Below are 51,933 nucleotides of genomic sequence, written 5' to 3'. Positions count from 1 at the left end.
CCGACGGGCGCCCGCCCCGCCGCGGCGGGTTCGGCAGGAGCCGTCCCTGGCGTGACGGGCCGGGCGGACGCGGGCGCCGCGGCGGCATCGGCGGATCCCGGCCCCGCGGCAGGTTCTGCAGGGACGGGCTCGACGGTCGCGGCCCCGGTCGTGGCGGACACCGGTCCAGCGGGCCGCTGTGTGGCGGCGCCGGCGGACGACCCGACGGCTCCGACGCCGGCAGTCCCAGCGGCGCCCCCGGCGGCGGGCCCGGCGGACGACCCGGCGGGTGCGGACCCAGCCGGCCCGGAGGAGGACCCGGCGGCGGCGGACGCACCGGAAGCCGACCCACCCGGCCCAGCGGTGCCGGGTCCGGCAGCGGCTCCGGCGGAGGCTTCAGCGGCGGCCGACCCAGCGACCGGAGACCCGGCGGCCGAAGACCCGGCCGCAGCAGACCCCGCCGGCCCGACCGACGATCCGGCGGCAGCGGACCCGGTGGGGGCCGACCCACCCGGCTCGGCCGAAGACACGGCGGCCGTGACTCCAGCGGCAGCAGACCCACCGGACGCGGCCCCGGCCGGCCCGGTCGAAGAACCGGCGGCAGCCGACCCGGCAGCGGATCCACCCGACCCGGCGGTGCCGGACCCGGCGGTGCCGGACCCGGTCGCAGCCGGCCCAGGAGCGGCGGGTGCCGGGGTGTCGGCGGTCGGGGCGGGAGTGCCGTCCCCGGCCGTCGTCGCGGCGGCGGACTCCGCGGTGACCGCGGCCCGAGCGTCCGGCGCGCGGTCGGAGGCGGTCGGCTCCGCCTCGTCAGCAGGGGCCACGGCGGGCTCGGCGGCGCCGGTCGGCGTAGCGAATGCCGGTCCGGCGGCCGCGGACGCCCCGGCCCACGCGGCCGCGGCTTCCGAACGGCCGTCCTCGTCGGGCGTCGGCGCCCCGGTGGAGGGGCCGCTCACCGCGGGGGCCGCGGGTGTCGCGTCCGCGGCGGGGGCGGCGGGCTTCTGCGCGGTGCGCGCGGCCGCGTCGGCCCCCGGCACCATCGCGACCACGGGCGACGCGGGACCCCGCGACGAGGCGTCCTCGGGCGGGGCGCTCACCGTTGCCGACGTGGACCCGCCGTCGGACGGTGTGGGCGACGCGAACAGGTCGTCACCGGACAGCGGCGCGGTCGGGCCGGCCTTCGTCCGCGTGCTGTCACCGTCGACCGCGGGCTCGCGCTCGGCCATGAACTCCGTCGTCCCCTCTTCACCAGATGTGGTCGGCCCGCGGGCCGGGCGTCACAGGTACAGACCGGTGCCGTGCTCGGCGCGCTCCGCCGCGACGGCGTGCAGGTCGCGCTCGCGCAGGATCAGGTACGAGGAGCCCTGCACCTCGACCTCGTACTGGTCCTCGGGGTTGAGCAGGACACGGTCCCCGACCTTGACCGTCCGTGCGTGCTGCCCGACGCCGAACACCTCTCCCCAGACGAGCCGCTTCGCGACCTGCGCCGTGGCGGGGATGACGATGCCTGCGGAGCTGCGCCGTTCGCCCGCACCCTCGACGACCCGGACCAGTACCCGGTCGTGGAGCATCTGGATCTCGAGGCGTGGGTCCGGCACCGGGCAGATGCTACGGGTCACCCCATCCGGGCCATGTGCGGGATCCGGCGTCCGCGACGTTCCGGGCGCAGGGCCCGAACCTGAGAAAAGAAAGAACCCCGCGGGGCTGCCAGGTCGGGGGTCCGACAGCACCACGGGGCTGTACAGGGAGTCGGTCGGGCGGGCCCTGGCGTTACACCGGTTGGCCCGACTTCGAGGATTCACTCGTTCGGCGTAACTAACTCTCAGGTTTGGGTCAACAGATAGCGACCGAAGTGCGGCACGGTGAAGGCGATCTGACCACGCTGCGCCGAGAACACGAGCCCCTTCTTCAGGAGGCTGTCGCGGGCGGGCGAGAGCGAGGACGCCCGACGTGCCAGATGGTCGGCGATACCCGATGTGACGACGGGCTCGTCGCGCCCCTCCGACAGCTCCGCCATCGCCCGCAGGTACTCGCGCTCGGCCGGGGTGGCCCGCTCGAACCGCGACCCGAAGAACCCGACGGCCAGCTCGGCCTCGGCCTCCGGCGCGGCGACGGCGACGTCGCGACGGCCGATGGGGTTGGTGGGCGCGGCGTCCCACGCGGCCTTGCCGTAGGCCTGGATGAAGTACGGGTAGCCGCCGGAGCGCTCGTAGAGGGAGTCGAGGGCCTCACCGTCGAACGCGGCGTCCTCGCGCCGCGCGGGGGCCAGCAGCGCGGTGTCGGCGTCGACGCGGTCGAGCCGGCCGATCCGGCTGTAGGTGAACAGGCGCTCCGAGTACGACTTGGACGCCGAGAGGACGGCCGGCAGGTGCGGCAGTCCCGCGCCGACGACCACCAGCGGCGCCCGCGACTGCGACAGCTCGTGGCAGGCGGCGCAGAGTGCGGAGACGTCGTCGGGGCGCAGGTCCTGCATCTCGTCGATGAACAGGGCCACGCCGGTGCCCACGTCCGCGGCGAGCTCGGCGACCTCGGTGAACAGCTCGACGAGGTCGATCTCGATGTCGCCGGAGTCGGCGCGGCCGTTCTTGACGGGGACGTCGATGCCCGGCTGCCAGCGGTCCCGGAGCTTGGCGCCATCGGGCGCGGCCCGCAGCGCGAACGCCTTGAGCACCCCGAGGACCTCGTCGACGCGCTCGGGGTTGCGGTGCCGGACGGCGAGGTCGCGGATCGCACGGTGCAGCGCGGCAGAGAGCGGGCGGCGCAAATCGGCGTCGGGGCGCGCCTCGATCTTCCCCGCGCCCCAGCCAGCGCGGACGGCCATGGACCGCAGCTCGCCGAGCAGGACCGTCTTCCCGACGCCGCGCAGCCCGGTGAGGACGAGGCTGCGCTCGGGACGTCCGCGTGCGACGCGCTCCAGGACGATCTCGAACGCGTCGACCTCCTTGTCCCTTCCGGCGAGCTCGGGTGGGCGCTGTCCGGCTCCTGGGGCGAAGGGATTGCGGACCGGGTCCATGGATCGGACGGTATCCGGCTGTCTTGGGCCGACCCTAGATTTCGCTATCGAGCCCGATGGCGTGTCGCCGATCGCCCCGTCTACGCATTTCTAGTCGAGATCCGAGAGAACTGGATACGGGCGGATGGAACGTGGCCGATCGCACTGTCGAGGGCAGTATCACGGATCTGCTAGACGCCGTGATACGAGCTGATCCGGCAAACTGGGGTCGTGGGGGATCCGCAGATCGTGACGGTGGGGACGGGCTGGCACGAGCAGCTCGCCGACCGCGCGGAGATCGACGTGTCGTTCGCCGCGACGAGCAAGGACCGCGCCTCGGCCGTCCGGGACCTGGGGCGCGCCGTCGCCGTGGTGGAGCCCGTGCTCGCGAAGGCGGGCGTCGAGGTGCGCGGCCGCAGGCTGCACGTCGGCACGGAGTGGCGGGGCCGCAAGCAGTCGGGCGCCCGCGCCTCGGAGGACATCGCGCTGCGGATCACCGACCTGACGGTGCTGGAGGACGTGCTCGGCGCCCTGCTGAGCGCCGAGCCCGCCTCGCTCGACGGGCCTCGCTGGACGCTCGCCGATCCCGCGGCCGCGCTCGTCGCGGCCCAGCACAACGCGGTGGCCGACGCCCGGACCCGGGCCGAGGGGTACGCCGGGGCACTGGGCGCGGCGCTGGGCGCACTCGTCCAGCTGACCGAGGCCGACCACAGCGGGCCGGCACCGATGATGATGCGGGCCGCGGCGTTCGACGCCGCCGCCCGTGGCCAGGTCGACGTCACGGAGCTGGGGCTCGAGCCCGAGCCGGTCCGGGTGAGCGCCCGCTGCACGACGACGTGGGCGCTCACCACCCCGCAGCCGTGAGGACGCCCGATGCGGGCCTGCGGCGCCCCACCGACCGTGCCCGGACCCGGCTGCGCCGCATCGTGCTGTCGGCCGCGGTCCTCGTCGTGCTGCTGGCCGTCCCCGTCGGGATGCTGGCCCACAACTGGGAGCAGAAGCGGTCCGCCACCGCGGCCGCGACGCTCGCCCCCGTCGCCGCGCAGATCGTCACGCCGGCGCAGACCGCCGACCCCACGCTGCAGAGTCCTCCGGTCGATCCGGTCGGCGCGGCGCTCACGTCGTCGACGACCGTCCGCTACGTGGCCCCCGACGGGCGTGTCCTCACGACGGTCGTGCCCTGGGCCGCCGACGACCCGGCACCGATCACGCTCTGGGTCGACAGGTCGGGCACACCCGGGGAGCCGCCGAGCTCGCCGGGGGTCGCCCGCAACGTCGGGATCGCGCTGGGAATGGCGTGGATCGTCGTCGCGCTCGCGACGCTGTTCCTCGTGTTCGTGACTGTCCGTATGCGACTCGACGAGGTCGACAGCGAGCAGTGGGACCGCGAATGGGCGCGTGTCGAGCCGCTGTGGAGCGGTCGAATCCCCTGAGCCGCCCCGATGGGGTGAACAACGCGCGTCGACTGGAATTCTCGCGTCCAAACGATGGACACTCGAACGGCCTAATCGCTGCACGCCGACATCCGGGGTCCCCCGGATCGGGAAGGGGTGCGATTCGATGAGCCGCCGCCGCGCACGACACCGCCTCCATCGCTCCACCCGGGCCGAGATCCGGCTGCGACCGAACGACCGGCCTCACGACCGTGGCGCGGGCCGCCGCGGGCCCGTCGCCGTAGTCCGCGCACTGCTGGCCGGCACCGTGGGCCTGCTCCTACTGACGGGTACGGCCGTCGGGCTGGCCCACGCCTCTCAGAACGACGCTCCCGTTCCTGCCGCGTTCGTGCAGGACCGCTGACCTTCTTCCGGTTCGCGCCGGCCGCGCCGCGACGGGCCGGCCGGCGCGGACGCCGCGCCCGCGCGGGCCGGGTCAGCTCGCCCTGCCGACCGCCCCGGACGGGCCGTCTCGCCGGTCGTCGACACGGTCGGCCGGGTCGCCGGGAGCGCCGTCGACGACGGTCCCCTCGACCACCTCGCCGACCACCTCGCCGACCACCTCGCCGTCGACGACCGTGCTGCGGGGGAGCGTCCGGACGACGCCGCGATCCGCGGCACCCTCGCCCCCGGCCGGGTTGCCGTCGCGGCCGACGACGTCGCCGTCGACGACCGGGCCCTCGCCGTAGATCCGGGCGCGCTGCAGGTCCGGGTTCGCCCGCTCGGCGGCCCGCACGAGGCGGTTGCGCACGAGCTTGCGGACCGGCGGCACGAGCAGCAGCAGGCCGGCGACGTCGGTGACCAGTCCGGGCACGAAGATGAGCACGCCTGCCGCGGCCACGAGCATCCCGTCGGTGAGCTCGGCGTGGGCCACCCGACGGTCGCGGACCGCCTGGCTGAACGCCTGGGCGGCACGCAGCCCCTCACGACGGGCCAGCGCGATGCCGATGATCGACCCGGCGAGCAGGACGAGCAGCGTCGCGCCGACACCGATCCACGAGCCGAGCGCGACCAGCGCGACGATCTCGACGACGAGGTACAGCAGCACGTACGGCATGTCCGTCCAACGAACGGGATGCCGTCCGCGTGCCCGATTCCGGTAACGACCGCGATACGGTGCGTCAGGTCACCAGGTGAGCGCGACCCCCGGGTCCTCCAGCAACGCCCCGACGTCGGCGAGGAACCGGGATCCCTGTTCGCCGTCGACGAGCCGGTGGTCGAACGACAGCGAGAGCTGGCAGACCGTCCGGACCGCGAGCTCCCCGTCGACGACCCACGGCATCGGCTTGATGGCGCCGACCGCCAGGATCGCCGCCTCGCCCGGGTTGATGATCGGGGTCCCCGTGTCGACGCCGAACACCCCCACGTTGGTGATCGTGAACGTGCCGCCGACGAGGTCGGTGGGCGGGGTCTTCCCGGCCCTGGCGGTCTCGGTGAGCTCGGACAGCCCCGTCGCGAGCGCGCGCAGGTCGAGCAGGTCGGCGTCGCGGATCTTGGGGACGATCAACCCGCGCGGGGTCGCGGCGGCGATCCCCAGGTGCACGGCGCCGTGGTAGACGATCTCTCCCGCGTCGGCGTCCCAGGTCGCGTTGATCGCCGGTGTGCGCTTCGCCGCCAGGCACACGGCCTTCGCGACGAACGCCAGTGGCGTCAGCTTGACGTCACGGAACTCGCGGCCCGCGCGCAGCCGGTCGCGCAGGTCCATGGTCGCGGTGACGTCGACGGACAGGAACTCGGTGACGTGCGGAGCGGTGAACGCCGACGACACCATCGCCGCCGCCGTCGCCTTCCGGACGCCGCGGATGGCCTCGCGCCGGTCCTCGCGGCCGACCGCGGGCCCTGCCGCGGCCGCCGGCTCGGTGGCGGGGGCCGCGGTGAACGCCTGCACGTCGTCGCGCGTGATGACGCCCCCGGCGCCGGTGCCCGTGACCTGCCGGAGGTCGACGCCGAGGTCGCGGGCCAGCTTGCGGACGGGCGGCTTGGCCAGCGGGACGAGGTCGCCCCAGGGATCGGCGCCCGGCGTCCGAGCGGGGCCCCCGACCGACGCGGGTGCGGCCTGCGAGGGCGCCTCGGGGGCGGGCGGCTCGACCTCGGCGGGCGCGACGGCGGCGTCGGCGAGAGCGGCGGGCCGGGCCGCCGCGCCCGGGGAGCCACGGCGCGGACGCCGCGCCACGGTCCCCTGCCGCGGGCCGTACCCGACCAGCGTGGCGATCCGCCCGTCGGCACCCGCCTCGCCGATCTTCGCCCCGCCCTCGTCCGACGGGGACGCCGCGGCGGCCGGCTCGGGCGAGCCGGCCTCGGCGGTCTCGATGGCGATGATCGGGGTGCCGACCTCGACGGTCACCCCCGGCTCGGCCAGCAGCTCGCCCACCGTCCCCGCGTACGGGGACGGCAGCTCGACGACGGCCTTGGCCGTCTCGATCTCGACCAGGATCTGGTTGACGGTGACGGTGTCGCCCGGGGCGACCCGCCAGCTCACGACCTCGGCCTCGGTCAGCCCCTCGCCGACGTCGGGCATACGGAACTCGCGGCGCACGTGCGTCACCAGGCCTTCGAGCGGTCGACGGCGTCGAGCACCCGGTCGAGGTCGGGCAGGTAGTCGTCCTCGCACTTGGAGGGCGGGTACGGGGTGTCGAACCCCGTCACCCGCAGCACGGGCGCCTCGAGGGAGTGGAAGCAGTCCTGCTGGACGCGGGCGGCGACCTCGGCCGTCACCGAGCTCTCCGACGGCGCCTCCGAGACGACGACGAGCCTGCCGGTCCGCCGCACGGAGTCGTAGACCGGCGCGAGATCGAGCGGCGAGAGCGCCCGCAGGTCGATGACCTCGAGCGACGTGCCGTCGGCCGCCGCGGCCACCGACGCGTCGAGGCACGTCCGCACGAGCGGCCCGTACGTCGCGACCGTGACGTCGGTGCCCTCCCGCAGCACCCGCGAGCGCAGCAGCGGTGGCGGGGTGGCGTCCGGGTCGACCTCGGCCTTCTCCCAGTACCGGCGCTTGGGCTCGAAGAAGATCGCCGGGTCGTCGGTGGCGATGGCCTGCTGGATCATCCAGTAGGCGTCGGACGGGTTGGAGCACGCGACGACCTTCAGCCCCGCGACGTGCGCGAACAACGACTCGGGGGACTCGCTGTGGTGCTCGACCGCACCGATGCCGCCGCCGAACGGGATGCGCACGACGACGGGCATGGGCACCTTGCCCTGCGACCGGAAGTGCACCTTTGCCAGCTGGGAGACGATCTGGTCGTAGCCGGGGAAGACGAAGCCGTCGAACTGGATCTCGCACACCGGCCGGAACCCGCGGATAGCGAGCCCGACGGCGGTGCCGATGATCCCGGACTCCGAGAGCGGGGTGTCGAGGACGCGCTGCTCGCCGAAGTCCTTCTGCAACCCGTCGGTGATACGGAAGACGCCCCCGAGCTTGCCGACGTCCTCACCCATCACGAGCACCCGCGGGTCGGCCTCCATGGCCTTGCGCAGCCCGTCGTTGAGGGCCTTCGCCATCGTCAGGACGGCCATGTCAGACCTCCCCCTCCGCACCGACACCCGAACCCGCGAGCGGCTCGTCGGCGAACGAGGCGTGGTAGGCCAGGAACTCCTCGCGCTGCGCCTCGACCAGCGGCGACGGCTCGGCGTAGACCTCGGAGAACATCCGGTCGGGTGCCGGCTCGGGCATGGCGAGGCAGAACTCCCGCAGCCGGGCGGCGAGCTCGTCGGCCTCGGCGGCGACGCCGTCGAAGAACTCCTGCCCGACGCCGTGCTCGCGGACCAGGTTGACGCGCACGCGCTCGATGGGGTCCTTGAGCTTCCAGAGTTCCAGCTCGTCGGCGAGCCGGTACCGGCTGGGGTCGTCGGAGGTGGTGTGGGCGTCCATCCGGTAGGTGAACGCCTCGATGAGCACCGGCCCGTTGCCGCTGCGGCACTCCTCGAGCGCCCAGCGCGACACGGCGAGGCAGGCGATGACGTCGTTGCCGTCGACGCGCACACCGGGGAAGCCGTACCCGCGGGCGCGCTCGTGCAGCGGCACCCGGGTCTGGCGCGACAGCGGCACCGAGATGGCCCACTGGTTGTTCTGGCAGTAGAAGACGACGGGCGCGTCGTACGCGGCGGCCCAGACGAAGCCCTCGTGGACGTCGCCCTGCGAGGTGGCGCCGTCGCCGAAGAAGCACATCGTCGCCTCGTCCGGCGAGCCCTCGGGGGCGCCGTCGCCGTTGCCGACCCGGCCCTCGAAGCGCTGACCCATGGCGTAGCCGGTGGCATTGAGGCACTGGTTGCCGATGACGATCGTGTAGAGGTGGAACCGCTTCTCCAACGGGTCCCAGCTGCCGTGGTCGGTCCCGCGGAAGATGCCGAGCAGGTCGGTCGGGTCGATGCCGCGGCACCAGGCCACACCGTGCTCGCGGTAGCTCGGGAAGACCATGTCGGTGGGCAGCAGCGCGCGGCCGGCGCCGATCTGGGCGGCCTCCTGGCCGAGCAGCGGGACCCAGATGCCCAGCTGGCCCTGGCGCTGCAGGGCGTTGCCCTCGCGGTCGGCCCTGCGGACCAGGACCATGTCGCGGTACAGCGACGTGAGCGCCTCGACGTCGACGTCGTCGGCGTAGGCGTCGAAGCGGGGGTCGGAGACCCGCTCGCCCTCGGGGGTCAGCAGCTGGACGAGCTCGGGACCGCCCGCGTCGGTGCCGCGCAGGCCGGCGAGGACCTGTTCGCGGTTGGGACGGGACCGGGGATCGGCCGGGTTCCAGGCCTGGGGACGATCAGAGACGGACACGGTGCCTCCTCGCGCACGGCCGCCCGGCCCGCTCGTGGCGACAGACCCGGACGGCACCGGGCCCCGCCCCGGTGAGGGCGGGCGACCCGGCACTCGACGATGCTGGTGCCACGATCCTGGCACGCTGCGGGGCCGCGCCGCAGCACACCGCACCACAAGATCAGTGGCCGGATTGTGGCGGACGCGCAACGTCCCGCGGCGGCCGTGCGGCCGTCGCGGGACGGGTCACCGCTGGTCGGTCAGACCTGGGGTCCGGGCCGCTGGATCCCGGCCGCGCCCTTGACCTTTCCCGCGACACCGCTGATCTGGCCCTTGTACTTGCCCTTCGTCTGCTTGTCGACGAACTCGGCGGCCTGGTCGACGTAGCGGCCGGCCTTGTCCGGGTTCTTCCGGGCGTACCGGCGCGCAGCCTCGGCGGCCCCGCCGATCACGGCGAGCTTCTTCATCAGCCCCATCGTGGTCCTCCTCGTTCGGGTGTCCGTCGCCTGTGGAACGTCCGGTCCGCCCGTCCCGTTCCCCGTACCCACCGCCGTGCCGGGCGAATCGCGAGCCATCCGCCGGGTGTCCCTCCGGAATCGGTCGGGTTACGACCGGGCCGCACAGGGTGCCACCGGTCGGTGTCGGTGGCACCATCCGGATTACCCCGATCGAGGAAACCCGGAGGTTTCTCGTGACTCGTCGTACAAGGCTGGGCTCCGCGTTGGCCGTCGCCGCACTCGCCGCCACGCTCGGGGCATGCGGCGCGGGCGGCGACGGCTCCGGTGGCGGCGGCGGTGGCAGCGCCCCCACGACGTCCGCGGCGGCGATCCCGACGGTCGCGAAGGACGCGGCGCTCGCCGCGATGGTCCCGGCGAGCGTCACCTCGGACGGCAAGCTGGTGTTCGGTGTGGACGCGTCGTACCCGCCGAACGAGTTCGTCGACACCGACGGCACGACGATCGTCGGGATGGACGTCGACATGGGCACGGCGATCGCCCAGAAGTTCGGGCTGACGCCGGAGTTCCAGAACAGCGCGTTCCCGGGCATCATCCCGGGCATCCAGGGCGGCAAGTACGAGATGGCGCTGTCGTCGTTCACGATCAACGACGAGCGGGTGCAGCTCGTCGACATGATCAGCTACTTCAGCGCGGGCACCAGCCTCGCCACGAAGAAGGGCAACCCCGACGGGCTGAGCATCGACGACCTGTGCGGCAAGGCGATCGGGGTGCAGGCCGGCACGGTCCAGGTCGACGACATCGCCACCCGCAGCAAGGCCTGCACCGACGCCGGCAAGCCCGCGATCCAGTCCACCGAGCTGCAGCAGCAGACCGACGTGACGCTGGCGCTGACGTCGAACCGCATCGTCGGCATGCTCGCCGACTCGCCGGTCATCGCCTACGCCGTCAAGACGACGGGCGACCAGCTGCAGGTCGTCGGGTCCGCGTACGACACCGCGCCGTACGGGGTCGTCGTCAACAAGAACCAGGGCCAGTACCCGCAGGCCGTCCAGCAGGCGGTACAGGCGCTCATCGCCGACGGCACCTACCGGAAGATCCTCGACAAGTGGGGCGTCGGCGACGGCGCGATCCCGACGTCCGAGGTCCGGAGCTGAGCGTGACCGACCGGCCCGGGGCCGAACCGGCCGGGCGGGAGCGGCAGGAGATCCGCGCCGTCCCGGTCCGGCACCCGGGCCGCTGGGTGGCCGTCGCGGTCCTCGCGGTGCTGGCGGCGATGCTGGTGCACACCGTCCTCACCAACGAGCGGTTCGGCTGGGACGTCGTCGGGAACTACCTGTTCTCCGCGCCGATCCTCAACGGGCTGCGCAACACGCTGGTCCTGACGGTGCTGTCGATGGCCATCGGCATCGTCGGCGGCGTCGGGCTGGCGGTGATGCGGCAGTCGCCGAACCCCGTCGTGAGCGGCGCCGCGGCCACGTACATCTGGCTCTTCCGCGGCACCCCGCTCATCGCGCAGCTGCTGTTCTGGAACTTCCTTGCGGCGCTCTACCCGCGGCTGTCGCTGGGCGTGCCGTTCGGGCCGGAGTTCATCTCCGTCGACACCAACGTGCTGATCACGCAGTTCGCCGCCTGTCTGCTCGGGCTGGGGCTCAACGAGGCCGCCTACATGGCCGAGATCGTCCGCGGCGGCATGCTGTCGGTCGACCGCGGGCAGGCCGAGGCGGCGGGCGCGCTGGGCATGACGCGGTCGCAGACGATGCGCCGCATCGTGTTGCCGCAGGCCATGCGGGTGATCGTGCCGCCGACCGGCAACGAGACGATCTCCATGCTGAAGACCACGTCCCTCGTCGTGGTCATCGGCTACTTCGAGCTGCTGACGTCGGCACAGCGCATCTCCAACCAGAACTTCCAGGTCATCCCGCTGCTCATCGTCGCCGCGTTCTGGTACCTGGTGCTGACGTCGCTGCTGACGATCGGGCAGGGCTTCGTCGAACGCCGCTTCGGGCGCGGGTTCGTTCCCGACCGGCCGGGGAGCAGGCTGCTGTCGCGGGCGGTGAACACGTGACGCCGATGGTCGAGGCGACCGGCATCCACAAGTCGTTCGGGCGCACGGAGGTGTTGCGGGGCATCGACCTCGTCGTCGAGCCCGGGGAGGTCTGCTGCATCATCGGGCCGTCGGGCTCGGGGAAGTCGACCCTGCTGCGGTGCGTGAACCACCTGGAACGCATCGACGCGGGCCGAATGCGGGTCGACGGCAGCCTGGTCGGCTACCGCGAGAGCGGCGGCAAGCTGCACGAGCTGCGCGAGTCCGAGGTGGCGCGGCAGCGGCGCGACATCGGGATGGTGTTCCAGCGGTTCAACCTGTTCCCGCACATGACGGCGGCCGAGAACGTCATGGAGGCGCCCCGGACGGTGCTCGGCCGGTCGCGGTCGGCCGCGCGCAAGGAGGCCGACGCGCTCCTCGACCGGGTCGGGCTCGCCGCCCGCCGCGACGCGTACCCCGGGCAGCTCTCCGGTGGCCAGCAGCAGCGTGTGGCGATCGCCCGGGCGCTGGCGATGCAGCCGCGGCTCATGCTGTTCGACGAGCCGACGTCCGCGCTCGACCCCGAGCTCGTCGGCGAGGTGCTCGACGTCATGCGCGGGCTGGCCGCGGACGGCATGACGATGCTCGTCGTGACCCACGAGATGGGCTTCGCGCGGGAGGTCGGCGACAGCCTGGTCTTCATGGACGAGGGCGTGATCGTCGAGTCCGGCGCGCCGCGGGACGTGCTGTCCGCCCCGCGGCACGAACGCACCCGGTCGTTCCTGTCGAAGGTGCTGTAGCCGCCCGGCGCTACCGGGGGAGCCGGCCCATCAGGAAGAACTCCGGGTTCGGCCGCAGGGCGGTGAGGTGGGCGAGCCGGTTGGACATCGCGAAGAGGGCGGTGATGGCCCCGATGTCCCAGATCTCCTCGTCGGTGAGACCCGCGGCGCGGGCGTCGTCGAGCTCGGCCTCGGTGAGCGACGACGAGTCGGTCGCGACGATCAGCGCGAGGTCGACGATCGCGCGCTCGCGCGGGCTGAGCTCGACGCCGTAGGGGTTCGTCGCGACGCGGTCGGCGATCTCGGTGTCCTTCGTGCGCACCCGCAGGATCGCCCCGTGCGCGACGACGCAGTACGTGCAGTGGTTGGCGCCCGAGGTCGCGACGACGACCAGCTCGCGCTCGGCCTTCGACAGTCCCTCGTCGCTGTCCATGAGCGCGTCGTGGTAGTCGAGGAAGGCGCGCAGCTCGCGCGGGCGTCGGGCCAGCGCCTTGAACACGTTGGGGACGAAGCCGGACTTCTCGGCGACGGCCCCGATGCGCTCGCGCAGGTCGTCGGGCATGTCGTCGAGCTCGACGACGCCGAAGCGGCTCACGGGGTGCGTGTCGGTCATACCCCTGACGGTAGCCGGGGACCGGTCGCCGGACGCGGTGCGCCGAGCCGCCCGGCGGGAGACCTCAGGCCGGGTCCTGGCGGGCCGATCCGGCGGCGGCCCGCGCCCGGGCCGCGTCGCTGAGCCGGACGACCCGCGCGGCCGGGGCCGACGGTTCGGGACGGCCCGCGACGACGAGCGCCGACGCGCGCTGCACGACGCTCAGCAGGGTCGGGCCCTCGGCGGGCCGCACCCCCGGTGCGACGACGGCGGCCAGCCGCGGCGCGACGGCCGTCAGCAGCAGCCGGTCGACGCCGACCTCCGCCGCGCCGAGCAGCAGCACGACGTCGACGGTGTCGGCCTCGGGCAGGTTCTCGAGCAGCCGGTCGGCCTCGACGAACCAGGCCAGCCCGAAGCCGCCCTGACGGTCCGCGCTGGCGGCCTCCCAGGCCTCGGCGACGCGGGGCAGCTCGCGGCGCAGCCGTTCGGTGAGCTCCGCGCAGCGGTTCTCGGCGGCCGCGATGCTGCGGGCGGCGGCGAGGTCGTCGAGTGCGGCGGCGTAGCCCGTGACGTCATTGGCGCGCAACGCCTCGACGGCGCGGGTGTGTTCGGGCGCCATCCGGGTCACGGGGATGAGCCGGGCCAGCTCGCCGACCATCGCCTCGAGCCGGCGGGCCGCCTCGTCGGCGGAGCCGTGCGCGTCGTAGTCGAGGATCGCTGCGGTGACCTGCTGCGCGCTGTCGAGGTCCGGCACCGAGACCGGCGAGTTGGGGTGGATGAACAGCACGTCGTGGCGCAGGGTCCCGACGGCACGGGCCGCCGTGCCCACGCGACGCAGCGCCGCGTCGAGGTCGACGAGATCGGCGGCCGACCGCGGCGCCGGCACACCGGCCTGGCGGCAGGCGGCGTCGATGTCGCGCAGCCGGTCGGCCAGCTCGAGGTGCCGCAGTGCCACCTCGATCTGCTCGGGGGTCTCCGGGACGGCGTCGCCGACGCGCAGCTGACGCAGCACGGGCTGGACGTCGCGCTGGGCGGGGTTGCGGAAGTACGAGCGGTTGCGGCCACCGGCGCGGAGGAACTCCGCGTAGCGCCGCAGGGTGTCCGGCGCGTGCGGCGGCAGCCCGCCGAGGACCGCGACCGGGGGTGCCGCCTGCACGTGGTGGCTCTCGGCGAGCGCCTGGCCGACCTGCTCGAGGAGGGCGTCGAACACGCCCGCGTACGTGTTGTGCACGAGGTTGCGCAGCAACGTCCACGACCACTCGCCGGGGACGCGCGGACCGAGTGCCGCCAGCGCGGCGTCGACGGTGCGGGCGACGTCGACGACCGCGGCGCGGCGACCGGCGTCCATGCCCGACAGCAGCCCGCCGAGCAGCCCCTGGTCGGCCGCGCTGGTCCCGGTCGCGCGGGCGACGAGGGTGGCGACGTCGTCGACGGGCGGGAAGCGGTCGGCGGGCGGGAGCTGGGTACCGCGGCGGGCGCGGCGCTCGGGGCTGGCAGTGGCGAGCAGCCGGCGCAGCTCTCGCTGCTCGGCGGCCGAGAGCGAGGGGAGGGCGTCGGCGCAGCACCGGACGATCGCCGGGGTCAGGGCGTCGCGCAACGCGGTCAGGTCGGCCCGGTCCGCCGCGGTGACGGCGACGCGACGGCCGTCACGCAGCAGCGCCGCGAGCGCGCCGACGACGGCGTCGACGTCGAAGTCGTCGAGGACGACGAGGCTGTTGGTGCGCAGTGCCCCGGCGACGGAGTCGGCGTCCTCGACGGGGTGGCGGGGCCGCGGCATGCCCTCGGCGTCGGCGGCGAGCGCCTCGGCGAGCCTGCGCAGGCCGGGCGGTACGGCACCGGCGGTGATGGACGCGTGGATCCGGCGACGTGCTGCGTCGGCCGGTCCGGTCGCGGCGTCGCCGGCGAGCCGGTCGACGAAGGCCGCGAGATGCGCGTCCACCCCGAGCGAGCTCGAGGGTCCGACGTCCAGCACCAGTGTCACCTCCACCTGGTCCCGCCTGCCGGGGGTTCGGCGACGGTCACAGGATGTATCGCGCAGAATTACGCAATGTTCCACCCCGATCGTGTACGACTGCAACGTCGCGCCGCTGAACGGTGACTCTCTGCGGTGCGTGGCAGGCCTTGCATCCGGATCCGGACACTCGTCGGAGTGACACCCCGTCCACGTGTCGTAACGGAGTGCGCAAGACGCTGGATCGATGCGCCGAGCGGGGCGATCGCTGCGCCCAAGCGGCAGGCCCGAAATGTCCGGATGGGCATCACCGTCGGTGACGCCCATCCGACCGGCCCCGGCAGGTAGCCGGCACCGCGGTCATTCGCTCGCGACGACCTTCGCGCCCGGCGCGCCCGCGACGGCGTCCGCGACCGGCTTGAGCCGCGGCGAGCCCTCGTCCGCGTGGTAGTCGGCGGGAGCGGTCTGGTCCGGACCGTTGAAGACCCCTGCCGCCCGGAGCAACCACGTGACGACGACGGCGACGACCAGGTTGACCACCAGCGCCACGAAGCCCACGTAGATCTGGACCGGCGAGCCGGCGAACGGGTGCCAGCCGAGGATCGTCAGCTTGTCCAGCGTCAGCGCCGACCCGCCGAAGTGCCGCCGGCCCGTGGCCGGGTTGGGGATGATGCTGAGCAGGTACATGCCGTAGGTCATGCCGACGACCCAGCCCGCCAGCAGCGCCCAACGGTGCAGCCAGCGCGTGTAGAGCGCGATGGCGACGGCGGGCAGCGTCTGCAGGATGATCACGCCGCCGATGAGCTGCAGGTCGATCGAGAACTGCGGGTCGATGAACAGGATGAACGCGACCGCGCCGAACTTGACCACGAGCGACGCCAGCTTGGCCTGACGCGCCTCCTGCCGAGGCGTCGCGCTCCGGTGCAGGTACTCCTTGTAGACGTTGCGCGTCCACAGGTTCGCCGCCGCGATCGACATGATGGCCGCCGGTACCAGGGCGCCGATGCCGATGGCAGCGAACGCGATGCCCGCGAACAACGAGCCGAACTGCGAGTCGAACAGCGCCGGGATGATCGTGTTGGCGTCCGGCCGGCCGGTCGCGTTGTTGGTGACGGGCTTGACCCCCGCCGCGATCGCGACGTAGCCGAGCAGCGCGAGGAGACCCAGCAGGAGCGAGTACGCCGGCAGCGCGACCATGTTGCGCTTCAGCACCGCCCGCCCGCGCGAGGCCAGCACACCGGTCACCGAGTGCGGGTAGAGGAACAGCGCGAGCGCGGACCCGAGCGCCAGGGTGATGTACTGCAGCTGGTTCGACCCCGTGAGCAGGATCGACCCCTGCGGCTTGCCCCCGCTCGTCGCGCTCGGCTGCGAGAGCTTTGCCTGCGCGGAGTCGAAGATCGACGCCCAGCCGCCCAGCTTGGCGGGCAGGTACAGCACCGCCACGAGGATGACGGCGTAGATCAGGATGTCCTTGACGAACGCGATCAGCGCGGGCGCCCGCAGCCCCGACTGGTAGGTGTAGACGGCGAGGATGACGAAGGCGATCAGCAGCGGCAGGTGCCCCAGGATGCCGGACGCGTTGATCCCCATCGTGCGCAGCACTGCCTCCAGGCCGACGAGCTGCAGCGCGATGTAGGGCATCGTCGCGACGATGCCGGTGATCGCGACGATCAGGGCCAGCAGCGAGCTGCCGTAGCGGCCGCGCACGAAGTCGGCCGGCGTCACGTACCCGTGCACCCGCGAGACCGACCACAGCCGGAGCACCGGCAGGAACACCAACGGGTAGAGCACGACGGTGTAGGGCAACGCGTAGAAGCCGAGCGCGCCCGAGCTGAACAGCAGCGCGGGGACGGCGACGAAGGTGTACGCGGTGTAGAGGTCGCCGCCGACGAGGAACCACGTGACCCACGAGCCGAACTTGCGGCCGCCGAGGCCCCATTCGTCGAGGTGCTCCATGTGGCCGCCGCGCTGCCACCGCGCCGCCAGGAAGCCCAGCACGGTGACGACCAGGAAGAGGACGAGGAAGACGACGAGCTCGACCCAGTTGGTCATCGGACGTTCCTCTCGTCGAGGTCGTCGACGCCGAGCTCGTCGGGCGCGTTCGTCACCGGCTCGTCGCGCGTCATGCGGTAGACGATCGCGACACAGGCGACACCGACGACGACCCAGACGAACTGGACCCAGTAGAAGAACGGCATCCCGAACAGCCTGGGCGTCACCGTGTTGAACCACGGCGTGACCAGCATCAACAGCGGCACCAGCAACAACAGGTTCCACGCGCTGAACCGCCACCCGGTGCGTTCCCCGGGCCTCGGCGACGGCCGCGGCGTCGTGTCCGACATGAGGTGAGCCCTCCCCCGATCCGATACGGCGGGCGGATCGTAGGGCTGGTCACCCGATCGTGCAGCGCGTGAGGTCGGCCTCCCTGACGACGACGGCGGCCCGCCGCACCGGGAGGTGCGACGGGCCGCCGGGTTTGTCGGGATCCGTCAGTCGCCGAGGCGCAGGCGCAGGGCCTCCAGCTCGTCACGCATCGACGTCGGCAGCGTGTCGCCGACCTTCTCGAACCACTCCTCGATCATCGGGAGCTCCGCCTTCCACTCCTCCGGGTCGACCTCGAGAGCGGCCTGGACGTCCTCGAGCGCGGTGTCGAGACCGTCGATGTCGAGCGCCTCGGGCGTCGGGACGTACCCGATCGCGGTCTCCTCCGCGGCGGCCTTGCCCTCGATCCGCTCGATCGCCCACTTGAGGACGCGGCTGTTCTCACCGAAGCCCGGCCACAGGAAGCGCCCGTCCTCGCCGCGGCGGAACCAGTTGACGTAGAAGATCTTCGGCAGCTTGTCGGCGTCCGCGCCCTTGCCGACGTTGATCCAGTGCTGGAAGTAGTCGCCGACGTTGTAGCCGAGGAACGGCAGCATCGCCATCGGGTCGCGGCGCACCTGGCCCACGTTGCCCTTGGCCGCCGCGGTCGTCTCGCTCGACATGGTGGCGCCCATGAACGTGCCGTGCTGCCAGTCGCGGGCCTCGGTGACCAGCGGGACCGTCGTCTTGCGGCGGCCGCCGAACAGGATCGCCGAGATCGGCACGCCGTTCGGGTCCTCCCACTCCGGCGCGACGACGGGGCACTGGCTGATCGGCGTGGTGTAGCGGGAGTTGGGGTGCGCGGCCGGCTTGTCCGACTCGGGCGTCCAGCTCTCACCGGTCCAGCTCGTGAGGTGCTGCGGCTCGCCCTCCAGCCCCTCCCACCAGACGTCGCCGTCGTCGGTCAGCGCGACGTTGGTGAACAGCGAGTTCCCCTTCTCGATGGTGCGCATCGCGTTGGGGTTGGTCTTCCAGTTCGTCCCGGGCGCGACGCCGAAGAAGCCGAACTCCGGGTTGACCGCGTAGAGCCGGCCGTCCTCGCCGAACCGCATCCACGCGATGTCGTCACCGACGGTCTCGGCGCGCCAGCCCGGGATCGTGGGCTGCAGCATCGCGAGGTTGGTCTTGCCGCAGGCCGACGGGAACGCCGCCGCGACGTAGTACGCCTTGTCCTCCGGGCTGATCAGCTTGAGGATCAGCATGTGCTCGGCGAGCCATCCCTCGTCGTGCGCGATGGCCGACGCGATGCGCAGCGCGTAGCACTTCTTGCCCAGCAGGGCGTTGCCGCCGTAGCCCGAGCCGTAGCTCCAGATCTCACGGGTCTCGGGGAAGTGGCTGATGTACTTGGTGTCGTTGCAGGGCCACGCGACGTCGGCCTGACCGGGCTCGAGCGGGGCACCCACCGAGTGCAGGCACTTCACGAACTGGTCGCCGCGGTCGTCGAGCAGCTTGATGACGTCGGCACCCATTCGCGTCATGATCTTCATGGACGCGACGACGTACTCGGAATCGGTGATCTCCACGCCCAGCATCGGCGGGTTCGCGTCGAGCGGACCCATGCAGAACGGGATGACGTACATCGTGCGGCCACGCATCGAACCGCGGTAGAGCTCCGACATCGTCGACTTCATCTCGGCGGGGTCGACCCAGTTGTTGGTCGGGCCCGCGCCGGCCTCGTCGACGGTGCAGATGAAGGTCCGCTCCTCGACCCGCGCGACGTCGTCGGGGTCGGAGACGGCGAGGAACGAGTTGGGTTTCTTCTTCTCGTCGAGCTTGACGAACGTCCCGGCGTCCACCAGGCGGCTCGTCATGCGGTTCCACTCGGCGTCGGAACCGTCGCACCAGACGACCTCGTCCGGGCCCGTCAGATCGGCGACCTCGCGGACCCAGTCGATCAGCTGGGCGTTCGTCGTCGGCGCTGTGTCGATACCTCGAACGGCTGCAGTGGTCATCTGGTGTGCGTTCTCCTGCCTGGTCGGGTGCCGCCGACCCTGGGAATGCCGTCGCCCGCGTGACCCGTCAGAGCCACGCGCGGCAAAGGAAGATGACAATGGAGGCTACCCGGAAAACGCTGTTGTATCCCTGGGTGAGAGCTGTAGACCGGCTCACAAGACCGATCAGGTAATCGATTCAGAGAGCAAGCGCACAGGCAGGAGCGGCCGGTTCCGGGGCGGGTTTACACGCCCGACCCCGGGGCCTCACGAAGACGTGACAGCGGCCGACCAGGCGCGACGTCGGCGAGGACGACGGCCAGCTCGTGCGGTTCCGACAACATCGGCCAGTGGCCGGCCGGAAGGTCCCGGATGTCCCACTCCGGGTCCGCGAGCTGGGCGAAGGCCGGCACGCCCGCGGCAGCGAGCTCGCGGACCTGTTGTCCCGGAAAGCTGGACGCCACGAGAGTCTTGGGCAGCGACGGGTCGTTGACACCGCGTCGCACCGGGCCGAGGACGACACCGGCCGGTTCCGGCGCCGCGCGCCGGACCAGCGTCTCCAGGGTGTCGGTGTCGAGGCCGTCGAGGCTCGCACCGGACGTGCGCAGCTCCTCGGGTGTGGGCATCGGGTACCAGCCGCCGTGGGCGGCGATGCGCTCGCGGATCCACGTCTGCATCTCCGGCGGGTGGAAGTCGATGTGCGCCATGCCCTCCGGCATCGGACCCGTGTCGACGAGGACGAGCCCGGCCACCTGCTCGCGCGCCTCCTCCGCCGCGGCGACGACCACAGGGCCGGCCCCGCTGTGCCCGACGAGCACGACCGGCTCCACCTCGCGGCGGATCGTCGCAACGACATCGGCGACCTGGTCGGCCGCGCTGACCTCGGCCGTCGTCGCGCGCTCGGCGACACCCAGCGGCGTCAACGCCCGCACCTCGTGACCCGCAGCCCGCAGCTCGGCGGCCACCCCGTTCCACGCCCACGCGCCCAACCAGAACCCCGGGACCAGCACATATGTCGTCATGTCTGCGACGGTACGACGTGATCCGGGCCGAACCGGTCCTGATTTACGGCAGAATGTCGCCATGACCTCGTCGGCGAGCCGGGTGCTCGCCCTGCTGGAACTCCTGCAGGCGCGGCCCGGGATCACCGGACCCGAACTGGCACAACGCCTGGACGTCGACGCGCGAACCGTCCGGCGGCACGTGCGGACCCTCGAGGAGCTCGGGGTGCCCGTCGTCGCGAGCCGGGGCCGGTACGGCGGCTACCGGCTGCTGCCCGGCTACCGGCTGCCGCCGCTGATGCTGTCGGGCGACGAGGCGGTCGCCGTCGTGCTCGGGTTGCTCGCCGCAGAGCGCACGGGCCTGCACGCCGCGGCGCCCGCCGTCGCGAGCGCGCGGGCGAAGATCGGCCGGGTCCTGCCCGAGACCCTGCGCGACAGGGTCGACGCCGTCGCCGAGGTGCTCGGGTTCACCGCCACCGCCTACGACGGCGCGGCCCCCGACGCGGCCGTCCTGCTCGCGCTCGGCACCGCGGCCCGAGACGTCGAGCGGGTCCGCATCGCGTACCGGTCGTGGCGCGGGGACGCCACCCAGCGGGAGCTCGACCCGTGGGGCCTGACGTTCCACGCCGGCCGGTGGTACGTCAGCGGGCACGACCATGCGCGCGACGCCGTCCGCACCTTCCGCGTCGACCGGGTGCTGCAGGTCGAGGCGGTCGGGCCCGGCACGCCGGCGCCCGCAGGGTTCGACGCCGCCGAGCAGGTCGTCACCGGGATCGCGGCGGTCGGCTGGGCCCACGAGGTCGAGGTGGTCCTGCACGTGCCGCTCGACCGGGCCCGGCAGCTGGTGCCGCGCACCGCCGGCACGCTCGCCGCGCACCCGTCGGGGTCGCTGTTCCGGGGGCGCGTCGAGCACCTCGACGGTGCCGCCCGGATGCTCGCGGGCCTGGGCGTGGGCCTGACCGTCGTCGCGCCCGACGCGCTGCGCGACGAGGTGCGCGCCCTGGCGCAGAGGCTGTTGCGCGATATGGGCGCCACCTGAGCCTGTCGGCGCCGCGGCCGGGCCGGTGCCGCCGGCCGGTGCCGCCGGCCGGCCGCTGCGGGTCGCGTCGAACCCGGGCCGCGCCGTGTCGACGGTGCTGTCCGGTCCGCGCTCACGACCCACTCGACGCCGGTGGCGCGCCGGGCGCCGCGCGGCCGGCGCGCCGTGGCGGTCGCGGTCCGGCCCGGACGGGGTCGAGCACCGCGCGGGCCTCGGCGACGACCTCGTCCGCGACGGCGTCGAGCAGCGGGGAACGCAACCGCCAACGTTGCCAGAACAGCGGCACGGTGACCGGCGGGCCGCCCAGGCTCACCAGCGCTCCCGACGCGAGCGCACCGCGCGACTGCGGCGGCATCAGCAGCCCCCATCCCAGGCCCGTCCGGACCGCGGCGGCGAAGTCGCTCGTCGCGGGCACGAGGTTGCGCGGCGGCGCGGCCGGGTCGGCACCCCGGGCGCGCAGCCAGCGAGTCTGCAGGTCGTCGCGCCGGTCGTAGTCGACCAGCGGCGCCCGCGCGAGCGCGTCGGCGGTCGGCCCCTCGGGGAACCACCGGGCCGCGAACTCGGGGGTGGCGACGGCGTCGTAGCGCATGACGCCGAGCGGGGTCACCGCGCACCCCGCGACCGGCGTCCCCTGCGCGGTGACGGCCGCGGTGACGGTGCCGTCGGCGAGCAGGCCTGCGGTGAAGTCCTGGTCGTCGCGGTGCAACTCGAAGACGACGGCGTGCCGGCGCGCGACGCGACCCAGGGGCGCGAGGAACCAGGTGCCGAGGGAGTCGGCGTTGACGGCGAGGGCGAGCCGGACGGGTGCGGCGTCGTCGGGCTCCGCGCTGCCGAGCCCGCTCAGCGCCTCGTGCTCCAGCAGCGCGGTCTGCCGCGCGAGCCGCACGACGGCCGCGCCGGCCTCGGTGGGCCGCACCGGCTTCGAGCGGACCAGCAGGATCCGTCCGAGCTGGTCCTCCAGCCGCCGGACACGCTGGCTCACCGCCGACGGCGTGAGGTGCAGCCGTTGCGCCGCCGCCTCGAACGTTCCCTCGTCGACGATCGTCGCGACCGTCTCCACGAGCTCGTGCGCCAGCCTCATGTGAAGTCACGCTAATGGCACTGAAGAATCCTGAGCTGGATTGCGGCTGCTCCCGCTCCTAGCGTCGGCGTCCGTGCCCGCCCTGCTCTCCGGCCTCGGACTCGGCCTGTCCCTCATCGTCGCCATCGGCGCGCAGAACGCCTTCGTGCTGCGCCAGGGCGTCCGTCGCGAGCACGTGGCCGCCGTCGCGCTCGTGTGCATGGGCAGCGACGCCGTCCTGATCACCGCGGCGGTCGCGGGCGTCGGGGCGGTGCTGGCCGCAGCGCCGTGGCTGGTCACGGTGGTGCGGTGGGCGGGCGCGGCGTTCCTCGTCGGCTACGGGCTGCTCGCCGCACGCAGGGCCTGGCGGCCGTCGGGAGCGGCGCTGGTCGTCGACCCCGGCGCCGGCCCGGGCCCGACCGGCACCGGTCCGACCGGCGGGACGGCGGGAGGCTCGCCGGGGACCGCCGTCCGTGCCCGGCCGATCGTGCCGGTGCTGGCCACCTGCCTCGCGCTGACCTGGCTCAACCCGCACGTCCACCTGGACGTGCTGCTGCTCGGGACCGTCGGCAGCGCACACGGGACGGACCGCTGGTGGTTCGCGGTCGGCGCGGTCGTCGCCAGCATCACCTGGTTCACCACGCTCGCCTTCGGTGCCCGGCTCGCCGGCCGGTGGCTGCGGTCCCCGCGAGCCTGGCGGGTGCTCGACGGCGCCGTCGCCGTCACGATGCTGGCGCTCGGCGTCGGGCTGCTCGTCGGCTGAGCCCGCGGAAGGAGACCGGACCACGGGGGTCGTGAGCGGCGATGGTCGCTATGGCGACCACCGCCGCTCACGGTGCAGGACCACCCAGGCCGTGACGGCGACCGCGACGAGCCAGCCGGCGCCGACGCCCGCGGTGACGTCGACGGCCAGCGTGAACGCACCACGGGCCGAGTCGAGCAGGGCGGGGTCACCGGTGACCGTCGCGACGTCGACGGCACCGCCGAGGGTCTCGCGCGCAGGGCCCGCGGGCGCGTCGACACGTCCGCGGTAGACGGCGGTGAGCACGCTGCCGAGGACGGCCGTGCCGAGCACCGCGCCCAGCTCGTAGGCCGTCTCCGACATGGCCGAGGCCGATCCCGCCCGCTCGACGGGCGCGGCGGTGAGGACGACGTCGTTGGTCAGCGTCTCGGTCAGCCCGATCCCGGACCCGACGAGCACGCCCGCCGCGACGAGCAGGCCGCCCGTCGTGCCCGTGCCGAGCAGGACGCACAGCGCGTACCCGGCCCCGGCGGTCGCGAGGCCCGCCGGCACGAGCGTCCTGATGGGGAAGCGGCGGGCGAGCGCGGCCGCGCCCAGGCCGGCGACGACCGTCGCGACGAACCCGGGGAGCAGCAGCAGGCCGCTGCGCATCGGGTCGAGTCCCAGCACCAGTTGCAGGTACTGCGCGGAGAAGAAGAGCAGGCCGGTCAGGGCCGCCATCGTCGTGAGGTTGGCGAGCATCGCGACGCGCAGCACCGGTGAGCGCAGCAGCCGGACGTCCAGCACCGGGTCGCGCCCCGCGGCCGTCAGCCTGCGCGCGCGCCGGACGAAGCCCGCGGCCGCGCCGACACCGACGGCCAGCGCCGCCACGGCGAGCGGCAGCGACCCGCCGGACCCCACGAGCTTGACCGCCAGCACGATCGGCGCGACCGCGAGCAGCGACAGTGCGGCGCCCACCAGGTCGAGCCGACCGGCCCGCGGATGCCGCGCCTCGGGCAGCATCACGACGGCGAGCACGGCGATCAGCACCGTCACCGGCACGTTGACCAGGAAGACCGATCCCCACCAGAAGTGCGCGAGCAGCACGCCGCCGACCAGCGGGCCCAGTGCGGCGCCCGCGGCGAAACCGGTCGCCCAGATCGCCAGGGCCAGCCGGCGCTCGTCGCGGTCGGTGAACAGCGAGCGGATCAACGCGAGCGTGCTCGGCATCAGCATGGCGCCGAAGAACCCCAGCAGCGCGCGGGCCGCGACGAGGTGCGCGGCGTCGGTCGCGAAGGACGCGGCGAGCGACACGATCCCGAACCCGCTGACGCCGACGACCAGCAGCCGCCGCACACCGATGCGGTCGCCGACGGTGCCCATCGTGACCAGCAGCCCGGCCAGCACGAGCGGGTACGCGTCGACCATCCACAGCAAGGTCGTCGCGCTCGGCACGAGCGCGGTGGTGATCGCGGGCAGCGCGAAGCTCAGCACGGTGTTGTCGACGGCGACGAGCAGCGTCGGCAGGAACAGCACGGCGAGTGCGAGCCACTGCCGGGCGCCCGCGCGCGCGGGGATCGGACGCGCGTGGGCGCGCGGGAGCGTGACGGTCATTCGGGGGTCCTCGTGCGGTGGTGCAAGTTCCGGGTCTCTATACCGTCCAGACGGTACAGTTTCGCAGGTTGTTCCCGCCATCGGCCAGATGTGCGACGCGCCACCGGTCCCCGACGCAACCGGTACCCGGCCCGGCCGGACCGCCGCGGCGCCCGGCCCGCCGGACGGCCGACCCGCCCGGCGCCCGGTCGACCGGAGAACCCCGTGGCGCCCCCCTAGACTCGCGCGGTGGCCGGCGCCCGTGATCGCGTTCTCGACGCCTACGAGACGCTGCTCATCGAGGCAGGCCCGGGCAGCACGACGCTCGACGCCGTCGCCGCGGCCGCCGACGTCTCCAAGGGTGGGCTGCTCTACCACTTCGCGTCGAAGGACGCACTCGCCGCCGGGCTGCTCGAACGCCTGCGCGCCCGCAGCGCCGCCGACGCCGACGCGATGCGGGCCGACCCCGATGGCGTCGTCGCCTACTACCTGCGCACCTCGGTGCCGGGCCGGGCCTCACCCGTCGGACTGACCCGCACCTACCTCGCCGCACTGCGCATCGCCGACGCCAGCCCCACCGGCCTCGCCGCGCGCGACGCCATCGCCGCCGTCGACGCCGACGGGCTGGCCGCGCTGCGCTCCGAGGTCCCCGACCCCATGCTCGCCTGGCTCGTCCAGCTCGTCGGCGACGGCCTCTACCTCAGGACGCTCACCGGGGCGCCGATCACGGGGGTCGGCGACGTCGAGGACCTCGTCGCGGTGCTGCGCGCGCTCGTCAGTGCCTCGTCGGGCGGGAGCACGGCCGAGAGGTAGGCGCGGACCGCGTCGGGGTCGGTCGTCCGGAGGCCGATGTGACCGTCGGGGCGCACCAGGACGAGCTCGCCGTCGACGGGCCGGTACGCATCGTGGGCGTGCCCCTGGGTGTCGACGACCCCGGCCGCGCCACCCGGGCCCGCGATCCCGACCCGGCGCACGCCGATCCCGACCTCCGGCGGCATCGCGCCGAAGCCCAGCAGGGTCCACGTCGAGCCCCTGAGCAGGTCGAACAGCCGGACCGGTCGCGCCCCGGGCTCACCGCACAGCAGCTCGGTCGCGTCCGGGGCACGGTCGCCGGGCCGTGGGCCGGCCGCCGTCGCGCCGCCGTCGGGTGCCAGCGGGCCGCCGCGATAGGTGAGTCCCAGCTGGAGGGCGCGTGTGCCGTCCTCGCCGCGGTCGAGCAGCGTCCGCCGGGTGAGGCGCGCCGACAGGCCCAGCACCTCGGCCGCGACGGGCAGCCGCTCGGCCTCGTAGGTGTCGAGCAGCGCCGGATCGGCGCCCGCGGCGACGGCGGCGAGCTTCCACCCGAGGTTCGCCGCGTCCTGGATGCCGGTGTTCATGCCCTGGCCACCCGCGGGCGAGTGCACGTGCGCCGCGTCGCCCGCGAGCAGCACCCTCCCCGCGCGGTAACGGTCGACCATCCGCTCGTTGAGCCGCCAGCGCGACGACCAGCCGACGTCGACGACCTGCACCTGGCCCCCGGTCGCGCGGTCGAGCAGTTCCTGCACCACCTCGCGGGTCGGCTCGCGGTGGTCGTCGGCAGCCGTCGAGGCCTGGAACTGGAACCGGTCGGTCGAGGCCAGCGGGCACAGCGCGATGAACGCGCCCTCGGCGCCTCCCCACGCGTGCCAGTGGTCGCGGTCGACGCCCTCGACGCGGACGTCGGCGATCAGCATCCGGATGGTCTCGTCGGTCTGCCCGAGGAAGGTGAACCCACCGAGGTGGCGGACCGTGCTGGACCCGCCGTCGCAGCCGACGACCCAGCGCGCCGCGATCCGGGCGCCGTCGTCGAACGTCGCCGTCGCGGACTCGTCGCCCTGGGCCAGACCGGTCAGCCGGCGACCGAACTCCACCTGGACGCCGTGGCCGGCCAGCGCGTCGCGCAGCGTCTCCTCGACCCGGAACTGCGGGATGATCAGCGGCCGTGCGTACGGGCTCGACGGTGTCGGAGCCGCATCCGGGTGCAGGTCCCTGACCTCGAACCCGCCCGCGCCGTCGGGCACCCGCATGGGCAGCCGGAACCGGCCGAGGCCCAGCAGCCGCCGCCCGACCCCGAGCAGGTCGAGCACCTCCAGCGTCCGCGGCTGCAACCCCTTGCCGCGTGACCCGGTGAAGGGCCCGGCGGCCGCGTCGACCACCCGGACCCGCACGCCGCGGCGCGCAAGCTCGCATCCCAGTGTCAGGCCAGTCGGGCCTGCCCCCACCACGAGAGCGTCGATGTCCATGCGCCCGACGCTACCACCATTATGAGACTGAGTCTCATAAAATACTGAGTATTATTCAGCCCTGAGTCGCAGGACCGGACATACTGCGGGACGTGAGACCCCCGAACCCCGGACTGCGCGAACGGAAGAAGGCCCGTACCCGGGCGGAACTGCAGCGGCACGCGCTGCGGCTGTTCCGCGAACAGGGCTTCGCCGAGACGACCGTCGACGAGATCGCCGCCGCCGCCGACGTCTCGCGCAGCACGTTCTTCCGGTACTTCCCGACCAAGGAGGACGTCGTCCTGTTCGACGACGTCGACCCGCTCATGGCCGAGGCGTTCGCCGAGCTGCCCCCCGACACCCCGTTGCTGACGGCCCTGCGCACCGGCGTCACCACCGCGTTCCGGCGGCTGTCACCCGAGAAGCGCGAGCTCGAGGAGGTGCGGATGGCACTGGTGCGCAGCGCCCCCGAGCTGCAGGCCGCCGCACGCGAGCGCAGCGGGCTGACCGTCACCGCCATCGCCGACCAGGTCGCCGACACCTACGGCCGGCCGCACGACGACCTCGACGTCCTGCTCTTCGCAGGTGTCGTCGCAGGTGCCCGGCTGGCCGCGCAGGCCCTCGCCGACCGCTCCGGCGAGGCCTACATCGACGTCCTCGACCGCGTCATGATGCGGCTCGAGGACGGCCTCCCGCTGCGGGAGCTCACCATCGGTGAGGGCAGCGCGCGGCTGGCCGCCGGGATCGCGGATCGGGCCGCCCGATCCGACGACACGTCCGGCGGCGCATCCGGCGGTGCGGCGGACCACCGGCCGGACGCACCGCGACGGGAACAGCACCGGATGTGACGAACCGCGTCGGAATGCCCGGCCTCGGCCTGCATGATGAACATGCCGACGGGGTAGGTCTTGTCGAGGCGTGCCGTCGTGACGACACCGAGTGCAGGAGGCCCATCGTGACCACCGCCCAGTATCTGGTGTTCCTCGTGGTCGCGGTGGCGCTCACCGTCGCCGTGGGGCGAGTGCTGTTCCTGTCCGGGGAGCCCTTCCTCGAAGAGGTCTTCCAGAGCAACGAGACCGCACGTTCGCTGAACGTGCTGCTCACGGTGCTGTTCCATCTGCTCACGCTGGGCGTGCTCGCGATCATCTCGACGGTCGACGTCCCCGTGGAGGGCGTCGTGCAGACGATGGTCACGAAGTTCGGCATCGTGCTCGTCGTCGTCGGCGTCGCCTACGGGGTGTCGATGCTCGTGCTGCTCAAGGTCCGCGAGCGCCGGCGCGCCGCGATCACGTCCGAGAACGTTCAGGTCCGGATCGCCGAGCAGAAGGCGCGATCCACGACGATGCCCACGACCGGCGGCGGCGAGCCCGTCCCGCCCGCGGGCTGAGCGCTCTTCAACGGGCGCGCGCGGCCACCGCCCCGGCCTCGCGCGCGATGACCGGCAGCAGGATGGGCAGCCGGTGGGCCGTGACGTTCCAGAACCGGGTGTCCGGATCGGCCGCCCGCCATGCCGACGCCAGCCGCGTCGCGGACTCCTCGTCGACCACCCGCCGCGGGCGCGGGCGCATCCGGGAACGCCTGCGGACCTCCCGGTCGAGCTCCCGCCAGGCCTCGGCCGCCGATCCGTGGACGCTCACCGCCGGTTCGCCGGAGTCGTCACCGATCACCAGCGTGTAGGCGCTGACCACGTCGTACGACACAGGCGGAAACTCCCTCGGCTCACGGGACCGCGGCGGCATCGGCGGGGTACCAGGACGGCGTGCATCGTGCGGGTCCAGGGTGAGGCATGACGCCGGACAGCGGACACAGGCGCGCCGGACGGTGGCCGCACTGCGCCGACCCGTGACGGCCGCCGCGGGCGCCGGGCGGCCCGCGACCGCTCGGCGCCGACACCTGTCGTCGTGGCTCCCCGTCGGCCCGTGAGCGGGGACAGCGCCGTCACGCCTGCACGTCAACGGCCCAGCGACACCGACGACATGTTGAAGTCCGGCACGCGCAGCGGGGGCATCGCCGAGCGGGTGAACCAGTCCTTCCACTCCCGGCCGATCGTCGGCACCGTGGCCCCGACCTCCGTGGTGCCGCGCAGCACGTCGAGCGGGGAGTGGTTGAACCGGAAGTTGTGGTCGACCTCCGCGACCACCTCGCCGTTCTCCACGAGGTACACGCCGTCGCGGGTGAGGCCGGTGAGCAGCAGCGTCGTCGGGTCGACGGCGCGGATGTACCAGAGGCAGGTGAGCAACAGGGCCCGCTCGGAGCCGGCGACCATCTCGTCGATCGACGACGCCGTGCCCGAGGGGCCACCCCGCAGGAGCAGGTTGTCGCCCGCGGGGGTGAACGCCGTGCCGAACTCGGCGGCCTCGGCACGGGAGTACACCAGCTCGTTGACGACCCCGTCGCGCACCCAGTCGACCGCCCGGGTCGGTGCGCCGTTGTCGAAGACGCTCGTGCCGCCGCCCGAGCTCGTCGCCACCACGAACGGCTCGTACTCCAGGCCGCGGGCGGCGGGATCGCTGGTCAGCGTGAGCGGGAGGTCGGTGAGCCGCTCGCCCACGCGCACCCCGTCGGGACCCGAGAGCGCGCTGTGCCCCTCCTGCGCCGCCCGGCCCTCCATCGACCAGAAGAGGTAGATCATCAGGTCGGCGACGGCCGACGGCGGCAGCAGCGTCTCGTAGCGGCCCGGTGGCAGCGTCACCTTCCGGTCGCCCCACTCCAGCCGTCGCGCCGCGTCGGCCGCGAGCGCGACGACGTCGACGTCGGTGAAGTCCTGCGACCCCGTCGCCGTCCACGCCGAGCGCTCCAGGTCGGGTGTCTTGACGTTGAGCTCCACCGATCCCGTCGGCTGCACCCAGCGTCGCCGCACACCCGTCGACGTGCCGAGCCAGACCGTGGTGAGCGAGTGGCTGGCGAAGCCGTACTGCCGCAGGTCCCCGCCCAGCACCTCGGCCAGGCCGGTCGCGAGGTTGCCGAAGACGCCGATCGACGTCGCCGCCGCGGCGTCGGACCAGGCCGGGTCGTCGACGATCTCGGCGGGCAGCTCCGCGGCGTCGTTCGCCGGGCCGGCCTCGCGCGCGGCCTGCTCACTCGCCGCGACCAGGTCGGCCAGTTGCGCCGGGTCGGTGATCGACACCGCGGAGCTGACGACGCCCGCCGCCGTGCCGCCGTCGACCCGCAGGAGCGAGATCACCGTCGTCCGCCGGGAGGTACCGAGACCGTTCGTGGTCATCGTCGAGTTCGCCCAGCGCACGGCGGCCTCGCTCGTCTCCGACACCACGACGACACGGCCCGCGAGGTCGGCGCCGCCGTGGCCTGCCCCGAGCACCCGCTCGACGATCTCCTGCGGCGCGAGCGCGGTCGACAGCGTGGTCATCGGCCCTCCTCCTGCGTGTTCAGGACGTTGACCCCGCGGAACAGCGCGGACGGGCAGCCGTGGCTGACCGGCGCGACCTGGCCCGGCTGGGCCTTGCCGCAGCTCATCGTGCCGCCGAGGCGCCAGCTCGACGGGCCGCCGACCGCCTCCATCGACCCCCAGAAGTCGGTCGTCGTGGCCTGGTAGGCGACGTCGCGCAGCTGGCCGGCGAGCCGGCCGCCCTCGATCCGGTAGAAGCGCTGCCCGGTGAACTGGAAGTTGTAGCGCTGCATGTCGATCGACCAGGACTTGTCGCCGACGACGTAGATGCCCCGGTCGACCCGCCCGATCAGGTCCTCGGTGGTCGTGTCGCGGTCCGGGTCGGGCTGCAGGGACACGTTGGCCATCCGCTGGATCGGCACGTGGTGCGGGGAGTCGGCGTAGGCGCAGCCGTTGGACCGCTGCAGCCCCAGCCGCGGCGCGAACGTCCGGTCGAGCTGGTACCCGACGAGCACCCCGTCGCGCACCAGGTCCCACTCGCCCGTGGCGACGCCGTCGTCGTCGAACCCGACCGTCGCCAGCCCGTGCTCGACGGTGCGGTCGCCGGTGACGTGCATGACCGGTGAGCCGTAGCGCAGGGTGCCGAGCTTGTCGGGGGTGGCGAAGCTGGTGCCGGCGTAGGCGGCCTCGTAGCCGATCGCCCTGTCGTACTCCGTGGCGTGGCCGATCGACTCGTGGATGGTGAGCCACAGGTTCGTGGGGTCGATCACCAGGTCGGTCGGGCCGGCCTGCACCGTCGGCGCCTTGGTCTTCTCCGCGAGCAGCTCGGGGATCGCGGCGAGCTCGCCGTCCCAGTCCCACCCCTGGCCCGTGAGGTACTCCCAGCCGCGGCCCGCGGGCGGGGCGAGCGAGCTCATCGTCTCGAAGCCGCCCGCTGCCCGGTCGACCGTCGTCGCCGTGACGGCCGGCTCGACCCGGACCCGCTGCTGGAGCGTCCGGGTGCCCGCGAGGTCGGCGTAGAACTTGGTCTCCCGCACCTGCCCGACCGACGCCTGCACGTGGTCGACCCCGTCGGCCGCGAGCAGCCGCTGCGACCATTCGGCGAGCAGCTCTACCTTCTCCCGCGTCGGCACCGCGAACGGGTCCGTCGCGTACGACGACACCCACTCGGCCGCGGGGTACACCGGCTCGTCGGCCCGCTCGACCCGCTCGCGCGCCACCGGGGCCAACGTCCGCGCCACGGCCACCGCCTGCTCGGCCGTCGCCGCCGCCCGCTCCGCCGTCAGCTCCACGTGCGACGCGAAGCCCCACACACCGTCGACGACGACGCGCACCGCGAGGCCGACCGACGTCGAGTCGGACACCCCGGTGACGGCGCCGTCGCGCAAGGCGATCGACTGCGAGACGGCCCGCTCGACCCGCACGTCGGCGTGCCCGGCGCCGAGCTCACGGGCGCGCTGCAGCGCCGCGTCGGCCAGCGCGTCGAGCGGGAGCTCCCGGAACGCCGGGTCGATCCTCGGATCTGGTGCCACCCCCGCAACCTACCGACGGGCACCGACGGCGAGATCGACTACCGGAACGAGCCGTCCCCACCCGAGAACCAGGGCAGCCAGGACCACCAGCCGTCGCCGTCCCCGCCGCCGTACCCGCCCTCGTCGGGCGCGTCCGCGAGACCGGGCAGGACCCCGGCGCCCAGCCGCAGGACCTCGTCGACGAGCCCGTCGCCGTCGAGGTCGGTGTGCAGCAGCAGGTCGGGTCCGTCGAGCACCGCCACGGTGTCGGCGCGGCCGTCGGCGTCGGTGTCGGCACCACCGGCGACGGGCAGGCCCGGGAGGGTGTGCGCATCCGGTGCGTCGAGATCGTCGACGGCAGCGGGATCCCGCACGGCAGCAGGGTCGGGAACGGCAGCAGGGTCGGGAACGGCAGCAGGGTCGGTCACGTGTGCTGCTCCTCTCTCGCGGGGGCCGCCCGTTCCCCCGGCGGGCCCGTCATCCCACGCAGCTGCGCGTCGATCTCCCCGGCCCGGCGGACGACGGCGGGGTCCAGCGCGGCGACGACCTGCCGCTCGGTGTGCAGCAGCGCCGTCAGCAGAGCCGAGTCGAGGGCCGCCCGCAGCGACGCCGTGACGCCCGGGACCCACCGTCGCCAGCGTTCGCGGTCGGCAGCGCCGCGACGCCCCAGGACCGCGGCGACCAGCGTCACCACGCCGGCCGCCGCACCCGCCCAGACCGCGGGAGATCCCGCGCCCCCGGCCACCGCCGGGAGCCCCACCACGGGCAGCCCGGCGAGCGGCAGCAGCGCGGTGCGCCACAGGGCGCCGCCCGTCGCCGCCGTCTGCCAGAGGCCCGGCGGCGGCGGGGCGGGCGGGATCAGGACGTGCACCGGACCGGGCACCCAGCCCTCGCCGGCCGAGGTCGGCAGCCCCCGCGCCGAGGCGATCCGCCGCAGCTCGGGCACCAGCCCCTGGCCGGCCCGGTCGAGCACGTCGGCGACGATCCGTTCGGCGGCCGCCGCCGCGCGCCGCGGCAGCAGCGCACGGTCGGCCCGGCCCGCGCGGTCGAGGTAGCCGAACAGCTCGGCCGACAGGGCCGCCACCGCCGTGGCCGAGCGGGCCGCCGCCGCGACCCGCGCCAGGCTGCACGCCGCGCGGACCTCCGCGGCGTGACCGGGCAGGGCCAGGCGACGGGCGCGCAGTTCCGCGCGCGCCATGCGCACCGCGTCGGCATACCGGTCGGGCATGTGCCCACCGTGGCATCCGGCCCCGTGCGCCCGGACCCCGTCGCGTACCGGGTTCGCGCCTGCGAATCCGATCAGGTCCGGGCGTCGGGCGGTCCCCAGGTGCCACGCCCGTCGTCGCCCGCCGCCTGCTCCGGGCCCCCGGCCGGGGCGGCCACCCCCGTGGGCGGCGTCGCCGGACCGGTCGCCGTCTCGGCCTCGGAGACGAGCCGCGCGTACCGCACCCCGGCGAACAGCAGCACCAGCCCGGCACCGAGGAACGCCCCGACGCGGGCGAGGCCGTCGAGGGAGACGAGGTCGAAGAGGATCAGCTTCGCGACCGCGGCGGCCACCAGGACGAGGCCCGCGACGCGCAGCGGGGTGTTCCGGATGCCCCGCGCCAGCAGCACCAGCGCGAGCACCGTCCACAGCACCGTCACGACGGCGTGCCCGGCGACGAACCCGCCCCGGTCGGGCGAGACGAGCAGCGCGAGGCCGACGACGAACCCGGTCAGCCCGTACAGCCCGACCAGCCCGGTGACGACCCACATGGCCGCCCGGCCGTCGCCCGACCCGAGCAGGCCCGTGCGCGCCAGCGCGACCAGCATCGCAACCGCCAGGCCGACGGTCAGCACCGCGACGATCAGGCCCGTGACCAGCGGGCCGGTCTGCAGCAGACCGCCACGGGTGAAGGGCGACGCGGGGTACCCGGCGAGGACACCCGGCGGCAGCGGCAGGGCCAGCGCGCCGAGGACGCCCATGACGCCGAAGCCGGCCGCGAACAGCAGGGTGGGCCGGCTGCGCAGCAGCGCCGCGGCCACCGCGAACCCGATGCCCTCCCCGACGATGACGGCGACGCCGACATCCCCGGAGAACAGCAGTCCGGTGGCCTCGAGCAGCGCCACCGCACCGACCGTCAGCGCGACGATCCGCACCGGGCGGTCGAGACGGGGGACGAGCGCGACACCGAGCATCACGACCGCGGCGCCACCGGCGACGGCGGCACCGCGCCAGCCGTCGAGCCGGCCGCCCATGACCAGCATCGGCACTGCGGCGGAGGCGAGCACGCCGTACGCCGGAGCGTTCGTCGAACTCGTGACCAGCGCGTACAACGCGAGAGCGCACCCGACGACGAGCACCGCAGCCGCCGCGGCACCGGCCGGCCACAGCTCGGCGGACCCGGCCACGCCTGCGGCCAGCGACGCGTACAGGACGGCCCACGCGGCACCGACGACGAGCAGCCACGGCCATCCCCGGCGCAGCGCGACGATCCCGGCGACGATCTCCAGCACGACGGTGAGCGCGGCCAGCAGCGGCCCCCAGCCCTCGGTGACGACGGGCATCAGCAGCCCCGCGCCGACCACCGCGCCGATCGCGAGCGCCGGGCTGCGCCAGTGGTCGGCGAGCCCGAGCCCGCCCGCGGCGACGACCAGCCCCAGCACGAGGCCGACGGCGGCCGGCAGGTAGTGGTACTGCGCGGTCCCCGAGGCGACGACCAGGTACAGCGCCGCCACCCCGGTCCCGGCGACGGCGACCGCTCCGGCGCGGGCGGACTCCTTGCGGTGCAGCCACACCGCGAGCCCGAGCAGCGCGAGTCCCAGAACGGCGCCGGCGACGAGCCTGGCGACGGGGGAGAACCAGCCCCGCGAGGCGGCGAGCACCAGGAGCATGACGAGACCGAGCAACGTGACCCCGCCGCCGGTCCACGCGAGCAACCGCGCTCCCGAGAGCGACGCCCACCAACCGGGCCGCTGCGGCGCGGGTGGGCCGGTGGGCACCGCCGGTCCCGGCCGGGTCCAGGGCGCACCGGTCCCCGCGAACACCGCGGGCGACGCAGCCGCCCGCGGCGGACGGCCCGGCCACGGCCCCTGGGGCGCGACGGGTCCGGGGGCCACCCAGCGCGGCGCCGCAGCGGCCCCCGGCGTCCCCGCGACCCCCGGCGGGCCGGGGCGGGTCGGGGGCGCGGGCCACGCGGGCGGGCCGGACCGGTCGGGCGCCGGTGCGGCACCGACGCCGGACGGGCCCGTGAGAACGTCGCCGGGTCCTGCTCCGGACCCCCCGCCCGGTGCGGGACCCGGCGACGAGCTACGCAGCGCCAGCAGTTCGACGCCGAGATCGTCGAGTCGCCGGCCGAGCCTTCCGAGCTCGGCGGCGACGGCGGTCAGCCTGTCGTCTGACACCTGCGAATCGGACACACCGCAGAGAATGGCGATCATCGGGGCGCCGCGGATGCGTAGTACCACGCTTCGAAGGTCACGGCTCGGTCACGGTCGTGGCGCCGCCACGGCGACGGGGCCCGTCGGCGGCGACGGCGGCGTCGGGGACAATCGGCCGGTCACGATGACCAGCAGGGGGAGCAAGGAGACGATGACCGTGGGAGCCGAGACGGCGCCGGCGCCGCGGACGGACCGGATCCCGAGCTTCGTCCACCAGCGCAACCGGCTCACCGAGGGCCAGCAGTCGGCGTGGGACCGGTTGTGGCACCGGCACGGCCGCGACGTCGCCGATCTCGTCGAGGGTCGCGAGCCCTACGACCCGCCCGCCTGGTTCGGCCGCACGGCACCGCTGGTGCTCGAGATCGGGTCGGGGATGGGCGAGTCGACGGCGGCGCTCGCCGCCGCGGCGCCGGACGTCGACCACATGGCCGTCGAGGTCTTCGAGCCCGGCCTGGCACAGCTCCTGCTGCGCGTCGAGTCGTCCGACCTGACGAACCTGCTCCTGCTGCGGGGTGACGCCGTCGCCCTGCTGGACGCCTGCATCCCGGTGGATTCGCTGGACGGCATCCGCATCTTCTTCCCCGACCCGTGGCCGAAGCGCCGGCACCGGAAGCGTCGCCTGGTACAGCCCGGTTTCGTCGGTTTGGCCGCGTCCCGCCTGCGGCCTGGGGCGATCCTGCACATGGCGACCGACTGGGCGGAATACGCCGTCCAGATGCGCGATGTCGCCGACGCCGAACGGCGTCTGCAGCGCGCACCCGAGGCCGGTCCGAACGGCTTCGTGCCGCGGCCCGATTGGCGGCCGGTCTCGAAGTTCGAGCAGCGAGCGATCACGGAAGGTCGCGAAGTATCGGACCTGATGTACGAAAAGCATCACTGATGGGCGAAGGCTGACATACCGAGAGTCACATAGTAGAAAGACTCAGGTAGCAGCCTGTACCCATCGAGTGACTCCCCGGAGGCGATCCTTGACCGCAGCGGTCGGTGGTCAGCGATCGTCGGACGGCCCCCCGGAGACCGACGCCGTCCTCGTCCCGCAGCAGCACTGCCCGATGACCGGTCGGGGCCGCCCCGACGCGGGCACGCCCGATACCGGCCCCAGGCCCGTCGACCCGGACGAGGCGCTCGAGTTCCTGGAGCAGTTCCACGCCGAGCAGCCCGACGCCGCGGGCGAGCGGTACGAGCGCAGGCGCGAGGCCGTCCTCGAGGAGATCGCGAGCACCGGGACCTACCGGCACACCAGCCGGGAGCTGGCGTTCGGCGCGCAGGTCGCGTGGCGGAACTCGGCCCGGTGCATCGGGCGGCTGTACTGGAAGACGTTGCACGTCCGCGACCGCAGGCACCTCACGGCACCGTCGGACGTCGCGGCCGAGTGCATCGAGCACCTGCGCGAGGCCACGCGCGGCGGTCGCATCCGGTCGACGATCACGGTGTTCGCCCCTGACGTGCCCGAGCGCCCCGGGCCCCGCATCCACAACGAGCAGCTCATCCGCTATGCCGGGCACCGGCTCCCCGACGGCATCGTGCGCGGCGACCCCCGGCTGGCCGACTTCACCGACCTCGTCGAACGTCTCGGCTGGCGGCGTCCCGAGCCCCGCGGCCGGTTCGACGTGCTGCCCCTGCTCGTGTCGGGTCCCGACGGTCGCCCGCAGCTGTTCGACCTGCCGGAGGACGCCGTCCTCGAGGTCCCGCTGACCCACCCAGACCTCGCGTGGTTCGCCGACCTGCGGCTGCGCTGGCACGCGGTACCGGCGATCAGCAACATGCCCCTCGTCGTCGGCGGCGTTCGCTACCCGGCCGCACCGTTCAACGGCTGGTACCTCAACACGGAGATCGGTGCCCGCAACCTCGCCGACGACGACCGCTACGACCTGCTCCCGGCGGTCGCGCGGCGGATGGGCCTGGACACGAGCTCGGTGCGGACGCTGTGGCGCGACCGCGCCCTCGTCGAGCTGACCCGGGCGGTGCAGCACTCGTTCGACGCGGCCGGGGTCACGATGGCCGACCACCACACGGAGTCCGAGCGCTTCCTCATCCACGTCGAGAAGGAGGAGAAGGCCGGCCGGTCCTGCCCGGCCGACTGGACGTGGATCGTGCCGCCGCTCTCGGGCGGGCAGACCAAGGTGTTCCACCGCTACTACGACGACCCGCGCCCCGACGAGCGCCCGGCGTTCCTGCCGCCCGGCGCCGACCCGTTGCTCGACCCGCCGACCGCGGGCTGACGGAGGTCAGGCCGGCGCGGGGGGCGGCGCGGCCAGGCCGGGAACCGTCCGGCTCCGGCCACGGAACTCGGCGATCACAGTGTCGCCGACGCGGACGGTGACGTCGTAGATGCCCGACCGTCCCGACCCGGCGCGGTGCCACGCCTCGGCGACCATCTCGTCGCCGCTCGCGGCCGGCCGCAGGAAGGCGACGTCGGCGCCCGCGGCGACCGTGGACACCCCGAAGCTGTTGCACGCGTACGCGAACGCCGCGTCGGCCAGCAGGAACACGTATCCGCCGTGGCAGATGCCGTGCCCGTTGAGGTGCTTCTCGGTCACGGTCAACGCCGTGACGGCCCGGCCCGGGCCGACGTCGACCAGCCGGACCCCGGCCTCCCGGGCGGCGACGTCGGCGTGCTCCATCGCGGCCGCCGCGTCCCGGGCGACCCGGAGCGCATCGGCGGCGGAGTTCTCGGGGGCAGGCACGGACGACAGTCTGCCCGGTCAGCGCTCCGGGGATCCGAGGGGTGACGGGAGCAGCTCCGGCAGCCGGGCGGGCAGCGTCACCTCGACGACCGTCCCGTCGCCGGGCGCGCTGCGCACGTCGAGGGTCCCGCCGCGCTCCTCGACGGCCAGCGCCACCAGTCGCAGGCCGACGTGCCCGTCCCCCGGGGGCGCGGTCGGGTCGAACCCGCGCCCGTCGTCGGTGACGGTCATCCGCACCCGCCCCGGCCCGGGCGTGTCGACGGCGACCCGCACGACGCCGGGCGCGCCGTGGCGGACGGCGTTGCGCAGCAGCTCCCGGCCGATCCGGTGCAGGAGGGCGACGACCTGCGCGTCGGGCTCGTCGGCGACGTCGACGGTCGTCTCCAGCGGCGTTCCGGCCGCGCCGCGCTCGTGCTCGGCGGCGAGCTCCTGCAGCGACGTCCGGATGTCGGGGATGCCCAGTCCTCCGGGCGCGAGCTCGGTGAGCAGGCCGCGCAGCAGTCCGACGTCGCGTTCCACGAGCCCGTGGGCGCGGCCGAGCAGCTCGCGGCGCCCGCCGTCGGTCTCGTCGAGCAGCAGCGCGTCGAGCAGCAGCCCGGTGCCGGCGAGGTCCTGGACGACGCCGTCGTGCAGGACCTGGGCGAGCTCGCGGCGCTCGCGTTCGGAGGCGGCGAGGCCGTAGTGCAGCACGGCCTGCCGCTCCCGCTGGTCGCGTTCCACGCGGTGGGCCAGCGACAGCGTGATCGGGACGGTCGCGGCGGCGAGGACGAGCAGGCTCCCGATCACGAGCGGCAACAGGTGCGCCATCGCGCTGCGGACGGTCGCGGCGGTGTCGACCGGCACGTAGACCTCGAGTCGCATGGGCACGCCCCACGCGTCGCGGAAGCCGACGAACGCCTCCAGCAGGGCGCGGTCCTCGGCCCGCTCGTAGCGGTGCTCGGGATCGTCGGGGACCCGCAGCACGACGATCTCGCCCGCGTCGAGCCGGCGGGCGAGATCGGCGTCGAAGCGGCGGCGTTCGCCCTCGATGCGTGGCTCGTCGGACACCACGACCTGCACCTGGTCGCCGACGACCCGCCAGATCTTGACCCGCGCGAGCATTCCCGAGTCCACGAACGGGGCGAGGCCGCGGAGGATCTCGTCGCGGGAGGTCGGGTGGACGGGGTCGTAGTGGTGCGCGGAGAGGGCGACCCCGACGGCGGTCGCGACGCGGCCGGCGACGTCCCGGGCGGTGCGGTGGGCCTCGCCGTTGGCGAACAGCCAGAGCCCGCCGACGGTGATCGCCGACAGGACGGCCGCGACGACCGCGGTGAGGACGGCGTGCCGGACGAGTTCCCGGCGGACGACCGGCCGCACGTCAGCGGGGACCGTCGAGCTCGACGACGCCGAGCCGGTGCGCGGTGACGACGGCCTCGAGCTGGGTGTGCGCCCCCAGCTTGGCCAGCAGCATCTTGATGTGGTCGCGGGTGGTGTAGAGGGAGATGCCGAGGTCGCCCGCGATGCGGTGGGCGTCGAGGCCGCGGGCGAGTGCGCGCAGCACGTCGTGTTCGCGGCCGGTGAGGTTGGGCGCGGGAGCCGGGTCGTCGGTGACCTCGCGGGCGCCGCCCCGGACGGCGCCGAGGATCTCGCTCAGCGCGCCGTCCTTGGGCAGGAAGGCCACGGCGCCCTCGGCGAACGCCCGCGCGGCGGCGTCGGGCCGGGGGTGCGCGGTCAGGACGACGGTGCGCACGTGCGGTCGCAGTGTGCGCAGCCGGGGCAGCAGGCAGAGGCCGTCGCCGTCGGGCAGCTGCAGGTCGACGATGGCGACGTCGAACTCGGTGGTCTCCGTGACGCGGGCCGCGTCGGCGAGCGAGTGGGCGACCGCGACGCAGCGCAGGTCGGGCTGCATGCCGAGGGTCAACGACAGCATGTCGGTGAAGACCCGATGGTCGTCGAGCACGAAGACCGACCGGCGGCGCGCGGTGCCGCGAGCGTGGCCGTTGGGCGTGTGCACCCCCGAATTTTGGGGGGACGACTCGGACATACCGGAAGTTTAGCCTCACCTAATTCCTCCCCACCCCTCGTCCGAAGAAACAGGTGCACCTGCGATGTCCACACCACGGCGACGGCTGGCCCTCCTGGCCGGCGCGCTCACCGCGGCTCTGGCCCTCTCGGCCTGCGGCGGCGGCTCAACACCCGCCGCCCCCGCGACCACCGCGGCCTCCGGCGACCGGACGCTCGTCGTCTACTCGGGTCGTGAGGAGGCACTCGTCGGAGAGCTGATCAAGCAGTTCGAACAGACGTCGGGGATCAAGGTCGAGACCCGGTACGGGTCGACCACCGAGCTCGCGGCCCAGCTGCTCGAGGAGGGTGACCGCACGCCGGCGCAGGTGTTCCTCTCCCAGGAGTCGGGTGCCCTCGGAGCGGTCGCCGCCGCCGGCCACCTCACCACGCTCCCGGCCGACGTGACCTCGGCCGTCCCCGCCAACTACACGTCGAAGGACGGGTCGTGGGTCGGTCTCACCGGCCGGGCCCGCGTCATCGCCTACGACAGCCGGACGTACGCGGCCGACCAGGTGCCCGGCGACATCACCGAGCTGGTCCAGCCGCAGTGGAAGGGCAAGATCGCGATCGCACCGACCAACGCCTCGTTCCAGGCCCACGTCACCGCACTGCGCGTGACCGCGGGCGAGGAGGCCGCCCGGGCCTGGGTGCAGGGGCTGAAGGCCAACGAGCCGCAGATCCACCGCAACAACACCGCGATCCTCGAGGCCGTCAACGCGGGCACCGCGGGTCTCGGCCTGATCAACCACTACTACTGGGCCCGGTCGGAGACCGACCCGACGACGCTGCGCGCACAGCTGAAGTTCGGCGACCCCGGCTCGGTGAGCGCGCTGGTCAACGTGACCGGGGCGGGCATCCTGAAGGGTGCGGCGCAGTCCCCGGAGGCGGCCGAGTTCGTGAAGTTCCTGGTGTCGCCGCAGGCCCAGAAGTACTTCGCGGAGAAGACGGCGGAGTACCCGCTCGTCGCGGGCGCCGGCGCGCCGAAGGCCGTGCCGCCGCTGGACCGCCTCGGTGGCCCGGACATCGACCTGGCCCAGCTGTCGTCGGTCCGGACGACGGTCGAGATGCTCACGCAGGAGGGTCTCGTCTGACCGCGCGGCCGAACCCGCGGTCCGGGTGGACGGGGCACCGTCCACCCGGACCGTTGCTCGCGGCGGGGGCGGCGGTCGCCGTCCTCGCCGCCCTTCCGCTGGTCTACCTCGTCGTGCGCGCGGGCCAGGCAGGTGGTGACCGCGTCGTCGCCGTGCTCACCCGGCCGCGGACCTGGGAGCTCGCCGCGAACACGGTGTTGCTCGTCGCGGCGGTGTGTCTGGGCTGCCTCGTCCTGGGCGTCACGACGGCCGTGCTCGTCGTGCGCATCCGACTGCCCGCGCCGGGCCTCTGGTGGGTGCTGGCCTCGTTGCCGCTGGCGATCCCGTCGTACATCACGGCGTTCGCCTGGCTCGCCGCGTGGCCGGGCCTCAACGGGTTCTGGCCGGTCGTCGGGGTGATGGTGCTGGCGTGCACGCCGTACGTCACGATCCCGGTGCTGGCGGCACTGCGGCTGGCCGACGCCGGGCCCGAGGACGTGGCGCGGACGCTGGGCCGCGGCCCGGTCGCGGCCTTCGCGACGGTGACGCTCCCGCAGGTGCTGCCCGCGGCGCTGGCCGGATCGCTGCTCGTCGCGCTCTACACGCTCTCCGACTTCGGCGCGATCGCGCTGCTGCGCTACCAGGCCCTCACCTGGGCGGTGCACGCCTCCTACACGGGCACCCTGGACCGCGTCACCGCCGCCGTCCTCGCGCTGGTCCTGACGGCGTTCGCGCTGGCGATGGTGCTGGCCGAACGCCGGGTGCGGCGGCGGGCCACGGCCGGCCGTGCGGTCGTCGCGACCCGGCGGGCCGACCCCGTGTCCCTGGGCCCGTGGGCGACGGCCGCGACCGCGACGGGGCTCGCCGCCGTCGCCGCGCTGTCGCTGCTGCTGCCGCCTGCCGTCCTGGCGAGCCGGATCCTGCGGGCGGGGACGGCGCCCGACTGGGTGGACCTGGCCCGCAGCGCCGTCACGACGCTGGCCCTGGGGGCCGCGGCCGCGGCCCTCGTCGTGGTGCTCGCCGTCCCGGTGGGCGTGCTGGCGGCCCGGTACCGGGGGCGATCGGTCGGCGTCGTCGAGTCGCTCGCATACCTCGGCCACGGGCTGCCGGGCATCGTCGTCGGGCTGGCGCTGGTGTTCCTGTCCCTCGGCCTGCTCCCCGCGCTCTACCAGACGGCGCCGGTGCTGGTCTTCGCCTACGCGGTCCTGTTCCTGCCCAAGGCGGTCGGCGCGACCCGGGCCGCCGTCGAACGGGTGCCGACGTCGGTCGAGGAGGTCTCCCGCACGCTCGGCCGGTCCGCGCTGGGGACGTGGTTCGCGGTGACCGGCCGTCAGGCCTGGCCCGGGATCGCCGCGGGCGGCCTGCTCGTGGCGGTCACGACGATGAAGGAGCTCCCGGCGACGCTCATGTTGCGGCCCATCGGACTCGACACCCTGGCGACGGACCTGTGGCAGCACACCTCGATGGGGGCCTACGGCGCCGCCGCACCCGCGGCGCTGCTGCTGGTCCTCGTGGCGAGCGTGCCCGCGTGGTTCCTGTCCGAGCGGGGGCGGCGCCGGTGACCGGCGACGGGATCGTCCTGCGGGTGCGCGGGGTGTCCGCCGGGTACGGCGGACGGCGCGGCCCGCTCGTCCTGCGCGACGTCGACCTCGACGTGCACGCCGGTGAGTTCGTCAGCGTCCTGGGCGTGAGCGGCAGCGGGAAGACGACGCTGCTGCGCACCGTGGCCGGACTGCACCCGGTGGCGACCGGCACCGTCGAGATGCGGGGCCGCGACCTCGCCCGGGTCGCGCCACAGCACCGCGGCATCGGGCTGGTTCCGCAGGAGGGTGCGCTGTTCGGCCATCTCACGGTAGCGCGCAACGTCGGCTACGGGCTGCGCCGGCTGCGCGGCCCGGAACGGGCGACGCGGGTGGCGGAGCTGCTCGCCCGCCTGGAGCTCGACGGGCTCGCCGGCCGCATGCCGCACGAGCTCTCCGGCGGGCAGCGCCAACGGGTGGCGCTGGCCCGGGCGCTGGCGCCCGAACCGGCCGTCGTCCTGCTCGACGAGCCCTTCGCCAACCTCGACGCGGGGCTGCGGGCCGCGGTGCGCGCCGACGTCGTCGCCACGCTGCGCGCCGCGGGCACCGCGGCCATCCTCATCACCCACGACCAGGACGAGGCGTTCTCCGTCTCCGACCGCGTCGCCGTCCTGCACGAGGGCCGGATCGTGCAGGACGACGAGCCCGAGATCCTCTACTCCGCACCGGCGACGGAGTGGCTGGCCCGGTTCGTCGGCGCCGCGACCCTGCTGCGGGGCGAGAGCGACGGCGCCGTCGTCGACACCCCCCTCGGACCGGTCCGCCACCGTCCCGGACGGCCGGGCGTCGTGACGGCGGTGGTCCGGCCGGAGCAGGTCAGGCTCGGGGAACCCGGCGTGTCCGCGCTGGTGGTGGCAGTCGAGTTCCACGGCCACGCCCGGCTGGTGCGGCTCGCCGTGGCCGACGGGACCACCGCGACGGCCCGTGTCCCCGCCGACGCCGGCGCGCCCCGCCCGGGCGAGGCGACGACCGTCTCGGTGACCGGCACCGTGCACGTGCTGCGCACGGGCGCGGGTTCCTCGGACCGGACGACGGTGGGGCACGGATAGGGTCGCGTGCATGAGTGAGTCCGGCGGAACCCCGCCACCCCGGGTACTGCTGGTCTGGGACGCACCGAACATGGACATGAGCCTCGGCTCCCTGCTCGGCGCGCGCCCCACGTCGACGTTCCGGCCACGGTTCGACGCCGTCGGCCGCTGGCTGCTCGACCTCGCCGGCCCGGAGGCGACCGCCGAGGCCACCGTGTTCACCAACGTCGTCCCCGGCAGCACCGAGGTCGTGCGGCCGTGGGTCGAGGCGCTGCGCAACGTCGGTTTCGCCGTCTTCGCCAAGCCGAAGACCACCGAGGACTCCGACGTCGACGAGGACATGCTGCGGCACATCCAGCTGCGTGCCGACGAGGGCGTGCTGCGGCACGTCGTCGTCGCCTCGGGCGACGGGCGGGCCTTCCGCGAGCCGCTGGAGGAGCTGGTCGCCAAGGGCGCCGGCGTCACCGTCATCGGCTTCCGCGAGTACGCGACCTTCGCGCTCAACTCGGAGGTCCTCGAGTTCGTCGACCTCGAGGACATCGACGGCGTCTTCCGCGAGCCGTTGCCGCGCATGACCCTCGACACGCTGCCCGACGGCGGCGCGTGGCTCCCGCCGTTCCGCTCGCTGCGGTCGTTGCTCGACCCCCGGCGGTGACGGCGGCCCGGCTCACCGCGCCCGTCGCGCTGACCTGTGGCGCGGGCTGTCCCGTCGTGCGTGACGCGGTCGTCGACGTGCGCGCCGACGGCCGGATCGGCTGGGTCGGCCCGCGCGCGCAGGCGCCGGCGTCCACCGCGCCGGTCCGTGCACTCCCCGGGCTGCTGATCCCCGGTCTGGTCAACACCCACTGCCACACGCCGATGACGGTGCTGCGGGGGATGGGCGGGGACCTGCCGCTCATGCAGTGGCTGACCGGGGTGATGTGGCCGGCGGAGGCCCGGCTGACCGGCGACGACGTCCGCGCGGGCATGACGTCGGGCTGCATCGAGCTGCTGCGGACCGGGTGCACGACCAGCACCGAGATGTACTTCTTCACGGACGCCGTGATCGAGGCGGTCCTCGCCGTCGGAACGCGGGCCGTCGTCACGCCGGGGATCATCGACGCGCCCGGCTGGGACCGCCTGGGAACGTGGGAACAGATGCGCGACGACGTCTCCGCGCGCATCGACGCCGACGGCCTGCGTCATGGCCCGGGCGAGCGGATCGAGCTGGGCTACGGCCCGCATGCCGCCTACACGCTGCCCGCCCCCGCGCTCGCCTCCGTCGCGGAGCACGCCGCGCACCGCGGCGCGCTGGTCCACATCCACGTCGCCGAGTCGGCGCAGGAGGACGCGCAGATCCGCGCCGAGCACGGGTCGGTCCCGGCGCTGCTCGACGCGTCCGGCCTGCTCGGGGGCCGGCTGCTCGCGGCGCACGGCGTCCACCTCTCCGACGACGACGTCACCCTGCTCGCCCGGCGCGGCGCCGCGGTCGCGCACTGCCCGGGTTCCAACGGCAAGCTCGCCGCGGGGATCGCGCGGGTGTCGGCGCTGCGGGCCGCGGGTGTGCGGGTCGGGCTGGGCACCGACGGCCCGGCATCGGGTGACGATCTCGACCTCTGGCACCAGGCCCGGCTCGCCGGCCTGCTGGCCCGGCTCGGCACCGACGACGCGGCGGCCCTCACCGCCGCCGACCTGCTCCTCCTCGCCACCCGCGACGGAGCCGAGGCACTGGGGCGCGACGACATCGGCGCGCTCGAAACCGGTCGCTGGGCCGATCTCGTGCACATCGACCTCGACGATCCCGCCTTCCTCGATCCCGACGACGACGCGCAGCTGCTGTCGAACCTGGTGTGGGCGGGCGGCGCGCGGGCCGTGCGCGACGTCTGGGTCGCGGGCGAGCAGGTGCTCGACGCGCGCCTGCCCACCCGGGTCGACGCGCCCGCGGCGTTCGCGGCGACACGGGCCGTCGCGAGGCGGCTGCACGCGCAGGCCTGACTCCTACGCTCCGGTGGTTCCAGTGCATGGGAGCGTGGCCCGGCGCGGTGTCCGGGAAGCGCGGGCCGACACGCCGTTCGCGCGGCGCGGTCCGGGTAGCGCGGCCCAGGTAGCGCGGTGTCCCGGGTAGCGCGCGAAGGCCGGGGCCGTGACGACCGGGTCTCCCCTCCGGTCGTCACGGGCACCCGGCCCGCGTCGTGCAGGTGACCCGCTCCCCAGCAGATCACCGATCCCCTCCGGCCCGTCGTCCCGGCCCTGCCCGGTTCGACCGGACGGAGGGGCACAGCTCGGCTACCAGCCCATTGCCGCTCCGGACCGCATCGCTGCCTCGTAGCGGCTGTGCCGGCCACCCTCGCGGCGGGCCTCGCGGCGCGACTCGCGCGCGCCGGCCTCGGGCAGCCCGTGCCGACCGGTCCGCAGCGCCGCCTGCGCGGCGGCGGCCGTGTAGGCCTGCGCGGGGACCGGCGCCGTGAGCGGATCGCGGCGGAACTCGGTCAGCGGGTCGCTCTCGCGCGAGGTGCGTGCGCGGCGCCGCGGCTGCTCGGCCGCAGGCTCGTGCTGCCGGCTACGCCATCCGCCGACCGTCAGCGAATGGAAGATCGGCGTCTCCGCCGCGATCTCGGTCCGGCTGGCGTGCCGCCCCGGGAAGGGACCGCTGTCCTCGACCCCGAGCATCACGCGGCGTCGTGCGACGACCGCCCCGACACCCCTCATCTGATCCGTCACGCCCACCTCCGTGTCCGTTCCCCTGCGATGCGCGCCACAGGACCGGTCCCTCCGAGCAGACGCGAGAGGTGGGGCCGTTCGGCGCACTCTGACACCCACAACGGGGTCACACGCCCGGGGAAACGGCCTCGGAGCCGTCGTTACAGCGATTCCGGCCGTTTTCGCTCGTTCGAGTGGCGCGTCGAAACGATCACGCTCTGTCGAGTACCCGAGTGTGTCGGAGGGCGACCGTCGACGACGCACGTGTCATCCTCGCGGCCCGTAACACGCGCTCACGGATCCTTGACAACGACCGTCGTTGCCGATCCGAGACCTTCCCGTCGCCGGGTACTGATCCACGCCACCGGCGTCGAGCAGCCCCTCACCTGCGCCGGGACCGGCTCGGCCGGACAGTGCGGATCGACTGTGGGCGTCAGCCCGGCGCCCTCGATTGCGCACGTCAGGTCGGAGATCGACCCCTCGCCCCGGCGTGTCGCCGCCCGAGGGTCGGCTCCACGCGACGTACGGTGCGACCCGCACGAGCCCTCGCGGCGGTGCCGCTGCGGTCGCCCTGCGATTCGTCCGTTCTCACCCAGCGTTACGTGTGGATCCTCGTTCTGAGCATCGTGATCTCGAACAGAGGTCAACTACACGGGTGTAATTCGGCTCTACGTCCCAACCGGGTCGCCTGCGCTGCTCCGGTGCGGGGGTGCTGCTGCCCGTCCGGCCCAGTGCGCACGGTTGACCCGGGCTCCGGCGGGGTACCGGTCCCGATGCCCCGCACCGCCGCCCCCGGCCCGGCCCTCGCCCGGCCACCGCAGGACCCCGACGTCCACGTCCGACGGAGTGCCGCAGCCGCAGACCCGGCCCGCCCGCCCCGAGCCGGCGACCCCCGCGCCACCACCGACACCCGCGCCACCTCCGACACCGGCCTCCACGGACCTCCCGGGCACCCCGCCCTCCGCACCCGACGGAGTGCCGCGACCGCTGACCCGGCCCGGACGTCGCGCGCTGGCGATACCGTCGCGACATGAGCGAGGAGACGGCGCGAACCGGACCAGACGGGGTCCCGGCCGCGCAGAGCCGGGCACGGTCGGACGCCACGCCCGAGCCGTCCGACGCGCCGACAGCCGGCGCACCCGGAACCGGCGCAGCGGACACCGGCGCGAGGGACAACGCCGGAACGGGTGCCGGTGCGGCGGGTCGCGGGACACCCGAGATCGACGCCACCACTGCGGACGCCCCGGAACTCGACGCCACCGGACTCGACGCCACCGAACTCGACGCCACCGAGATCGCCGCCACCGATGCGGCGCCGCCCGCGCCGAACCGGCGCTCCGGTGTCCGCGGCAGCGACCTGATCCCCACACCGCTGCGCGTGACGTCCGAGGTCTGCGCCCGAGTGCTGATCATCGCGGCGGCCTTCGGGCTCCTCGTCTTCGTCATCATCGAGCTGCGCGTGGTCGTCGTGCCCGTCGCGATCGCCGTGCTGCTCTCGGCGCTGCTCGCCCCGGTCGTGCACTGGCTGGTCGCGCGCCGGGTCCCTCGCGGACCCGCGACGTTCCTCGTCCTCATCGGCGGCATCGCGTTGCTGGGCGGGCTGCTGTCGTTCGTCATCAACACCTTCATCGCGGGCTTCCCCGCACTGCAGGCCCAGCTGACGGCGAGCTTCCAGTCGGTCCAGCAACTACTGGCCGGGCCACCGCTGCGCATCCCGACGTCGCAGCTCGACAATCTGCCCGCCCAGATCGAGCAGGCGATCCGCGACAACAGGGACGTCCTCACCTCCGGCGCGCTGACGACGGCCGCGACCGTCACCGAGATCGCCGCAGGCCTCGCGTTGACCCTCTTCTCGCTGATCTTCTTCCTCTACGACGGACCGCGGATCTGGCGATTCCTGCTGCGGGCGGCCCCCCGGGCCCGTCGGGAACGGGTCGACGTCGCGGGCAGGCGCGCGTTCGCCTCGCTCGTCGGCTACACCCGGGCGACGGTGCTCGTGGCGATCGTCGACGCCGTCGGCATCGGCATCGGACTGTGGGCGGTGGGCGTGCCGCTGGTCGTCCCGCTCGCGGCGCTGGTGTTCCTGGGCGCGTTCATCCCGACGGTGGGCGCCGTCGTCACCGGCGCGGTCGCGGTGCTGATCGCGCTGGTGGCCAACGGGCTCATCCCCGCGTTGATCATCCTGGGCGTCGTCGTCGCGGTGCAGCAGCTCGAGGGACACGTCCTGCAACCCCTGCTGCTCGGTCGAGCCGTGTCGCTGCATCCGCTCGCGGTGGTCCTGTCGGTGGCGGCCGGCGTCGTCATCAGCGGGATCGCCGGGGCGCTGCTCGCGGTGCCGCTCCTCGCGGTCATCACGGCCGCGGTGCGCTCGCTCACCGCGCCGACGGAGCCGTCACCGCTGCTGGTCAACGCCGTCGATCCGCGCCACGGCCATCCCGTCGTCACCTTCGGGACCGCGGCCCGCGAGCCGGGCTTCTGGTCGCGGCTGGCCGGCCGGATCGCCAAGCTCGCCTCGAGATCGTCCTGATTCATACGTACGTCTAATACGTCTGTCCAGGACGGACGTCCACCCGAGGTGCGACGCGTTGCCGGACGCCCCGCGCAGGGTTAGCGTGCGCTCGTGCCGGAGATCGTGGAGCTGTCGGCGGTGGTGGGCGAGCTCGTCCGCGACGGTGCCACGGTGGCGCTGGAGGGCACGGGCGATCTCGCCCCCTACGCGGCGGCGCACGAAATCGTGCGGTACCGACGTCGTGACCTGAGGGTCGTCCGCAGCACCGCGGACGCACTGGCCGACCGGCTCGTCGGCGCGGGCTGCGTCGGCTCGCTGGTGTTCGCGCGCGCGGACGGGCCGGGCGACCGCCCGCCGCCCCGGTTCCGCGACGCGCTGTCGCGGCAGTGGCCGCGCCCGCTGTGCCTGGAAGAGCACTCCACCCCGGCACTCGCCGCCCGCTACGGCGCGGCGGCGAGCGGGCTCCCGTTCGGCGTCCTTCGGGACACCGGCTCCGATCTCGCCCACCACACCGACACGATGGCGACGGTCCGCTGCCCCTTCACCGGGGTGATCGTCGCGGCGGTCGCCGCGCTCGCGCCCGACGTCACGATCGTCCACGCACGACAGGCGGATCGCGCCGGGAACGTGCAGCTCGCCGTCCCCCTCGGGCTGCGCCGGGAGGCCGTGTTCGCGGCCCGCAGCGCACTGGTCACCGTCGACGAGGTCGTCGACGCCCTCGACCCGGCACCGGGCGCCGTCGTCGTGCCCGGCGCGTTCCTGACCGCGATCGCCGTCGTCCCGCCGCAGGACGACGAGCCGCGCGACGCCGGCTGGGCCGAGCTCGCTGCCGACCGCGACCGTTTCACGGCGTGGCTCGACGGACTCGGAGAGCCCCGATGACCGCGCCGGACGTCGAGATCGCGCCCTGCACCGCTGAGGAGCTCATGGCCGTCGTCGCCGCCCGGGCGGTCCGGGACAGGCAGGTCGTGCTCGTCGAGGGCGACGGGCCGGGGGCGGTGGCCGCCCAGCTGGCCCGGCGCACGCACGCCCCGCGGACGACGGTCCTCGACCGGTCCGGCGCGGTCGACGTCCGGCTCGACGACGGCGCGCTCACCGAGCGGTCGGTGCTGGACGCAGCCCTCACCGTCGTCGCCCCGGCGGAGATCGACGGCTGGGTGCAGGCCGGTCGCGTCGACGTCGGCTTCGTGACGGCCGTGCAGATCGACCGCCACGCCAACCTCAACGCGACCGTCCTCGGTGAGTACGACGAGCCGACCGAACGGCTGCCCGGCGGCGGCGCGACCGCGGAGGCGGCGGCGTGGTGCGGCGAGGTCGTCGTCCTGCTCCCGCACCGGCTGCGCTCGTTCGTCGAGCAGGTCGACTTCGTCACCGCCGTCGGCCACGGCACCGGACCGCACGACCGGGCGCTCCTGGGCCTGCGCGGGCGCGGCCCCGTCCGGGTCGTCACCGACCTCGGTGTCCTCGAGCCGGATCCCGAGACCGTCGAGCTGGTCCTGACCGCACTGCATCCCGGCGTCGACGTCGAGCAGGTACGCGCGGAGACGGGCTGGGACCTGCAGGTTGCGCCCGAGGTCGTGACGACGCCCGCGCCCACCGCCGAGGAGCTGGCCGTCGTGCGGTCGCTGCGCCCGCCCGCCCCGGGGACGGCCGGCGACGGCGTGGCAGGCTCCGCGGTATGAGCGTCACCCTGCACCACGTGATCGACGGCCCCACCGAGATCGACGCGGCCGACGCACCGGTGCTGGTGCTGATCGGGTCGTTGGGCAGCACGCTCGACATGTGGCGCCCCAACATCCCCGAGCTCGGGCGCCGGATGCGGGTGGTCCGGCTCGACCCCCGCGGCCACGGCGGTTCGCCCGCACCCGCGGGCGACTACTCGATGGCCGACCTCGCCGACGACGTCGTGACGACCCTCGACACGCTCGGCGTCGACCGGTTCCACTACTGCGGGCTCTCGCTGGGCGGGATGATCGGGCAGTACGTGGCCGCCGAACATCCCGAGCGCGTCCGGACGCTGACGCTGTGCTGCACGTCGTCGTGGTACCCCGACAGCACGCCGTGGATCGAGCGCCGCGCCGCGGTCCTGGCCGAGGGCACGGCGTCGATCGCGGACGCCGTCGTCGCGCGCTGGTACACCCCGGACTGGGCCGCGGCCCATCCGGACGTGGTGGCGGAGTCCGTCGGCTGGATCGCGAGCACCTCCGACGTCGGGTACGCCGGGTGCTGCGCCGCCATCGGGGCGCTGGACAGCCGGGAACGGCTGCGCACCGTCGTCGCTCCGACGCTCGTGGTCGGCGGCGCGGACGACCTCGCCACGCCCGTCGACCCGCACGCGACGACGATCGCCGCGGCGATCCCGGGTGCCCGGCTCGAGGTACTGCCGGCGGCGGCCCATCTCGCGACCGTTGAACGCGCAGCAGCGGCCACCCGGCTGATCCTCACCCACGCGGGGGTGTGACGACGCCCATTCGGGCGTACGCCGAGAACGTCAGTCAACGCGCTGTAGGCTCCGATCAGCGACGTTCACCACGGTCGAGTCGTAGATAACGATTGGATCACATACCCTGGACGGACTGTGTGATTCCGGGATCAGCGCCGAGCCGGGATCGACCCGAAGCACCGTCCGACCGACCGTGATACCCGGAGTCCTCGTGCTCAACGAACGCGAACGCGGCGTCCTGGCCGACATCGAGCGCAACCTCGTCGGCAGCGATCCCCATCTCGCCCGCCTGTTCCAGAAGCTGGCCTATGTCCGTCCGCGTGCCCGCGGCGGCGCCGCGCAGACCGGTATCCGCAGGCGCAGCATGCGCGATGCGGGAGTCGCGCCGTGTCTGATGCTCGTCAGCGGGCTGTTGCTGATCGTCCTCGGCGGGATCAGCGCGGCCGTCCCGGTCGTCGGCACGGGGATCGTGATGGCACTGCTCGCGTTCGTCCTCGCCGCGGTCGGCACTCCGTCGCCGCGCCCGGGCCCCGCCACCTGAGGCTCTCTCCGCGTCCTCCCACCCCCCGTACCCGGCGTCGCTCCCCGGACCGGAACGTGGGCGCTGTCGTGCGCCCATGTTCCCGGCCCTGACCGGGATCGCGGATCAGCCGTGCGCGAGGTCGGTGAAGCGGCTGTAGTGCAGCTGGTGCGCGACGGTGATCGTGCTGGTCGGGCCGT

Annotated in this window: 48 protein-coding genes; 22 read left to right on the top strand and 26 right to left on the bottom strand. The window is 74.1% G+C overall.

Going from position 1 to position 51,933, the window contains the following annotated elements; translation table 11 throughout:
* Positions 1 to 1,256: 1,256 nt before the first annotated feature.
* The gene (locus PSD17_RS03715) at positions 1,257 to 1,577 is read right to left on the bottom strand and encodes a GroES family chaperonin (protein ID WP_013678573.1); all 321 of its coding nucleotides are present in this window, start codon (positions 1,575 to 1,577) and stop codon (positions 1,257 to 1,259) included.
* 224 nt (positions 1,578 to 1,801) lie between these two features.
* Positions 1,802 to 2,992 (bottom strand): ATP-binding protein, encoded by a 1,191-nt coding sequence (locus PSD17_RS03710; RefSeq protein ID WP_013678574.1) that lies wholly within the window; start codon positions 2,990 to 2,992, stop codon positions 1,802 to 1,804.
* A gap of 210 nt (positions 2,993 to 3,202) precedes the next feature.
* On the opposite strand from PSD17_RS03710, the gene PSD17_RS03705 reads away from it, so the two are divergent.
* Both PSD17_RS03705 and PSD17_RS03700 read left to right on the top strand, forming a co-directional pair.
* On the top strand, positions 3,203 to 3,835 hold the full coding sequence (locus tag PSD17_RS03705) for an SIMPL domain-containing protein (protein ID WP_049803566.1): 633 nt from the start codon (positions 3,203 to 3,205) through the stop codon (positions 3,833 to 3,835).
* Positions 3,832 to 4,404, top strand: a complete 573-nt coding sequence (locus PSD17_RS03700; protein WP_339121546.1) for an Rv1733c family protein — start codon at positions 3,832 to 3,834, stop codon at positions 4,402 to 4,404. The genes PSD17_RS03705 and PSD17_RS03700 overlap by 4 nt, the downstream gene beginning before the upstream one ends.
* Before the next feature lie 436 nt (positions 4,405 to 4,840).
* On the opposite strand, the gene PSD17_RS03695 is transcribed toward PSD17_RS03700, so the two are convergent.
* The 5 genes from PSD17_RS03695 to PSD17_RS03675 form a co-directional block, all read right to left on the bottom strand.
* On the bottom strand, positions 4,841 to 5,461 hold the full coding sequence (locus tag PSD17_RS03695) for an FxsA family protein (RefSeq protein ID WP_013678577.1): 621 nt from the start codon (positions 5,459 to 5,461) through the stop codon (positions 4,841 to 4,843).
* A 69-nt stretch (positions 5,462 to 5,530) separates the two neighbouring features.
* Positions 5,531 to 6,922: a dihydrolipoamide acetyltransferase family protein gene (locus PSD17_RS03690; protein WP_445260988.1), complete on the bottom strand. Its 1,392-nt coding sequence runs from the start codon at positions 6,920 to 6,922 to the stop codon at positions 5,531 to 5,533.
* Between the two features lie 23 nt (positions 6,923 to 6,945).
* Entirely contained in the window at positions 6,946 to 7,920 is a 975-nt protein-coding gene (locus PSD17_RS03685) for an alpha-ketoacid dehydrogenase subunit beta (protein WP_339121543.1), read from the bottom strand.
* A 1-nt stretch (position 7,921) separates the two neighbouring features.
* A complete protein-coding gene (locus PSD17_RS03680) occupies positions 7,922 to 9,169 on the bottom strand; it encodes a thiamine pyrophosphate-dependent dehydrogenase E1 component subunit alpha (RefSeq protein ID WP_013678580.1) in 1,248 nt (415 codons plus the stop codon).
* A 239-nt stretch (positions 9,170 to 9,408) separates the two neighbouring features.
* Entirely contained in the window at positions 9,409 to 9,624 is a 216-nt protein-coding gene (locus tag PSD17_RS03675) for an antitoxin (protein ID WP_013678581.1), read from the bottom strand.
* Positions 9,625 to 9,839: 215 nt separating this feature from the next.
* Between PSD17_RS03675 and PSD17_RS03670 the strand changes: the two genes are divergently transcribed.
* From PSD17_RS03670 to PSD17_RS03660, 3 genes are read left to right on the top strand one after another with little or no spacing between them, the layout of a single operon-like run.
* The gene (locus tag PSD17_RS03670; RefSeq protein ID WP_013678582.1) at positions 9,840 to 10,760 is read left to right on the top strand and encodes an ABC transporter substrate-binding protein; all 921 of its coding nucleotides are present in this window, start codon (positions 9,840 to 9,842) and stop codon (positions 10,758 to 10,760) included.
* Between the two features lie 2 nt (positions 10,761 to 10,762).
* Complete coding sequence (locus PSD17_RS03665) at positions 10,763 to 11,671, top strand: amino acid ABC transporter permease (RefSeq protein ID WP_013678583.1); 909 nt, start codon at positions 10,763 to 10,765, stop codon at positions 11,669 to 11,671.
* Positions 11,668 to 12,429 (top strand): amino acid ABC transporter ATP-binding protein, encoded by a 762-nt coding sequence (locus PSD17_RS03660; RefSeq protein WP_428835523.1) that lies wholly within the window; start codon positions 11,668 to 11,670, stop codon positions 12,427 to 12,429. Before PSD17_RS03665 ends, PSD17_RS03660 begins: the two co-directional genes overlap by 4 nt.
* A 10-nt stretch (positions 12,430 to 12,439) precedes the next feature.
* Here PSD17_RS03660 and PSD17_RS03655 read toward each other — a convergent pair whose 3' ends face one another.
* The 6 genes from PSD17_RS03655 to PSD17_RS03630 all read right to left on the bottom strand — a co-directional run bounded on the left by PSD17_RS03655 (position 12,440) and on the right by PSD17_RS03630 (position 20,265).
* Positions 12,440 to 13,021 carry a peroxidase-related enzyme gene (locus PSD17_RS03655; protein ID WP_013678585.1) on the bottom strand — a complete coding sequence of 194 codons (582 nt, stop codon included), beginning with the start codon at positions 13,019 to 13,021 and terminating at the stop codon, positions 12,440 to 12,442.
* Between the two features lie 64 nt (positions 13,022 to 13,085).
* On the bottom strand, positions 13,086 to 14,972 hold the full coding sequence (locus tag PSD17_RS03650; protein ID WP_339121539.1) for a hypothetical protein: 1,887 nt from the start codon (positions 14,970 to 14,972) through the stop codon (positions 13,086 to 13,088).
* A 339-nt stretch (positions 14,973 to 15,311) separates the two neighbouring features.
* Positions 15,312 to 17,003: a monocarboxylate uptake permease MctP gene (mctP, locus tag PSD17_RS03645; protein WP_339121538.1), complete on the bottom strand. Its 1,692-nt coding sequence runs from the start codon at positions 17,001 to 17,003 to the stop codon at positions 15,312 to 15,314.
* On the bottom strand, positions 17,000 to 17,293 hold the full coding sequence (locus PSD17_RS03640) for a DUF3311 domain-containing protein (RefSeq protein ID WP_339121536.1): 294 nt from the start codon (positions 17,291 to 17,293) through the stop codon (positions 17,000 to 17,002). The genes mctP and PSD17_RS03640 overlap by 4 nt, the downstream gene beginning before the upstream one ends.
* Before the next feature lie 147 nt (positions 17,294 to 17,440).
* Entirely contained in the window at positions 17,441 to 19,264 is a 1,824-nt protein-coding gene (locus tag PSD17_RS03635; protein WP_013678589.1) for a phosphoenolpyruvate carboxykinase (GTP), read from the bottom strand.
* Positions 19,265 to 19,488: 224 nt separating this feature from the next.
* Complete coding sequence (locus tag PSD17_RS03630; protein WP_339121533.1) at positions 19,489 to 20,265, bottom strand: alpha/beta fold hydrolase; 777 nt, start codon at positions 20,263 to 20,265, stop codon at positions 19,489 to 19,491.
* Positions 20,266 to 20,326: 61 nt separating this feature from the next.
* Between PSD17_RS03630 and PSD17_RS03625 the strand changes: the two genes are divergently transcribed.
* Entirely contained in the window at positions 20,327 to 21,283 is a 957-nt protein-coding gene (locus tag PSD17_RS03625) for a helix-turn-helix transcriptional regulator (RefSeq protein ID WP_339121531.1), read from the top strand.
* Between the two features lie 112 nt (positions 21,284 to 21,395).
* Here the strand turns inward: PSD17_RS03625 and PSD17_RS03620 are convergent, their stop codons facing one another.
* Complete coding sequence (locus tag PSD17_RS03620; protein WP_339121530.1) at positions 21,396 to 22,364, bottom strand: LysR family transcriptional regulator ArgP; 969 nt, start codon at positions 22,362 to 22,364, stop codon at positions 21,396 to 21,398.
* Between the two features lie 73 nt (positions 22,365 to 22,437).
* Here PSD17_RS03620 and PSD17_RS03615 point away from each other — a divergent pair, with 73 nt between their 5' ends.
* A complete protein-coding gene (locus tag PSD17_RS03615; protein WP_339121528.1) occupies positions 22,438 to 23,106 on the top strand; it encodes a LysE/ArgO family amino acid transporter in 669 nt (222 codons plus the stop codon).
* A 48-nt stretch (positions 23,107 to 23,154) separates the two neighbouring features.
* Here the strand turns inward: PSD17_RS03615 and PSD17_RS03610 are convergent, their stop codons facing one another.
* The gene (locus PSD17_RS03610) at positions 23,155 to 24,678 is read right to left on the bottom strand and encodes an MFS transporter (protein ID WP_339121526.1); all 1,524 of its coding nucleotides are present in this window, start codon (positions 24,676 to 24,678) and stop codon (positions 23,155 to 23,157) included.
* A 228-nt stretch (positions 24,679 to 24,906) separates the two neighbouring features.
* Here PSD17_RS03610 and PSD17_RS03605 point away from each other — a divergent pair, with 228 nt between their 5' ends.
* On the top strand, positions 24,907 to 25,470 hold the full coding sequence (locus tag PSD17_RS03605) for a TetR/AcrR family transcriptional regulator (RefSeq protein WP_013678595.1): 564 nt from the start codon (positions 24,907 to 24,909) through the stop codon (positions 25,468 to 25,470).
* Here the strand turns inward: PSD17_RS03605 and PSD17_RS03600 are convergent.
* Positions 25,353 to 26,918: an FAD-dependent monooxygenase gene (locus tag PSD17_RS03600; RefSeq protein ID WP_339121524.1), complete on the bottom strand. Its 1,566-nt coding sequence runs from the start codon at positions 26,916 to 26,918 to the stop codon at positions 25,353 to 25,355. The two genes, PSD17_RS03605 and PSD17_RS03600, sit on opposite strands and share 118 nt — an antisense overlap.
* 92 nt (positions 26,919 to 27,010) lie before the next feature.
* On the opposite strand from PSD17_RS03600, the gene PSD17_RS03595 reads away from it, so the two are divergent.
* On the top strand, positions 27,011 to 27,745 hold the full coding sequence (locus tag PSD17_RS03595; RefSeq protein WP_339121522.1) for an acyl-CoA-like ligand-binding transcription factor: 735 nt from the start codon (positions 27,011 to 27,013) through the stop codon (positions 27,743 to 27,745).
* 107 nt (positions 27,746 to 27,852) lie between these two features.
* The gene (locus PSD17_RS03590; RefSeq protein WP_013678598.1) at positions 27,853 to 28,284 is read left to right on the top strand and encodes a hypothetical protein; all 432 of its coding nucleotides are present in this window, start codon (positions 27,853 to 27,855) and stop codon (positions 28,282 to 28,284) included.
* Between the two features lie 7 nt (positions 28,285 to 28,291).
* On the opposite strand, the gene PSD17_RS03585 is transcribed toward PSD17_RS03590, so the two are convergent.
* The 6 genes from PSD17_RS03585 to PSD17_RS03560 all read right to left on the bottom strand — a co-directional run bounded on the left by PSD17_RS03585 (position 28,292) and on the right by PSD17_RS03560 (position 34,736).
* On the bottom strand, positions 28,292 to 28,597 hold the full coding sequence (locus PSD17_RS03585; protein ID WP_013678599.1) for a hypothetical protein: 306 nt from the start codon (positions 28,595 to 28,597) through the stop codon (positions 28,292 to 28,294).
* Positions 28,598 to 28,848: 251 nt separating this feature from the next.
* Positions 28,849 to 30,264 (bottom strand): metallopeptidase TldD-related protein, encoded by a 1,416-nt coding sequence (locus tag PSD17_RS03580; RefSeq protein ID WP_339121519.1) that lies wholly within the window; start codon positions 30,262 to 30,264, stop codon positions 28,849 to 28,851.
* Entirely contained in the window at positions 30,261 to 31,775 is a 1,515-nt protein-coding gene (locus PSD17_RS03575) for a TldD/PmbA family protein (protein WP_013678601.1), read from the bottom strand. Before PSD17_RS03575 ends, PSD17_RS03580 begins: the two co-directional genes overlap by 4 nt.
* A gap of 38 nt (positions 31,776 to 31,813) precedes the next feature.
* On the bottom strand, positions 31,814 to 32,182 hold the full coding sequence (locus PSD17_RS03570; RefSeq protein ID WP_339121517.1) for a hypothetical protein: 369 nt from the start codon (positions 32,180 to 32,182) through the stop codon (positions 31,814 to 31,816).
* Positions 32,179 to 32,982: a hypothetical protein gene (locus tag PSD17_RS03565; protein ID WP_339121515.1), complete on the bottom strand. Its 804-nt coding sequence runs from the start codon at positions 32,980 to 32,982 to the stop codon at positions 32,179 to 32,181. Before PSD17_RS03565 ends, PSD17_RS03570 begins: the two co-directional genes overlap by 4 nt.
* Before the next feature lie 71 nt (positions 32,983 to 33,053).
* A complete protein-coding gene (locus tag PSD17_RS03560) occupies positions 33,054 to 34,736 on the bottom strand; it encodes a DUF2339 domain-containing protein (RefSeq protein ID WP_339121513.1) in 1,683 nt (560 codons plus the stop codon).
* Between the two features lie 589 nt (positions 34,737 to 35,325).
* Here PSD17_RS03560 and trmB point away from each other — a divergent pair.
* Both trmB and PSD17_RS03550 read left to right on the top strand, forming a co-directional pair.
* Positions 35,326 to 36,054 (top strand): tRNA (guanosine(46)-N7)-methyltransferase TrmB, encoded by a 729-nt coding sequence (gene trmB, locus PSD17_RS03555; protein WP_339121511.1) that lies wholly within the window; start codon positions 35,326 to 35,328, stop codon positions 36,052 to 36,054.
* Positions 36,055 to 36,142: 88 nt separating this feature from the next.
* Positions 36,143 to 37,396, top strand: coding sequence for a nitric oxide synthase oxygenase (locus PSD17_RS03550; RefSeq protein WP_445260987.1), 1,254 nt, complete (start codon positions 36,143 to 36,145; stop codon positions 37,394 to 37,396).
* Between the two features lie 6 nt (positions 37,397 to 37,402).
* On the opposite strand, the gene paaI is transcribed toward PSD17_RS03550, so the two are convergent.
* The 3 genes from paaI to PSD17_RS03535 are packed head-to-tail and all read right to left on the bottom strand — an operon-like array spanning position 37,403 to position 39,854.
* Entirely contained in the window at positions 37,403 to 37,861 is a 459-nt protein-coding gene (paaI, locus tag PSD17_RS03545) for a hydroxyphenylacetyl-CoA thioesterase PaaI (protein ID WP_013678607.1), read from the bottom strand.
* A gap of 18 nt (positions 37,862 to 37,879) precedes the next feature.
* Positions 37,880 to 39,217, bottom strand: coding sequence for a sensor histidine kinase (locus PSD17_RS03540; protein WP_339121509.1), 1,338 nt, complete (start codon positions 39,215 to 39,217; stop codon positions 37,880 to 37,882).
* A 1-nt stretch (position 39,218) separates the two neighbouring features.
* Positions 39,219 to 39,854 (bottom strand): response regulator transcription factor, encoded by a 636-nt coding sequence (locus PSD17_RS03535; protein WP_049803569.1) that lies wholly within the window; start codon positions 39,852 to 39,854, stop codon positions 39,219 to 39,221.
* Positions 39,855 to 39,948: 94 nt separating this feature from the next.
* On the opposite strand from PSD17_RS03535, the gene PSD17_RS03530 reads away from it, so the two are divergent.
* Genes PSD17_RS03530 through PSD17_RS03510 form a run of 5 tightly spaced genes read left to right on the top strand, consistent with a single transcriptional unit; the run spans position 39,949 to position 45,556 of the window.
* Entirely contained in the window at positions 39,949 to 40,995 is a 1,047-nt protein-coding gene (locus tag PSD17_RS03530) for an iron ABC transporter substrate-binding protein (RefSeq protein WP_013678610.1), read from the top strand.
* Between the two features lie 53 nt (positions 40,996 to 41,048).
* The gene (locus PSD17_RS03525; RefSeq protein ID WP_339121505.1) at positions 41,049 to 42,536 is read left to right on the top strand and encodes an ABC transporter permease; all 1,488 of its coding nucleotides are present in this window, start codon (positions 41,049 to 41,051) and stop codon (positions 42,534 to 42,536) included.
* Positions 42,503 to 43,603: an ABC transporter ATP-binding protein gene (locus tag PSD17_RS03520; protein WP_339121504.1), complete on the top strand. Its 1,101-nt coding sequence runs from the start codon at positions 42,503 to 42,505 to the stop codon at positions 43,601 to 43,603. The genes PSD17_RS03525 and PSD17_RS03520 overlap by 34 nt, the downstream gene beginning before the upstream one ends.
* 10 nt (positions 43,604 to 43,613) lie before the next feature.
* Positions 43,614 to 44,237 carry an NYN domain-containing protein gene (locus PSD17_RS03515; RefSeq protein ID WP_013678613.1) on the top strand — a complete coding sequence of 208 codons (624 nt, stop codon included), beginning with the start codon at positions 43,614 to 43,616 and terminating at the stop codon, positions 44,235 to 44,237.
* A complete protein-coding gene (locus PSD17_RS03510; protein WP_339121501.1) occupies positions 44,234 to 45,556 on the top strand; it encodes an amidohydrolase family protein in 1,323 nt (440 codons plus the stop codon). Before PSD17_RS03515 ends, PSD17_RS03510 begins: the two co-directional genes overlap by 4 nt.
* Positions 45,557 to 45,847: 291 nt before the next feature.
* Here the strand turns inward: PSD17_RS03510 and PSD17_RS03505 are convergent, their stop codons facing one another.
* Positions 45,848 to 46,282 carry a hypothetical protein gene (locus PSD17_RS03505; protein WP_013678615.1) on the bottom strand — a complete coding sequence of 145 codons (435 nt, stop codon included), beginning with the start codon at positions 46,280 to 46,282 and terminating at the stop codon, positions 45,848 to 45,850.
* 1,009 nt (positions 46,283 to 47,291) lie between these two features.
* Here PSD17_RS03505 and PSD17_RS03500 point away from each other — a divergent pair.
* The 5 genes from PSD17_RS03500 to PSD17_RS03480 all read left to right on the top strand — a co-directional run bounded on the left by PSD17_RS03500 (position 47,292) and on the right by PSD17_RS03480 (position 51,754).
* The gene (locus tag PSD17_RS03500) at positions 47,292 to 48,788 is read left to right on the top strand and encodes an AI-2E family transporter (RefSeq protein ID WP_339121499.1); all 1,497 of its coding nucleotides are present in this window, start codon (positions 47,292 to 47,294) and stop codon (positions 48,786 to 48,788) included.
* Positions 48,789 to 48,881: 93 nt separating this feature from the next.
* Positions 48,882 to 49,652 (top strand): CoA-transferase, encoded by a 771-nt coding sequence (locus tag PSD17_RS03495; protein WP_339121497.1) that lies wholly within the window; start codon positions 48,882 to 48,884, stop codon positions 49,650 to 49,652.
* Positions 49,649 to 50,452, top strand: coding sequence for a CoA-transferase subunit beta (locus PSD17_RS03490; protein WP_339121495.1), 804 nt, complete (start codon positions 49,649 to 49,651; stop codon positions 50,450 to 50,452). The genes PSD17_RS03495 and PSD17_RS03490 overlap by 4 nt, the downstream gene beginning before the upstream one ends.
* Positions 50,449 to 51,231, top strand: a complete 783-nt coding sequence (pcaD, locus tag PSD17_RS03485; protein WP_103384581.1) for a 3-oxoadipate enol-lactonase — start codon at positions 50,449 to 50,451, stop codon at positions 51,229 to 51,231. The genes PSD17_RS03490 and pcaD overlap by 4 nt, the downstream gene beginning before the upstream one ends.
* A gap of 193 nt (positions 51,232 to 51,424) precedes the next feature.
* On the top strand, positions 51,425 to 51,754 hold the full coding sequence (locus tag PSD17_RS03480; RefSeq protein ID WP_013678620.1) for a DUF3040 domain-containing protein: 330 nt from the start codon (positions 51,425 to 51,427) through the stop codon (positions 51,752 to 51,754).
* Positions 51,755 to 51,933: the final 179 nt, after the last annotated feature.

The organism is Pseudonocardia sp. D17 (assembly GCF_036984265.1).
GTDB classification, from domain to species: domain Bacteria; phylum Actinomycetota; class Actinomycetes; order Mycobacteriales; family Pseudonocardiaceae; genus Pseudonocardia; species Pseudonocardia benzenivorans.
This window is presented reverse-complemented; position numbering and strand designations above follow the sequence as displayed.

Bases quoted from the DNA above. Each gene is read 5' to 3' on its own strand.
- PSD17_RS03710 (WP_013678574.1), bottom strand. From the start codon at position 2,992: ATGGACCCGGTCCGCAATCCCTTCGCCCCAGGAGCCGGACAGCGCCCA.
- PSD17_RS03695 (WP_013678577.1), bottom strand. From the start codon at position 5,461: ATGCCGTACGTGCTGCTGTACCTCGTCGTCGAGATCGTCGCGCTGGTC.
- PSD17_RS03690 (WP_445260988.1), bottom strand. From the start codon at position 6,922: ATGCCCGACGTCGGCGAGGGGCTGACCGAGGCCGAGGTCGTGAGCTGG.
- PSD17_RS03685 (WP_339121543.1), bottom strand. From the start codon at position 7,920: ATGGCCGTCCTGACGATGGCGAAGGCCCTCAACGACGGGCTGCGCAAG.
- PSD17_RS03675 (WP_013678581.1), bottom strand. From the start codon at position 9,624: ATGGGGCTGATGAAGAAGCTCGCCGTGATCGGCGGGGCCGCCGAGGCT.
- PSD17_RS03655 (WP_013678585.1), bottom strand. From the start codon at position 13,021: ATGACCGACACGCACCCCGTGAGCCGCTTCGGCGTCGTCGAGCTCGAC.
- mctP (WP_339121538.1), bottom strand. From the start codon at position 17,003: ATGACCAACTGGGTCGAGCTCGTCGTCTTCCTCGTCCTCTTCCTGGTC.
- PSD17_RS03640 (WP_339121536.1), bottom strand. From the start codon at position 17,293: ATGTCGGACACGACGCCGCGGCCGTCGCCGAGGCCCGGGGAACGCACC.
- PSD17_RS03635 (WP_013678589.1), bottom strand. From the start codon at position 19,264: ATGACCACTGCAGCCGTTCGAGGTATCGACACAGCGCCGACGACGAAC.
- PSD17_RS03630 (WP_339121533.1), bottom strand. From the start codon at position 20,265: ATGACGACATATGTGCTGGTCCCGGGGTTCTGGTTGGGCGCGTGGGCG.
- PSD17_RS03625 (WP_339121531.1), top strand. From the start codon at position 20,327: ATGACCTCGTCGGCGAGCCGGGTGCTCGCCCTGCTGGAACTCCTGCAG.
- PSD17_RS03620 (WP_339121530.1), bottom strand. From the start codon at position 22,364: ATGAGGCTGGCGCACGAGCTCGTGGAGACGGTCGCGACGATCGTCGAC.
- PSD17_RS03610 (WP_339121526.1), bottom strand. From the start codon at position 24,678: ATGACCGTCACGCTCCCGCGCGCCCACGCGCGTCCGATCCCCGCGCGC.
- PSD17_RS03600 (WP_339121524.1), bottom strand. From the start codon at position 26,918: ATGGACATCGACGCTCTCGTGGTGGGGGCAGGCCCGACTGGCCTGACA.
- PSD17_RS03580 (WP_339121519.1), bottom strand. From the start codon at position 30,264: ATGACCACGCTGTCGACCGCGCTCGCGCCGCAGGAGATCGTCGAGCGG.
- PSD17_RS03565 (WP_339121515.1), bottom strand. From the start codon at position 32,982: ATGCCCGACCGGTATGCCGACGCGGTGCGCATGGCGCGCGCGGAACTG.
- trmB (WP_339121511.1), top strand. From the start codon at position 35,326: ATGACCGTGGGAGCCGAGACGGCGCCGGCGCCGCGGACGGACCGGATC.
- PSD17_RS03530 (WP_013678610.1), top strand. From the start codon at position 39,949: ATGTCCACACCACGGCGACGGCTGGCCCTCCTGGCCGGCGCGCTCACC.
- PSD17_RS03515 (WP_013678613.1), top strand. From the start codon at position 43,614: ATGAGTGAGTCCGGCGGAACCCCGCCACCCCGGGTACTGCTGGTCTGG.
- PSD17_RS03500 (WP_339121499.1), top strand. From the start codon at position 47,292: ATGAGCGAGGAGACGGCGCGAACCGGACCAGACGGGGTCCCGGCCGCG.
- PSD17_RS03490 (WP_339121495.1), top strand. From the start codon at position 49,649: ATGACCGCGCCGGACGTCGAGATCGCGCCCTGCACCGCTGAGGAGCTC.
- pcaD (WP_103384581.1), top strand. From the start codon at position 50,449: ATGAGCGTCACCCTGCACCACGTGATCGACGGCCCCACCGAGATCGAC.